General features: G+C 60.4%; 51 protein-coding genes (2 of these 51 only partly in view). 40 read left to right on the forward strand and 11 right to left on the reverse strand.

Annotated features, from left to right (window positions below; all coding sequences use genetic code 11):
• The 3 genes from ACN0SW_RS11020 to ACN0SW_RS11030 all read right to left on the reverse strand — a co-directional run.
• Positions 1-648, reverse strand: partial view of an orotate phosphoribosyltransferase gene (locus tag ACN0SW_RS11020; protein ID WP_417727979.1) — the 5' portion only. 30 nt of this gene lie to the left of the window's left edge; only the first 648 of its 678 coding nucleotides appear in the window; the start codon lies at positions 646-648; its stop codon lies off the left edge, out of view.
• A 76-nt stretch (positions 649-724) separates the two neighbouring features.
• Positions 725-1,762, reverse strand: coding sequence for a dihydroorotase (gene pyrC, locus ACN0SW_RS11025; RefSeq protein WP_417727980.1), 1,038 nt, complete (start codon positions 1,760-1,762; stop codon positions 725-727).
• A gap of 59 nt (positions 1,763-1,821) precedes the next feature.
• Positions 1,822-2,757, reverse strand: coding sequence for a phosphoadenosine phosphosulfate reductase (locus ACN0SW_RS11030; protein WP_417727981.1), 936 nt, complete (start codon positions 2,755-2,757; stop codon positions 1,822-1,824).
• A gap of 203 nt (positions 2,758-2,960) precedes the next feature.
• Here ACN0SW_RS11030 and ACN0SW_RS11035 point away from each other — a divergent pair, with 203 nt between their 5' ends.
• From ACN0SW_RS11035 to ACN0SW_RS11080, 10 genes are all read left to right on the forward strand, one after another.
• A complete protein-coding gene (locus ACN0SW_RS11035; RefSeq protein WP_417727982.1) occupies positions 2,961-3,869 on the forward strand; it encodes an AAA family ATPase in 909 nt (302 codons plus the stop codon).
• Complete coding sequence (locus ACN0SW_RS11040; RefSeq protein WP_417727983.1) at positions 3,869-4,765, forward strand: MBL fold metallo-hydrolase; 897 nt, start codon at positions 3,869-3,871, stop codon at positions 4,763-4,765. The genes ACN0SW_RS11035 and ACN0SW_RS11040 overlap by 1 nt, the downstream gene beginning before the upstream one ends.
• Positions 4,758-6,017 (forward strand): vWA domain-containing protein, encoded by a 1,260-nt coding sequence (locus tag ACN0SW_RS11045; protein ID WP_417727984.1) that lies wholly within the window; start codon positions 4,758-4,760, stop codon positions 6,015-6,017. The genes ACN0SW_RS11040 and ACN0SW_RS11045 overlap by 8 nt, the downstream gene beginning before the upstream one ends.
• Positions 6,018-6,038: 21 nt before the next feature.
• The gene (locus ACN0SW_RS11050) at positions 6,039-7,004 is read left to right on the forward strand and encodes an XdhC family protein (RefSeq protein WP_417727985.1); all 966 of its coding nucleotides are present in this window, start codon (positions 6,039-6,041) and stop codon (positions 7,002-7,004) included.
• Positions 7,001-7,993: a molybdopterin-binding protein gene (locus ACN0SW_RS11055; protein ID WP_417727986.1), complete on the forward strand. Its 993-nt coding sequence runs from the start codon at positions 7,001-7,003 to the stop codon at positions 7,991-7,993. Before ACN0SW_RS11050 ends, ACN0SW_RS11055 begins: the two co-directional genes overlap by 4 nt.
• A 115-nt stretch (positions 7,994-8,108) precedes the next feature.
• On the forward strand, positions 8,109-8,594 hold the full coding sequence (locus ACN0SW_RS11060; protein ID WP_417727987.1) for a (2Fe-2S)-binding protein: 486 nt from the start codon (positions 8,109-8,111) through the stop codon (positions 8,592-8,594).
• A gap of 119 nt (positions 8,595-8,713) precedes the next feature.
• On the forward strand, positions 8,714-11,077 hold the full coding sequence (locus ACN0SW_RS11065) for a xanthine dehydrogenase family protein molybdopterin-binding subunit (protein WP_417727988.1): 2,364 nt from the start codon (positions 8,714-8,716) through the stop codon (positions 11,075-11,077).
• A gap of 11 nt (positions 11,078-11,088) precedes the next feature.
• Positions 11,089-11,877 (forward strand): FAD binding domain-containing protein, encoded by a 789-nt coding sequence (locus ACN0SW_RS11070; RefSeq protein WP_417727989.1) that lies wholly within the window; start codon positions 11,089-11,091, stop codon positions 11,875-11,877.
• Between the two features lie 138 nt (positions 11,878-12,015).
• A complete protein-coding gene (locus ACN0SW_RS11075) occupies positions 12,016-13,044 on the forward strand; it encodes a pyridoxal-phosphate dependent enzyme (protein WP_417727990.1) in 1,029 nt (342 codons plus the stop codon).
• Positions 13,041-14,171 carry a M24 family metallopeptidase gene (locus tag ACN0SW_RS11080; RefSeq protein ID WP_417727991.1) on the forward strand — a complete coding sequence of 377 codons (1,131 nt, stop codon included), beginning with the start codon at positions 13,041-13,043 and terminating at the stop codon, positions 14,169-14,171. Before ACN0SW_RS11075 ends, ACN0SW_RS11080 begins: the two co-directional genes overlap by 4 nt.
• Before the next feature lie 217 nt (positions 14,172-14,388).
• Here ACN0SW_RS11080 and ACN0SW_RS11085 read toward each other — a convergent pair whose 3' ends face one another.
• The gene (locus tag ACN0SW_RS11085) at positions 14,389-15,294 is read right to left on the reverse strand and encodes a LysR family transcriptional regulator (protein ID WP_417727992.1); all 906 of its coding nucleotides are present in this window, start codon (positions 15,292-15,294) and stop codon (positions 14,389-14,391) included.
• 168 nt (positions 15,295-15,462) lie between these two features.
• Here ACN0SW_RS11085 and ACN0SW_RS11090 point away from each other — a divergent pair, with 168 nt between their 5' ends.
• The 12 genes from ACN0SW_RS11090 (at position 15,463) to ACN0SW_RS11145 (ending at position 28,201) form a co-directional block, all read left to right on the forward strand.
• A complete protein-coding gene (locus tag ACN0SW_RS11090) occupies positions 15,463-18,882 on the forward strand; it encodes an indolepyruvate ferredoxin oxidoreductase family protein (RefSeq protein ID WP_417727993.1) in 3,420 nt (1,139 codons plus the stop codon).
• A gap of 78 nt (positions 18,883-18,960) precedes the next feature.
• Positions 18,961-19,824, forward strand: a complete 864-nt coding sequence (locus tag ACN0SW_RS11095; RefSeq protein ID WP_417727994.1) for a lysophospholipid acyltransferase family protein — start codon at positions 18,961-18,963, stop codon at positions 19,822-19,824.
• 18 nt (positions 19,825-19,842) lie between these two features.
• Positions 19,843-20,655, forward strand: coding sequence for a glutamate racemase (locus tag ACN0SW_RS11100; RefSeq protein ID WP_417727995.1), 813 nt, complete (start codon positions 19,843-19,845; stop codon positions 20,653-20,655).
• Between the two features lie 102 nt (positions 20,656-20,757).
• A complete protein-coding gene (gene argC / locus ACN0SW_RS11105; RefSeq protein WP_417727996.1) occupies positions 20,758-21,786 on the forward strand; it encodes an N-acetyl-gamma-glutamyl-phosphate reductase in 1,029 nt (342 codons plus the stop codon).
• Positions 21,787-21,799: 13 nt separating this feature from the next.
• On the forward strand, positions 21,800-22,246 hold the full coding sequence (gene ccmE / locus ACN0SW_RS11110; protein ID WP_417728037.1) for a cytochrome c maturation protein CcmE: 447 nt from the start codon (positions 21,800-21,802) through the stop codon (positions 22,244-22,246).
• A gap of 59 nt (positions 22,247-22,305) precedes the next feature.
• On the forward strand, positions 22,306-22,914 hold the full coding sequence (locus ACN0SW_RS11115; RefSeq protein WP_417727997.1) for a holin-associated N-acetylmuramidase: 609 nt from the start codon (positions 22,306-22,308) through the stop codon (positions 22,912-22,914).
• Positions 22,908-23,492, forward strand: coding sequence for a holin family protein (locus tag ACN0SW_RS11120; protein WP_417727998.1), 585 nt, complete (start codon positions 22,908-22,910; stop codon positions 23,490-23,492). The genes ACN0SW_RS11115 and ACN0SW_RS11120 overlap by 7 nt, the downstream gene beginning before the upstream one ends.
• Before the next feature lie 58 nt (positions 23,493-23,550).
• Positions 23,551-25,515, forward strand: a complete 1,965-nt coding sequence (locus ACN0SW_RS11125) for a heme lyase CcmF/NrfE family subunit (RefSeq protein ID WP_417728038.1) — start codon at positions 23,551-23,553, stop codon at positions 25,513-25,515.
• On the forward strand, positions 25,512-25,964 hold the full coding sequence (locus tag ACN0SW_RS11130) for a cytochrome c-type biogenesis protein CcmH (RefSeq protein ID WP_417727999.1): 453 nt from the start codon (positions 25,512-25,514) through the stop codon (positions 25,962-25,964). The genes ACN0SW_RS11125 and ACN0SW_RS11130 overlap by 4 nt, the downstream gene beginning before the upstream one ends.
• A 72-nt stretch (positions 25,965-26,036) precedes the next feature.
• Entirely contained in the window at positions 26,037-26,816 is a 780-nt protein-coding gene (locus ACN0SW_RS11135; protein ID WP_417728000.1) for an enoyl-CoA hydratase-related protein, read from the forward strand.
• Between the two features lie 18 nt (positions 26,817-26,834).
• Positions 26,835-27,140, forward strand: a complete 306-nt coding sequence (locus ACN0SW_RS11140; protein ID WP_417728001.1) for a hypothetical protein — start codon at positions 26,835-26,837, stop codon at positions 27,138-27,140.
• Positions 27,137-28,201 carry a hypothetical protein gene (locus tag ACN0SW_RS11145; RefSeq protein WP_417728002.1) on the forward strand — a complete coding sequence of 355 codons (1,065 nt, stop codon included), beginning with the start codon at positions 27,137-27,139 and terminating at the stop codon, positions 28,199-28,201. Before ACN0SW_RS11140 ends, ACN0SW_RS11145 begins: the two co-directional genes overlap by 4 nt.
• A gap of 97 nt (positions 28,202-28,298) precedes the next feature.
• On the opposite strand, the gene gltA is transcribed toward ACN0SW_RS11145, so the two are convergent.
• Positions 28,299-29,594: a citrate synthase gene (gltA, locus tag ACN0SW_RS11150; RefSeq protein ID WP_417728003.1), complete on the reverse strand. Its 1,296-nt coding sequence runs from the start codon at positions 29,592-29,594 to the stop codon at positions 28,299-28,301.
• Positions 29,595-29,670: 76 nt separating this feature from the next.
• Positions 29,671-31,083, reverse strand: a complete 1,413-nt coding sequence (gene gltX / locus ACN0SW_RS11155) for a glutamate--tRNA ligase (RefSeq protein WP_417728004.1) — start codon at positions 31,081-31,083, stop codon at positions 29,671-29,673.
• 80 nt (positions 31,084-31,163) lie between these two features.
• Between gltX and ACN0SW_RS11160 the strand changes: the two genes are divergently transcribed.
• On the forward strand, positions 31,164-33,182 hold the full coding sequence (locus tag ACN0SW_RS11160) for a ComEC/Rec2 family competence protein (protein WP_417728005.1): 2,019 nt from the start codon (positions 31,164-31,166) through the stop codon (positions 33,180-33,182).
• On the opposite strand, the gene lexA is transcribed toward ACN0SW_RS11160, so the two are convergent.
• On the reverse strand, positions 33,176-33,877 hold the full coding sequence (lexA, locus tag ACN0SW_RS11165; RefSeq protein WP_417728039.1) for a transcriptional repressor LexA: 702 nt from the start codon (positions 33,875-33,877) through the stop codon (positions 33,176-33,178). The two genes, ACN0SW_RS11160 and lexA, sit on opposite strands and share 7 nt — an antisense overlap.
• A 175-nt stretch (positions 33,878-34,052) precedes the next feature.
• Between lexA and ACN0SW_RS11170 the strand changes: the two genes are divergently transcribed.
• Together ACN0SW_RS11170 and ACN0SW_RS11175 are read left to right on the forward strand one after the other, a co-directional pair.
• Positions 34,053-35,147, forward strand: a complete 1,095-nt coding sequence (locus ACN0SW_RS11170; protein WP_417728006.1) for a carboxynorspermidine decarboxylase — start codon at positions 34,053-34,055, stop codon at positions 35,145-35,147.
• Between the two features lie 72 nt (positions 35,148-35,219).
• Entirely contained in the window at positions 35,220-36,458 is a 1,239-nt protein-coding gene (locus ACN0SW_RS11175; protein ID WP_417728007.1) for a saccharopine dehydrogenase family protein, read from the forward strand.
• 406 nt (positions 36,459-36,864) lie between these two features.
• On the opposite strand, the gene ACN0SW_RS11180 is transcribed toward ACN0SW_RS11175, so the two are convergent.
• Positions 36,865-38,403: a trimethylamine methyltransferase family protein gene (locus ACN0SW_RS11180; RefSeq protein ID WP_417728008.1), complete on the reverse strand. Its 1,539-nt coding sequence runs from the start codon at positions 38,401-38,403 to the stop codon at positions 36,865-36,867.
• A gap of 391 nt (positions 38,404-38,794) precedes the next feature.
• Between ACN0SW_RS11180 and cysS the strand changes: the two genes are divergently transcribed.
• The 3 genes from cysS (at position 38,795) to ACN0SW_RS11195 (ending at position 42,868) form a co-directional block, all read left to right on the forward strand.
• Complete coding sequence (cysS, locus tag ACN0SW_RS11185) at positions 38,795-40,270, forward strand: cysteine--tRNA ligase (protein WP_417728009.1); 1,476 nt, start codon at positions 38,795-38,797, stop codon at positions 40,268-40,270.
• A gap of 202 nt (positions 40,271-40,472) precedes the next feature.
• A complete protein-coding gene (gene cimA / locus ACN0SW_RS11190; RefSeq protein ID WP_417728010.1) occupies positions 40,473-42,089 on the forward strand; it encodes a citramalate synthase in 1,617 nt (538 codons plus the stop codon).
• Positions 42,086-42,868: a squalene/phytoene synthase family protein gene (locus tag ACN0SW_RS11195; protein ID WP_417728011.1), complete on the forward strand. Its 783-nt coding sequence runs from the start codon at positions 42,086-42,088 to the stop codon at positions 42,866-42,868. The genes cimA and ACN0SW_RS11195 overlap by 4 nt, the downstream gene beginning before the upstream one ends.
• A gap of 5 nt (positions 42,869-42,873) precedes the next feature.
• Here the strand turns inward: ACN0SW_RS11195 and ACN0SW_RS11200 are convergent, their stop codons facing one another.
• The 3 genes from ACN0SW_RS11200 to ACN0SW_RS11210 all read right to left on the reverse strand — a co-directional run bounded on the left by ACN0SW_RS11200 (position 42,874) and on the right by ACN0SW_RS11210 (position 45,037).
• Positions 42,874-43,443 (reverse strand): TetR/AcrR family transcriptional regulator, encoded by a 570-nt coding sequence (locus ACN0SW_RS11200; protein WP_417728012.1) that lies wholly within the window; start codon positions 43,441-43,443, stop codon positions 42,874-42,876.
• Positions 43,444-43,697: 254 nt separating this feature from the next.
• A complete protein-coding gene (locus tag ACN0SW_RS11205) occupies positions 43,698-44,648 on the reverse strand; it encodes a sterol desaturase family protein (protein ID WP_417728013.1) in 951 nt (316 codons plus the stop codon).
• Complete coding sequence (locus ACN0SW_RS11210) at positions 44,645-45,037, reverse strand: hypothetical protein (protein ID WP_417728014.1); 393 nt, start codon at positions 45,035-45,037, stop codon at positions 44,645-44,647. The genes ACN0SW_RS11205 and ACN0SW_RS11210 overlap by 4 nt, the downstream gene beginning before the upstream one ends.
• A gap of 298 nt (positions 45,038-45,335) precedes the next feature.
• Here ACN0SW_RS11210 and ACN0SW_RS11215 point away from each other — a divergent pair, with 298 nt between their 5' ends.
• From ACN0SW_RS11215 to hflX, 12 genes are all read left to right on the forward strand, one after another.
• Complete coding sequence (locus ACN0SW_RS11215; protein WP_417728040.1) at positions 45,336-46,595, forward strand: MFS transporter; 1,260 nt, start codon at positions 45,336-45,338, stop codon at positions 46,593-46,595.
• Between the two features lie 185 nt (positions 46,596-46,780).
• Positions 46,781-47,956 (forward strand): aspartate aminotransferase family protein, encoded by a 1,176-nt coding sequence (locus tag ACN0SW_RS11220; RefSeq protein ID WP_417728015.1) that lies wholly within the window; start codon positions 46,781-46,783, stop codon positions 47,954-47,956.
• Between the two features lie 82 nt (positions 47,957-48,038).
• A complete protein-coding gene (gene argF, locus ACN0SW_RS11225; RefSeq protein WP_417728016.1) occupies positions 48,039-48,965 on the forward strand; it encodes an ornithine carbamoyltransferase in 927 nt (308 codons plus the stop codon).
• Positions 48,966-49,040: 75 nt separating this feature from the next.
• Positions 49,041-50,435: an NADP-dependent phosphogluconate dehydrogenase gene (gene gndA, locus ACN0SW_RS11230; RefSeq protein WP_417728017.1), complete on the forward strand. Its 1,395-nt coding sequence runs from the start codon at positions 49,041-49,043 to the stop codon at positions 50,433-50,435.
• Positions 50,436-50,474: 39 nt separating this feature from the next.
• Positions 50,475-51,233, forward strand: coding sequence for a biotin--[acetyl-CoA-carboxylase] ligase (locus ACN0SW_RS11235; RefSeq protein ID WP_417728018.1), 759 nt, complete (start codon positions 50,475-50,477; stop codon positions 51,231-51,233).
• A gap of 18 nt (positions 51,234-51,251) precedes the next feature.
• The gene (locus ACN0SW_RS11240) at positions 51,252-52,022 is read left to right on the forward strand and encodes a type III pantothenate kinase (protein WP_417728019.1); all 771 of its coding nucleotides are present in this window, start codon (positions 51,252-51,254) and stop codon (positions 52,020-52,022) included.
• 6 nt (positions 52,023-52,028) lie between these two features.
• Positions 52,029-53,696, forward strand: a complete 1,668-nt coding sequence (locus ACN0SW_RS11245; protein ID WP_417728020.1) for a ribonuclease J — start codon at positions 52,029-52,031, stop codon at positions 53,694-53,696.
• A gap of 19 nt (positions 53,697-53,715) precedes the next feature.
• On the forward strand, positions 53,716-54,231 hold the full coding sequence (locus ACN0SW_RS11250) for a DUF2478 domain-containing protein (RefSeq protein ID WP_417728021.1): 516 nt from the start codon (positions 53,716-53,718) through the stop codon (positions 54,229-54,231).
• Between the two features lie 70 nt (positions 54,232-54,301).
• On the forward strand, positions 54,302-55,681 hold the full coding sequence (trkA, locus tag ACN0SW_RS11255; RefSeq protein WP_417728022.1) for a Trk system potassium transporter TrkA: 1,380 nt from the start codon (positions 54,302-54,304) through the stop codon (positions 55,679-55,681).
• 3 nt (positions 55,682-55,684) lie between these two features.
• Positions 55,685-57,205 carry a TrkH family potassium uptake protein gene (locus ACN0SW_RS11260; RefSeq protein ID WP_417728023.1) on the forward strand — a complete coding sequence of 507 codons (1,521 nt, stop codon included), beginning with the start codon at positions 55,685-55,687 and terminating at the stop codon, positions 57,203-57,205.
• Between the two features lie 147 nt (positions 57,206-57,352).
• Complete coding sequence (hfq, locus tag ACN0SW_RS11265; protein WP_008283145.1) at positions 57,353-57,592, forward strand: RNA chaperone Hfq; 240 nt, start codon at positions 57,353-57,355, stop codon at positions 57,590-57,592.
• A protein-coding gene (hflX, locus tag ACN0SW_RS11270) for a GTPase HflX (RefSeq protein ID WP_417728024.1) crosses the window boundary here: on the forward strand, positions 57,592-57,671 show its 5' end (the start). The gene runs 1,195 nt beyond the window's last position; the window shows 80 of its 1,275 coding nt (coding positions 1-80); its start codon is at positions 57,592-57,594; its stop codon lies beyond the right edge, outside the window. Before hfq ends, hflX begins: the two co-directional genes overlap by 1 nt.

Consider the following 57,671-nt stretch of genomic DNA (forward strand, 5'->3'; position numbering starts at 1 on the left):
GGGATCGCCCAAAAATTCCTCGACCCCGTCCAATGTCGCGGCATCGAACACGTCTTGTGTGCGGGCCTCTGCCAGCACGTCCCACCAGGTGCAAAGATGATGCAGCGCGACGCCGTGATCGCCAAGTGTCTTTTCAGTTTCTGGGAAAATGCCGTAGTAGAAGATCACGGCCGTATGACCACAGCTCGCGCCTGTCTCGCGGATAGCGTCCACAAAGCTGAGCTTCGAGCCACCATCGGTGGTGAGGTCCTCGACCAACAGAACGCGCTGCCCCTCGGTCATGGCGCCTTCGATGCGGGCGTTGCGCCCGTAGCCTTTGGGCTTCTTACGGACATAGGTCATGGGCAGCGCCATGCGTTCGGCCACTAGGGCGGCAAAGGGGATACCTGCTGTCTCTCCGCCCGCGATATTGTCAAACGCCTCGAATCCCGCCTCACGCATCACGGTGATGGTGAGAAAATCCATCAGGGTGCTGCGAATGCGCGGATAGGAAATCAGCTTGCGGCAATCAATATAGGTGGGCGAGGGCAACCCCGAGGCCAGCGTAAACGGTTCATTCGCGTTGAAATGCACCGCGCCAATCTCAAGCAGCATGCGGGCGGTAAGGCGGGCGATTTCCTCTTTGGGCGGATAGGTGGCAGGGATCATGGTGCAGTCCTCATTGCGGGGCGTGCGCCGAAGAGATTTGAGGCCTCCGGCGGGAGTATTTTCAGAACGGTGAACCTCAGGTCACGCGCCAATGCAGCGCGAAGCCGGGGTCGAAAACGGTCACGGGGCCATCGTCCGTGTCGATCTTGCCGGGGTAGCTCACGGCGTCGCCCTTGCTAAGAGTGGTCCGTGCCTCGTTGGGCGGCAGGCGGTAAAACGCGGGGCCGTTCAGCGAGGTGAAGGCTTCGAGGTGATCAAGTGCCTGCTCTTGCTCGAACACATGTGCCAGGATCGACAGGGTGTTTGTCGCGGTAAAGCAGCCAGCGCAACCGCAGGCGCTTTCCTTGAGCGGGTCGATATGTGGCGCGCTGTCGGTGCCAAGGAAAAACCGCGCGTCCCCGCTCGTGGCGGCGGCGCGCAGGGCAAGGCGGTGCTCTTCGCGCTTGGCCACCGGCAGGCAATAGTAATGCGGCTTGATCCCGCCCACGAGGATGTGGTTGCGGTTGATGATCAGGTGATGCGTGGTGATCGTCGCTCCAAGATCGCGGTCATGGGCGCGCACATATTCGACGCCATTGGCCGTGGTGATATGTTCCATGATCACCCGCAATCCCGGTGTGGCGCGGCGCACAGGATCGAGCACCCGGTCGATGAACACCGACTCGCGGTCAAAGATATCGACCGCGGGGTCCGTCACCTCGCCATGCACGCAAAGCGGCAGGCCAATTTCAGCCATCTTCTCGAGCACGCCGCGCACCCGGTCGAAATCGCGCACGCCACTTGCCGAATTGGTGGTGGCTCCGGCGGGATAGAGCTTGACCGCGGTGACAAGCCCGCTGGCATGGGCAGCGGCCACATCCTCGGGGTCAGTCTCTTCGGTCAGATAGAGCGTCATCAGCGGGGTGAAATCCGTGCCTTCCGGCAGAGCGGCCATGATCCGCGCACGGTAGGCTGCGGCATCCGCGCCTGTCACCACCGGTGGCACCAGATTGGGCATCACGATGGCGCGGGCAAAGTGCCGCGTGGTTTCAGGCAGGACGGCGCGCAGCATCGCGCCATCGCGCAGATGCAGATGCCAGTCGTCGGGGCGGCGGAGGGTCAGGGTATCTCTCATGCGCTCGCGCATACACAATCGAACGGTGCAAGACCAGAGGGTCAGCGCAGCGCTATGGGCTATTCTTCTTGGGCCCGGGCACGCATCAGGCTCAGTGCCCTGCGAAAACGGGGGCCGCCGACCTTGCGCGCAAGGGCATTCTGGCAATGCAGGATTGTCAGGTGAATGCGGTCGTCTGCCATCAGTCTTTGAAGAACACTTATCAGATAGGGCGTGTCCTGACGCCGTCTACGATAAAGCTGCGCTAAGCTGAGCCGTGTCAGTTTGTTGGCGCTGACCTGGGCCAGCAGGCGCTGGATAACGCCCATGCGCAGCAAGGCTGGCTCGATCTGATAGCCCAAATAGCGCGTGCGAAACTTCATCACATTGGACCGGGTAAAGAGCGCGGCATGCATCGCGTCCAACTCGATCTCGGGATCATAAAGCAGGACCGCCTCGGCGGCCGCATCCAGCATGTCCGGCGCATAGCCGTAGCGATCGCTGAACGAGACCCGGCGCATCCGCAGGAACCGATCGTCCCATTCGGCCACCCGCGGATCAAGGGTCGCCTGTGGGCTCAGCATGACCACCTTCGCACCGGGTGCCGCCACGGAAAACGCCGCCGCCGCATAGCCGCAGGGGCCCGTGCCGTAAAAGATCACCTGCTCGAACTCGTCAAAAAAGCCATCATCAATCAACCGGTCGAAATAGCCATAGACCCGTGCATCGCGAAACCATGTATCCGTCGCACTGATCAGGCCGAGATGTGACCAGCCAAGCGCCTTGGCCATGGACCAGCCAAAGGGTTGCGCTTGTGGCGAAAGCTCGGGCAGGCGTGAGAACGACTCGAACGTGACCAGCAGCGTTGGCTTGCGTTCGATCAGGAGGGCGGCATGCCGGTCACCCAGCTGTTCGGCATAGCCGTCGTCACCTGCCAGCTCATTGGCACGCTCGCACCACTCTGCCCAGCCAAGCCCAGAGAGATCGGCGTCAAAAATATCGGCACTGTCCTGCATGTTCGCTGATTACCTCGGTCGTGTCGGAGCCGTTCGATTGCGGTCCTGTTGGTTAACAGGCTGCACCTCAAATCGGGCAAAACTTGGGAGAAACCAAGGGCTTTCCGGGGGCGGGTCAGACCTTTGCCTGACATGGCCGCCCTTGACCCGCAAGGGCATGCGATGCAGTTCTGGTACAGGCGAAGAAAACCGGAGGCAAGAGCGTGCAAAACCCCACATCCATCGACGCGGTGCAGAACCTTCTGGCTGGTCAGGATTATGTCTGTGGCCGTGCCCTTGGCACCGTGACCTATCTTGCCTTGACCCTTGGTCGCCCGCTCTTTCTCGAGGGCGAGGCGGGCACCGGTAAAACCGAAATCGCCAAGGCTCTGGCCAAGGCGCTCGGACGACGGCTGATCCGGTTGCAATGCTACGAGGGGCTTGATGCGGCAAGCGCCGTTTATGAATGGAATTTCACCGCGCAGATGATCGCCATCCGTGCCGCAGAGGCGGCGGGCGGCATGGACCGGAGCCATCTCAAGTCTGAACTCTTTACCGAAGACTATCTGATCGAGCGGCCTTTATTGCAGGCCATGCGCCCGCAACCGGGCGGCGCGCCGGTCCTGCTCATCGACGAGGTTGACCGTACGGACGAGCCATTCGAGGCGTTCTTGCTCGAAGCGCTCAGCGATTTTCAGGTGACGATCCCCGAGATGGGCACGATCCACGCGCCAAAGCCGCCCATCGTTATCCTGACCTCGAACCGCACCCGAGAGGTGCATGACGCGCTCAAGCGGCGTTGCCTTTATCATTGGGTGGATTACCCGACCTTCGATCGCGAAATCGAGATCCTGCAGGCCCGCGCCCCCGAGGCTGCCGAAATCCTCAGCCGCGAAATCGTGGCCTTCGTCCAGAAGCTGCGCACCGAGGATCTGTTCAAGAAACCGGGGGTGGCCGAAACCATTGACTGGGCCAAATGCCTGCTTGCGCTCGACGTGATAGCGCTCAGCCCCGAGGTGATCGCGGATACTCTGGGTGCGATCCTGAAGTATCAGGACGATATCTCGAAACTGCAGGGCTCCGAGGCGAAACGTCTGCTGGACGAGGTGCGCGAGAGTTTGGAGCCGAAATAATGGGAAAAACGCAGCACTTGCGCATTTTTCAGCCTCATCCCGGACTCTATGCCTATTACGATGGCCGGGTGCCAGGTTACCGTTTCATGGAGGGTGACAACTGGGTTGACGACGGAGCAATCGGTCTGGGCATTGCCACCTACGCGCTGGTCGCGGGACAGGCGGCGCTGGTTTATGATACCAGCGTTTCATCCGAGCATGGCGCGGCAATACGGGCGCATCTTGAGGGGCAGGGTGTTACCGAATTCACGGTTGTTTATAGCCATTGGCATCTGGATCATGTCGCCGGGACGTCAGCTTTTGCAGACTGCGACGTGATTGCGAATGCGCGCACTGCTGCGCATCTTGCAGAGCGGTGTGATGCGATTGAATCGGGTAGCTATGCCGGGCTGCCTGAGATCAAGCCGCTGATCCTGCCGACGCGGGTTTTCTCCGGGCAGCTTGAAATGTTATTCGGCGACCAGAAGGTGACGCTGATCGAGGCCAATATTCACAGCGATGATGCCACAGTGCTTTGGTTATCGGAGCGGCGGATTCTGCTGGCCGGTGATACGGTTGAGGATTGTGTGACCTACGTGGATGAGCCTGCGGATTTTGCCGTGCATTTGCGTGATCTTGAACGGTTGGCCGCGCTTGAGCCGCTGTTTGTGCTACAGGATCATGGGGCACCGGACATTTTGGCGCGCGGTGGTTATGGCCCTGAAATCATCCGTGCGACGCAACGCTATATTCGTTGGCTTATGGGATTGGAGACAGCACCAGAGAAATGCGCGACACCGCTGCAGGACATCATCGCGGATGATCTGACGACCGGTACTTTGGAATGGTACGCGCCCTACGCCGCCATACATGCCCAGAATGTTCAACGAACGCTAGAGTTGTATGGGCATGACTGATCTCCCGACCCTTGAATTGCCGGATAATCCCAAGCTGACCCATAACATCACGCATTTCGCGCGGGCATTGCGGGCGGCGGGGCTGCCAATCGGCTCGGACCGTGTGCTGGATGCGATCCGCGCGGTGGCGGCTGCCGGGTTCTCCAGCCGGACCGATTTCTTTTATACATTGCGCGCCTGCCTGGTCACGCGGCCAGAGCATCTGGTGGTGTTCGCACAGATTTTCCGCCTTTATTGGCGCGATCCACGGTATGTTGAGCATATGATGGCCATGATGTTGCCTGCCATACGGGGCGTGCAGGAGGACCGCAGCGCGCAGGCGGCGGAAAAGCGTGCCGCCGAGGCGCTCTTGGATGGGGTGGCGCGGGATGCGCCGCAGATCGAAGAGCACGACAGCGATGAGGTGCAGATCGACATCGACGCATCGGCCACGATGTCGGGCGAAGAACGGCTGCGGACACTGGATTTCGAGCAGATGAGCACGGCCGAAATGCAACAGGCCAAGCGCATGCTGGCGCGGTTGACCTTGCCGGTCAATCCCTATGCCTCGCGGCGCGGTATGGCGTCCTCGAACGGCAAACGGATTGACGCAAGGCGGACCTTGCGGGCCGCGCTGCGCCACGGAGGCGAACTGCGGCGTATTCATTGGCAAAAACCGCGCGAGCGCTGGCCCAATCTGGTGGTGCTTTGCGATATCTCAGGCTCCATGAGCCAGTATAGCCGTATGGTTTTGCATTTTCTCCATGCTGTTGCCAATCAAAAGGGGGCAGGCTGGGCGCGGGTGCATGCCTTTACCTTTGGAACGCGCCTGACCAACATCACCCGGCAATTGGCAACACGGGATGTGGATGCGGCCCTTGCCGCCGCCGGACGTCAGGCGCAGGATTGGGAGGGAGGCACCCGGATCGGTGCCTGTCTGCATGATTTTAACCGGGACTGGTCGCGGCGGGTGATGGGACAGGGTGCGGTGGTGCTCTTGATTACCGACGGCTTGGATCGCGATGCACCGGATGCCTTGGCCCACGAGATGGAGCGGCTGCATCTTTCGTCGCGCCGCCTGATTTGGCTCAACCCACTCTTGCGGTGGGAAGGCTTCGCGCCCAAGGCCCAAGGTATTCGCGCCATGCTGCCGCATGTCGATGCCTTTCGCGCCGGGCATTCGATTGCCACGTTGGAGGAACTGGCAGAGGCCATCTCGCGCCGGGATGACACGGGCGAAAAGGCGCGGCTGATGGCAGCGATGCAGGGATGAACTGCGTGAAGGGAGATCTGGATGGACCGATTTGACAATATCCCGGAAACGGCGCTTGCGTGGTATCGCGCGGGCAAAGGGGCGGCTCTGGCCACGGTGGTTGAGACGTGGGGGAGTGCGCCGCGCCGCGTCGGTAGCCAGCTTGCGATTTCGGGCGAGGGCGAGATTGCCGGATCGGTCTCGGGGGGCTGCGTCGAGGGCGCGGTTGTGGCCGAGGCCCTGGATGCGATCGAAGCGGGCCACCCCGTCATGCTGCAATATGGTGTGAGCGACGGCGATGCCTTTGCCGTGGGTCTGGCCTGTGGCGGCACCATCCGGGTCTTGGTGGAACCCATCGGATCGGTGATGCCCGAGGGTTTGCTGGCCGATCTGGTTCTGGCCCGCGAGGCGCGGGTGCCTGTGGCCTATATCACCGGAATACAGGTCGAGCGGCGGCTCGAGAGGGACGGGCACCGCACGCGGTTTCGCATGGATCGCTCGGGCTTTGAAGAGGACGGGACGAGTTTCGTCGCAATTCACAACCCGCCCTTGCGCCTGATCCTCGTGGGGGCGGTGCATATCGCGCAGGCCCTTGTCCCGATGGCGCGGATCGCAGGGTATGATCCGCTGCTCATCGACCCGCGCGAGAGCTTTGGCTCCGAGGCGCGGTTTCCGGGCGAGACGGTGCTGCACGATTGGCCCGACGAGGGCATTCGGGCCTTTGGTCTGGATGCGCGCACGGCGTTGGTTTTGCTGACGCATGATCCCAAGCTGGATGATCCGGCGCTGATTGAAGCGCTCAGGTCCGACGTGTTCTATATCGGCGCGCTGGGGTCGATCCGTACCCATGCCAAACGACTGACGCGGCTGCAAGAGGCCGGGTTTACCGAGGCCGAAACGGCGCGCATCCATGGGCCGATCGGGCTGGATATCGGGGCGGCCAGCCCGTCCGAGATCGCGGTGAGCATCCTTGCGGAAATGACCCGCGTTCTGAGGAAAGGCGCATGAAATTTGGCCCCGCGCCGCTCGATCAGGCCGAAGGCGCCATTCTGGCCCATTCCGAACAGGTGGCCGGGGGCCGATTGCGCAAGGGCGTGGTGCTGGGGCCCGCGCAGATCGAGGCTTTACGCGCTGCGGGCTATGATAGGGTCACAGTCGCCAGTTTGGGCGCAGAGGATATCCACGAGAACGCGGCAGCGGCAGATCTGGCTGCGGCGCTGCACAAGGGTGCCAGCGACATAGCGCTGAGCGCGCCATTTACCGGGCGGGTCAACCTGATTGCAGAGCGACCGGGCGTGGTCTGTCTGGATGCGGCTGCGATCAATGCGGCCAATGCGGTAGATCCGATGATCACCGTGGCGACCGTGGCCCAGCATCATCAGATCCATGCCGGCGGCATGATCGCAACGGTCAAAATCATCGCCTACGGGGTGCCGCGCACCGCGTTGGCGCGCGCCGCCGAGGCCGCGCATGCTGCGGTGCGATTGGCGGTCGCGCAGTATCGCACCGCAAGCCTGATCATCACCGATGTTCCCGGCGGTCCGGGCGACAAGGGGGCAGAGGCGATCGCCGCGCGTGTCACCGGGCTGGGCATGCAAATGGCGGAAACCGTGATCTGTGCGCATGATGAGGTGGCCCTGTCTGCGGCGATCAAGGACGCACAGGGCGAGATCGTGCTGATTCTCACCGCTTCGGCCACGTCGGACCCCTATGACACCGCGCCTGAGGCGCTGCGGCGTGCGGGCGGGCAGGTGGAGCGGTTCGGGATGCCGGTCGATCCGGGCAATCTGCTGTTTTTGGGACGCGTCGGGCAAAGACCGGTGATCGGTCTGCCGGGGTCGGCGCGCAGCCCGGTTCTGCATGGGGCCGACTGGGTTCTGGCGCGTGTGGCCTGCGGTTTGCCCTGCGGAGCCACAGAGATTGCGGCGATGGGCGTGGGCGGCTTGCTCAAAGAGATCCCGACCCGGCCCCAGCCTCGTCGGGCCACGCGGGACTAAGCCGTAAGAAACCGGGTTCTCAAGTGGGGAGAGGCATGCTTTAGTCGGACTGGACAGTGAGACCGTTCCAACTAAGGTCTCGCAGGGGACGAACACTTAAAACCGGGAGGAGCCAATGCCTGAGGTCAAGATGACCGTGAATGGCAAGCCAGCGTCGGGCCAGATCGAGGGCCGCACGCTTCTTGTCGAATTTCTGAGAGAGACGCTTGGGCTGACAGGCACGCATGTGGGCTGCGACACCAGCCAATGCGGCGCCTGTGTGGTGCATGTGGATGGCAAGGCAGTGAAATCCTGCACCATGTTCGCAGCCGAGGCAGAGGGGGCCGAGATCAAGACCATCGAAGCCATGGCAGAGCCGGACGGCACCTTGCATCCGATTCAGCAGGCGTTTCAGGATCACCACGGGTTGCAATGCGGATTTTGCACGCCGGGCATGGTGATGTCGGCGGCAGCGCTTCTCGCCGATAACCCAACACCGACCGAGGCAGAGGTGCGAGACTATCTTGAGGGCAATCTGTGCCGCTGCACGGGCTACCACAATATCGTCAAGGCCATTCTTGCGGCCAGCGGTCAGGACGTGAGCCGCATCGCGGCGGAATAAGGTGCATTTGGGGGCGCTGCCCCCGCGCCTGCGGCGCTCCCCCGGAGTATTTCGGGAATGATGAAAGCGCTGCGGGTGATCATGGGGGCGAACCCCGGACGATCAGGGAGGAGAATGACATGCCGAAAGACGGAGGCATTGGCGCCAGCACCAAGCGGCGCGAGGATATCCGGTTTCTGACCGGGAACGGCAATTACACCGATGACATCAATCTGCGTGGTCAGGCCTATGTATTTTTCCTGCGCTCGGATGTGGCGCATGGGCGGCTCAACAAGGTTGACACGTCGGACGCCGAGGGCATGCCGGGCGTGGTCCGGATTTTCACCGGCAAGGATTTCGAGGGTATCGGCGGATTGCCCTGCGGCTGGCAGGTGACGGACCGTTTCGGCGAGGTCATGCAGGAGCCGGGGCATCCGGTGCTGGCCCAAGGCAAGGTGCGCCATGTGGGAGATCCGATTGCCGCCGTTGTGGCCGAGACCTACGCGCAGGCGCGCGACGCGGCTGAGGCGATCGTGCTTGATATCGAGGAATTGCCCGCAGTCGTGGACATGAAGAAGGCGCTGGAAGAGGGCGCCCCCAAGGTGCATGACGAGCTGAAAAGCAACCTCTGCTATGACTGGGGCTTTGTCGAAGAGAACAAGGCGGCGGTGAACGAGGCCTTTGAGGCGGCGGCGCATGTCACCACGCTCGAGTTGATCAACAACCGGCTGGTGGCAAATCCGATGGAGCCGCGCGTGGCAGTGGGCGATTTCAACCGCTCGACCGGCGACTCGACGCTCTACACCACAAGCCAGAATCCGCATGTGATCCGTCTCCTGATGGGGGCGTTTGTGCTGGGCATTCCCGAGCATAAATTGCGCGTGGTGGCGCCCGACGTGGGTGGCGGCTTTGGCTCTAAAATCTTTCATTATGCCGAAGAAGCGTTCTGCACATTCGCGGCCAAGGCGCTCAACCGCCCTGTGAAATGGACCTGTTCGCGCTCCGAGGCCTTCATGACCGATGCGCATGGCCGTGATCACGTGACCAAGATTGAATTGGCGCTGGATGCGGACAACAACTTTACCGCTGTGCGCACCGATACCCATGCGAATATGGGGGCCTATCTCAGCACCTTTGCGCCGTCAGTGCCCACTTGGTTGCACGGCACGTTGATGGCGGGGAATTACAAGACGCCGCTGATCTATGTGAACGTCAAGGCGGTGTTTACCAACACGGTGCCGGTCGATGCCTATCGCGGTGCCGGACGGCCCGAGGCCACGTTCCAGCTGGAGCGGGTGATCGACAAGGCCGCGCGCGAATTGGGGGTCGATCCCATCGCGCTACGCCGTCAGAACTTTATCACCCAGTTCCCCTATGCCACGCCCGTGGCCGTGGAATATGACACCGGCGATTATCACGCCACCATGGACAAACTGGAAGAGATCGCGGATTTCAAAGGCTTTGACGCCCGCCGACAGGACAGCGCGGCCAAAGGCAAGCTGCGTGGCCTGGGGATCAACTGTTATATCGAGGCTTGCGGCATCGCGCCGTCGAACCTTGTCGGCCAGTTGGGCGCGCGTGCGGGCCTCTATGAGAGTGCGACGGTGCGTGTGAATGCCACGGGCGGTCTTGTGGTGATGACCGGCTCACATAGCCACGGGCAGGGACATGAGACATCGTTTGCTCAGGTGGTGGCCGAAATGATCGGCATCGACGCCAATATGATCGAGATCGTGCATGGCGACACCGCCAACACGCCGATGGGTATGGGCACATATGGCAGCCGCTCGATTGCGGTCGGCGGGTCGGCCATGGTGCGGGCGACCGAAAAGATCATCAACAAGGCCAAAAAAATCGCGGCCCATCTGATGGAGGCCTCCGATGCCGATATCGAGCTGAAGGATGGTAAGTTCAGCGTCGCGGGCACGGATAAATCGGTGGCTTGGGGCGATGTGACCCTCGCCGCTTATGTGCCGCACAACTATCCGCTTGCAGATATCGAGCCGGGTCTGGAAGAGACGGCGTTCTATGACCCGTCGAACTTTACCTACCCCTCGGGCGCTTATGCCTGCGAGGTCGAGGTTGATCCCGAAACCGGGCGTGTCACCATCGAGCGGTTCTCAGCTGCGGATGATTTCGGTAATATCATCAACCCGATGATTGTCTCGGGGCAGGTGCATGGCGGCATCGGGCAAGGGATCGGGCAGGCCCTGCTTGAATCCTGCGTTTATGACGAGAACGGGCAGCTTCAGACCGGGTCTTACATGGACTATGCCATGCCGCGCGCGGATGATGTGCCGTTCTATCAGGTGGATCATTCCTGTCAGACGCCGTGCACGCATAACCCCTTGGGGGTCAAGGGCTGTGGCGAGGCCGGGGCGATTGGCAGCCCGCCAGCGGTGGTCAATGCGGTGATTGACGCGCTGCAACGGTCCGGCCGGAACATCACCCATATCGATATGCCGCTGTCGCCGTCGCGCGTCTGGCAGGCGATGCAAGGGTAAGGAGAGCGATCATGTATGCATTCGATATCGAACGTCCCGCCACCATCGCTGACGCGATCACGGCTCTGGGTTCAGAAGAGGCACAGGCGCTGGGCGGGGGACAAACCCTGATCCCGACGATGAAGCAGCGTCTGGCCGCACCTGCCAAGCTGGTGTGCCTGTCGGCCATCAAGGAGATGCAAGGGATTTGCACCGCCGACGATGGCGCGCTCTGCATCGGTGGGGGCACCACCCACGCCACTGTGGCGGCAGGGGCCGGGGCCTATCCGGCGCTGGCGTCACTGGCGGGCCACATCGGCGACCCGGCGGTGCGCAATCGCGGCACCATCGGCGGCAGTCTGGCCAATAACGATCCCTCGGCCTGTTACCCGGCGGCGGTGCTGGGATCGGGGGCGACGGTGATCACCTCGAACCGCAGCATCGCGGCGGATGACTATTTCCAAGGCATGTTCACCACCGCGCTTGAGGATGGCGAGATCATCACCGAGGTGCGCTTTCCGGTGCCGGAAAAGGCCAGCTACCAGAAATTCGAGCAGCCCGCCTCGCGCTTTGCCCTCGTGGGCGTGTTTGTCGCCAAATATGCGGGCGGCGTGCGCGTGGCGGTGACAGGGGCCTCGGAAGAGGGCGTGTTTCGCTGGTCCGAGGCCGAGGCGGCGCTCACCGCCGATTTCACGCCCGAGGCGCTGGAAGGGCTGTCGCTTTCGGGAGATGGGATGATCTCGGACCTGCATGGCTCGGGCGCGTACCGTGCGCATCTGGTGGGCGTGATGGCACGGCGGGCGGTTGTGGCCGCAGCCTGAGCCAGAGCGCGATGAAACAGATGAAACTGGCGGGCCATTGGCCCGCCAGTTTGCATTCTGACATCAATGTCGCGCCCGTGGCTTGACCTCGTGGCTGATATCGCATTGCCTTGCGGCAAAGAACGCAAGGGAGAGCAAATGCAACAGATCGACAATCCGTGGCGGGGCACAGGACTGCCGGAGGCGGTATTGAACGGGGCCCCTTGGCCCAGTGTGGATGCCGGTGCGGTGCGGGCGCTCTTGGGGCGCTGTCCTGCGGCGGCAGAGACGCCTTTGGTACAGGTCACCGGCCTTGGGGCTGAGGTCTGGGTCAAGGACGAGCGCGGGCGCATGGGACTGGGCAGCTTCAAGGCGCTTGGGGCCGCCTATGTAATCGCCCATGCCGCAGCGCAAACCGGAGAGGACATCAGCACCGCGCTCAAAGGACGGACCTATGTGACGGCAAGCGCTGGAAATCACGGCATGTCTGTGGCGGCGGGCGCACGGCTCTTTGGTGCGCGTGCGGTGATTTATCTGGCGGAAACCGTGCCCGAGAGCTTTGCCGAACGGCTGCGTGCCAAGGGGGCCGAGGTGGTGCGCGACGGACAGGATTACGAGGCCAGCATGATGGCCGCCGGACAGGCGGCGACGGATAACGACTGGACCCTCCTGTCGGACAGTTCCTGGCCCGGTTATTTCGATCTGCCGCGCCGGTTGATGGAAGGCTATCTGGCGATGGCCGAGGAGGTGACCCGGCAGATGACGTCACCGCCGACCCATATCCTGTTGCAGGCCGGTGTCGGGGGGCTGGCAGGGGCCTTGGCGGTCTGGTTCCGGCATGTCTGGGGCGATAGTCCGCAAATCATCGTGGTCGAGCCGGACCGCGCCCCGGCGCTCTTTGAGAGCATCCGGGCCAGTTGCCCGCAAGAGACAACCGGCCCGGCCTCAAACATGGGCCGGCTGGATTGCAAAGTGCCGTCGCTGATTGCGCTCAAGGGGTTGGCGCGGGATGCGGATGTCTTCATGACCATCACGGATCAAGAGGCCGAGGCCAGCCTTGGCCCCCTTGCCGCGCAGGGGTTGGCGACAACCCCCTCTGGTGCCGCCGGGGTGGCGGCGCTTGCGGGGTTGGGGCTGGGACCGGATGCGCGGGTGTTGTGTATTCTCAGCGAGGGGCCCGAAGCATGAGACGCGGATTTGCTGTGGGCGAATACCGCACCCGGTTGCGCGCCGCGCAGGCAGACATGGCCCAGGCAGGGCTGGGGGCGATCCTGCTGACGACAGAGCCGGAAATCCGCTACTTTACCGGATTTCTCACCCGGTTTTGGGAGAGTCCAAGCCGCCCGTGGTTTCTCGTCCTGCCGGCGGCGGGTGATCCTGTGGCGGTGATCCCGTCAATCGGGGCGGCGTTGATGGCCCGCAGTTGGGTCCGTGATATCCGCACATGGGCCGCGCCCGATCCAGACGATGACGGTGTGTCCTTGCTGGCCGATACGTTGCGGGAAATCGGCGGCCCTGTAGGGGTGCCCTCTGGCCCCGAAAGCCATCTGCGCATGCCCTTGGCAGAGTTCGAGCGCGTGAAACGGGCAAGCGGGCTGGCGTTCCGCGACGACGCCGGGATCGTCGCAGATCTGCGCGCGGTCAAATCCGAGGCTGAAATCGCCAAGATCGCGCATATTTGCGGCATTGCCGGACGCGCCTTTGACCGGGTGACCGAGATTGCTCAGCCCGGTGTGCCGCTCAGTGCGGTGTTTCGCGATTTTCACCGGCTCTTGCTGGAAAAGGGTGCCGACTGGGTTCCCTATATTGCGGGGGGCGCGGGGCCGTTGGGCTATGCGGATGTCATTTCCCCAGCAGATGATACGCCGCTGGCGGCTGGCGATATTCTCATGCTCGACACCGGCGCGGTCTGGGATGGGTATTTCTGCGACTATGACCGGAATTTCGCCATTGGCCGCGTCACGGCCGAGCAGACGGCGGCCCATGCACAGCTGATCGAGGCGACGGCTGCGGGCGAAGAGGCGGCGCGGACAGGGGCAACGGCCCGTGATGTCTGGCAGGCGATGGCGCGGATTACCGGCAGCGATGAGACATCTGGCCGCTTGGGGCATGGCTTGGGCATGCAATTGACCGAAGGCCTGTCGCTGACGGCCAAGGATCACACGATCCTCAAACCCGGCATGGTCATCACGCTAGAGCCGGGCGTTGAGCTCGCGCCCGGTCGGCTCATGGTGCATGAAGAGAATATCGTGATCCGCGAGGGCCGTGCGCAGCGCCTCTCTCGGTTTGCCACAGCGCCCCTGCCCGTGATCTGACCGGCCTGCCTGAAATTCAGGCAGCGCAAAAAAAAGGCCGAGCACTAAGCTCGGCCGAAGTCCAACAGGGAGGTATGATAGTGACTGCCTTGCGGCTATCACCGTCACGATTGGGAGATAAGGGCGTACCCCTGACCGTTCAAGAGAAATTACGCCGCACTTGCAGCATGTCCGTTATGCAATTGATGCATGGCTCATACGCGTTTTGCGCTAAACGTCAGCTAACCGCCTGTTCTTTAAGCGTTTTGCGATACGAAATAATCTCATTCTGAACAAAATCCCGAAAGGCGGAGATCCGTTTGGAGTGCCGCAATTCCTCTGGATAGGCTAAGAATACGGGCACTTCGACGGATTGCACCTCGGGAAGAACGCGCACCAACTGAGGAAAGTCGCGGGTCAGGTAATCGGGCAGCACACCGATGCCGAGATCCTGCAGAACACCCTGAAGAACTCCAAAGTAGTTGTTCACGGTCAAAAGCGAGGAAATGTCATTGGTCATCAACTCGTTCACCAGCATCGCACCGGCCCCGACCTGCGCCGAGCGCGGATTCTGGCAGATCAGGCGATGCGCGCTCATTTCATCTAATGCAGTGGGTTCACCGTGCACTTCCAGATAGGACCGGGTGGCATAGAGGCACATATGCACGCTCATGAGCCGTTTGCGGATCAGATCGGCCTGTGATGGCTCTTTCATGCGGATCGCCACATCGGCCTCGCGCATCGGAAGATCGAGAACGCGCTCTTCCAGCATGAGATCAATCTTCAGATCCGGGTATTTCTCATAGAGCTTGGGCAACCGCGGCGCGAGCCACAGCGTGCCAAAGCCGGTGGTCGTGGTCACGCGCAACTCGCCAAACACTTCTTCTTCGCTATCGCGGATACGGGCGGTGGCGGCATCGAGACGCTTTAGCATGGCGCGGGTGGCGTCAAACAGCAATTCGCCCTGTTCAGTGAGAATCAGTCCCCGTGCATGACGGTGAAACAGGGTGGCGTTTAATGCCTCTTCCAGCGCGCGCACTTGGCGACTGACCGCCGACTGCGACAGATGAAGCTGCTCGCCAGCATGGGTGAGACTGCCGGCATCCGCCACGGCATGAAATATTCTGAGCTTGTCCCAATCCATAACTTTAACTTTCTTAGGAAACGCGCGTTCATCACGCAATAGCAGATAATCTTCATTCAACTATAGGGGAGGTAAGAGATTTTCACAAAATTCCACTTGGTAGGTCATAAGTTATGACCTAATAATGCTCTATAATGAGGCACGGCCCTCAACCAAGGGAGGCACGATATGACCACGCAAAAGGTAACGTTGAACGATCGCTTTGATCTGGAAAAATCGCCGGTTCTTTTGAATGGCACGCAGGCCCTTGTGCGTTTGATGCTGACGCAGGCGGCGCGCGACCGGGCGGCGGGGTTGAATACGGCTGGTTTTGTGACCGGCTATCGTGGCTCGCCTCTGGGGGCAGTAGACATACAAATGCGCCGCGCCGGACGGGTTCTATCCCAGGCACAGGTTCGGTTTGAGGAAGGCTTGAACGAGGATCTGGCCGCGACAGCGCTTTGGGGATCGCAGCAGGCTGAACTGCGTGGCGAGGGCAAATATGACGGTGTCTTCGGTCTCTGGTATGGCAAGGGACCGGGGGTGGACCGCTCGGGTGATGTGATGCGCCACGCCAATATGGCGGGCACGTCAAAACATGGTGGCGTGTTGATGGCCATGGGGGATGATCACACCGGCGAATCCTCAACCGTGCTGCATCAGAGCGAATGGGCGCTGGTCGATGCCTATATGCCGGTGGTCAACCCGGCGGGCGTACAGGAAATTCTCGATTACGGCATTTACGGCTATGCACTCAGCCGCTTTGCCGGGGTCTGGGTCGGGCTCAAAACAATGAAGGATACGGTCGAGGCGACCTCGGTGGTTGATGGCCGCCCTGACCGCGTGCAGCTCATAACGCCCGATTTCCCAATGCCCGAAGGCGGGCTGAACATTCGCCTGATCGACACGCCGCATGCGCAGGAAACCCGCATGATCGACTATAAACGCTTTGCCGCAGAGGCGTTTTCCCGCGCCAATGGCATGGATAAGCGCGTCCTGGGTAAACCGGGCGCCAAGATCGGCTTTGTCGCGGCGGGCAAGAACTGGCTCGATCTGGTGCATGCGTTAGAGTTGCTGGGGATTGATGCCAATGAGGCAGAGCGATTGGGCATCACCACCTACAAGGTCGGGCAGGTGTTTCCACTCGATATGCAGGGGTTTCACGACTGGGCCGAGGGGCTCGATCTGATCGTCGTTGTCGAGGAAAAGCGCAAGCTTATTGAACTGCAAATCAAGGAAGCGATCTTTGACGACCGGCGCGGGCGGCGCGTCTATGGCTGGTACAAGGGCGGGGCAGGCGGCATGCACCGCGAAGAGTTATTCCCGACGCGCGGCGCGCTTGATCCAATCTGGATTGCGGAAAAGCTGGGCGGCATCCTGATCGAAGAAGGGCGCGGCACCGACCGGATCAAGGCAGGGCTTGAGGCGCTGTCAGAGGCGCGGCGCAATGACAACGCCACGGAAATCGTCAGCCGCTTGCCCTATTTCTGTTCGGGTTGCCCGCACAATACCTCGACCCGTCTGCCCGAGGGCGCGCGCGCCTATGCCGGAATCGGCTGTCACTACATGGTGCAATGGATGGACCGAGAGACGACCGGCTTCACTCACATGGGCGGTGAAGGCGCAAACTGGATGGGAGAGGCGCCGTTCTCCACGCGCAAACATGTGTTTCAGAACCTTGGCGACGGAACCTATAACCATTCGGGCGTGCAGGCCATTCGCGCGGCTTTGGCCTCGGGCACAACGATCACCTACAAGATTCTCTATAATGATGCTGTGGCGATGACCGGCGGGCAGGCCAATGAGGGCGGGCTGAACGCCCCTCGCATCGCTGCCGAACTGCGTGCCATGGGGGTGAAACATCTGGCAGTCGTTTACGACGAGAAAGAGGATGTTGACCTTAAGTCTTTTCCGCAAGGCGTTGAATTTTCAGAACGTTCAGATCTGATGGCGGTGCAGGAGCGGTTGGCGAAAATCGAGGGCGTCAGTGTCATCCTCTATATCCAGACCTGTGCCGCCGAAAAACGCCGCCGCCGCAAGCGGGGCGCGTTTCCCGACCCGGACCGCCGCGTGTTCATCAACACGGATGTCTGCGAGGGCTGCGGTGATTGCGGGGTGCAGTCGAATTGCGTGTCCATCGTGCCGGTGGAAACTGAACTGGGCCGCAAGCGGGCGATTGACCAATCCAGCTGCAACAAGGATTTTTCCTGTCTCAAGGGCTTCTGCCCCTCCTTCGTCACGCTGGAAGGCGCGAAAATCCGCAAAGACAGCACCGCCGACCTGACCCTGCCCGATATGCCAGCCCCAGTGCTGCCCGCGATTGACGGCACCTATAACGTGGTCATCACCGGTGTCGGCGGCACCGGGGTTGTGACCATCGGCGCGGTCATGGCGCAGGCGGCGCAGATTGATGGCAAGGGGGCGGGTATGATGGAAATGGCCGGTCTCGCACAAAAAGGCGGGGCGGTGCATATCCATTGCCGTCTGGCCGAGAGCCCCGATGACATCAGCGCTATTCGCGTGGCGACGGGCGAATGTGATGCGCTCATTGGCGGCGATCTGGTGGTCTCTGCCGGGGCCAAGACGCTGGGCCTGACCCGTCAGGGTCGCACCGGAGCAGTGGTCAACAGCCATGAAATCATCACCGGCGATTTCACCCGAAACACCGAATTCACCCTGCCTGCTGACCGGCTGCAACTCGCGCTCGAGGCGCGGTTGCGCGACGCGGTGCAAATGTTCGATGCCTCGGATCTGGCAAAAACCGTGATGGGCGATTCGATCTATTCCAACATGATGATCTTTGGTGCGGCGTGGCAGCGCGGGCTGGTGCCCCTCAGCCACGATGCGATCACGCAGGCCATCCGCCTCAACGGTGCTGCGGTCGAGGCCAATCTGCGGGCCTTTGAAGTGGGGCGGTGGGCGGCGCTCTACCCTCTTGAGGCGGCAAAGCTTGTGTCGCCCAAGGTGGCGGAAAAACCCAAAACGCTGGCCGAACGGATCGCCTACCGCGAAACGCATCTGCTGGCCTATCAGGGCAAGCGGTTGGCCCGCCGCTACGTGCGTCTGCTCGACGGGATCTCCGACGAGGGGGTAAAGGACGCGGTGGCGCAGGGCTATCACAAGCTCTTGGCCTATAAGGACGAATACGAGGTGGCCCGCCTGCATCTGGAAACAGCGGATAAGGCGCGGGCTGAATTTGGCGGCGATTTCACTCTCAAATTCCATCTGGCCCCGCCGATCCTGTCCAGAACGGGCAGCGATGGCCGCCCCTCAAAGCGCGAATTTGGCCCCGGTATCCTGCGGGTATTCGGGCTTCTGGCGCGACTGAAAGGTTTGCGCGGCACGCCGTTTGATCCGTTCGGGCGCACAGCGGAACGGCGGATGGAACGTGCCCTGATCAAACAATACCAGACGGATATGGCAGAGGTTCTGCCCAAGCTGACGGCGCGCACCCGGGACGCGATCATCGCACTGGCGCTCTTGCCATTCTCAATCCGGGGCTTTGGCCCGGTCAAAGAGGCCAACGCCGCCAAGGCCGCGAAACGGCGCGAGGAACTTTTGGCGGTGATCCGGTCCGGTGGCGCAGAAATGGCACAGGCGGCGGAATAGGCGTCATGAAACTGTCACCTGATCTGGTCACGTCTGTCGCATAATCTTAACGAGCCGCGACTCACCCAAGGATCGCCCATGCGCCCAGACCGCCAGATCGCCCGTGACATTTCCTACGCCTATTCGGCCCAGACCAAGGGCGGGCGGGCGATGATCCGCACTATGGAAAACCTCACCGGGCGGATCGCACTGATCAAGCGTGCGGCGGGCTATGAGGCCGAAGTGTTGCAGGGCCGCGACTTCTGGCAGGTGATGGTAGAGCGTTATGGGCTCACGCTCGATGTGGTGGGCGGCAGCCTGGACACTATCCCGCGCGACGGGCCCTTGGTGCTGATTGCCAATCACCCCTATGGTATCCTCGATGGGTTGATGATGGGCCATATCCTCAGGCAGACACGCGGCGATTTCCGCATTCTGGCACATCAGATTTTTCGCAAGGCTGAGGATCTGAACAAGGTCATCCTGCCAGTCAGTTTTGACGAAACAAAAGAGGCGGTCGCCCTCAACCTCGCGACGCGTAAAACGGCACTAGAGTATCTGGGGCAGGGTGGCGCGATTGGCATTTTTCCGGGGGGCACAGTCAGCACGGCGGCCAAACCCTTTTCACGGCCCATGGACCCCGGTTGGCGCGGCTTTACCGCCAAGATGATCGGCAAGAGCAAGGCCGCCGTGGTGCCGGTTTATTTCGACGGACACACCAGCCGCCTCTTTCAACTGGCCAGCCACCTGCATGTGACCCTGCGCATGGGCCTTTTGATCAAGGAATTCCGCAAGCGGATTGATACCCCCGTGCGCGTGGTGGTGGGCGATCCGATCCCTCGCAACACCTTGGCGCAATATGCAGGCGACACGAAATCCCTCATGGCATTCCTGCGCGCCAAGACTTATGAATTGTCGCCAAGCCCGGTTACCTCCTCGGAAATCGGGTTCGAATTCGGATAACGACACTGGACGCGGGACATGGCGGTAGGGATTTTCGACAGCGGGCTTGGCGGCCTGACAGTGTGGGATGCGGTCAGCAAACGCTTGCCGGATGTGCCATTCGTCTATCTGGGCGATAATGCGCATACGCCCTACGGGGTGCGCGATGCCGATGACATCTATGATCTGACCACGGTGTCGGTTGACCGGCTGTTTGCAGCAGGCTGTGATCTGGTGATTCTGGCCTGCAATACCGCCTCTGCCGCTGCGCTCCGCCGCATGCAGGAATCTTGGGTGCCGCGCGACAAGCGGGTGCTGGGCGTGTTTGTGCCGCTGATCGAAGCCCTGACCGAGCGGCAATGGGGCGACAATTCCCCCCCGCGTGAGGTGGCGGTCACCAACGTCGCGCTCTTTGCAACACCCGCGACCGTGCGCAGCCGGGCGTTTCAGCGCGAACTGGCGTTTCGCGCGATTGGCGTGGATGTCGAGGCGCAGGCCTGTGGCGGCGTGGTCGATGCCATCGAGGAGGGTGACATGATCTTGGCCGAGGCCTTGGTGCGCAGCCATGTCGATGCGCTCAAACGCAAAATGCCGCACCCGCAGGCGGCGGTACTGGGCTGCACCCATTACCCGCTGGTGCAAGAGGTGTTTCAGGATGCGCTTGGACCCGATGTCGCGGTCTATTCGCAACCTGACCTGGTGGCATCCAGCTTGGCCGATTATCTGGGACGGCATCCGGACAAGATCGGATCGGGTCGTGACAACCTGTTCCTGACCACCGGCGATCCCAAGCGGGTCTCAAGCCGCGCCACGCAATTTCTGCGACGAGAGATCAAGTTCTCTGCGGCCTGAGCGGATCTGCCACGGTCGTTCTGATTGGACCACCGGCATCACGCCGCATTGCGGCAGGGCCGGAACTGAAATATCCTCCACCCATCTGAAAGTGAGGTCACGATGACCCATAAAATCGCCATTCTCGGGGCTTCCGGCTATACCGGAGCAGAGCTTGTCCGGCTTCTTGCCACCCATCCGTCTATGGAAATCACGGCGCTTGCCGCAAATTCCAAGGCGGGGCAGAGCATGGGGCAGGTGTTCCCGCATCTGCGGCATCTCGATCTGCCCGACCTTGTCACCATCGAAGAGATTGATTTCACCGGCATTGACCTGTGCTTTTGCGCCCTGCCGCATAAGACCAGCCAAGAGGTGATTGCGGCGCTGCCGCGCGATCTGAAGATCGTTGATCTTTCAGCAGATTTTCGTCTCCGCGATCCGTCGGATTATCAGAAATGGTATGGCAATCCCCATGCCGCCCCCGAGGTGCAGAAAGAGGCGGTCTATGGCCTCACGGAATTCTACCGTGAGGAGATTCGCGGCGCGCGGCTGGTGGCGGGCACGGGCTGTAATGCGGCCACCGGGCAATATATCCTGCGGCCGCTGATTGCCGCTGGCGTGATTGATCTTGACGAGATCATCCTTGATCTCAAATGCGGGGTGTCGGGCGCGGGGCGCAGCCTCAAGGAAAACCTGCTGCATGCGGAGCTGTCTGAGGGCTACCACGCCTATTCGGTCGGCGGCACGCATCGCCACCTGGGCGAGTTCGATCAGGAATTTTCCGCCATTGCCGGTCGGCCGGTCGAGATTCAGTTCACCCCGCATCTCATCCCGGCCAACCGCGGTATTCTGGCCACGGGCTATGTCCGGGGCGAGGCGGCGGCCATTCACGCGACGCTGGCGGCCGCCTATGCCGATGAACCTTTCATCGTAGTCCTGCCCTTGGGGGAAACCCCAAGCACCCGCCATATTCGCGGCAGTAATTTCTGTCATATCGGCGTGGTGGCAGATCGGCGCGCGGGGCGCACAATTGTCGTGGCGGCCCTCGATAACCTGACAAAAGGTAGCAGCGGCCAAGCGTTGCAAAATGCCAATCTGATGTTATCTGAGCCTGAGACCACGGGGCTGATGCTGGCTCCCGTCTTTCCGTAGGGGAATGAGACCGATGAAATCGCTCAAGAAAAAGCGCCGCGTTCAGGTCATCGCGATTGCCGCCGTGGCGCTTGTGATGGCCACCGCTTTGATTGGCTATGGCATGCGCGACGGGATCAACTTTTTCCGCTCGCCAACGCAGGTCCTGGCCGAACCGCCAAGCCCATCCGAGGTGTTCCGCATTGGTGGGCTGGTGGAAGAAGGCAGTCTCAAGCGTGGCGAGAGCGAGGTCATTCGTTTCAATGTGACCGATGGCGGCGGCGTGGTGCCCGTCACCTACAAAGGCGTGTTGCCTGACCTCTTTGAGGAAAACCAAGGCATGGTCGGCACCGGCAGCTACCGTGACGGGGTGTTTGTTGCCACCGAAATTCTCGCCAAACATGACGAGACCTATATGCCCAAGGAAGTGGTGGACGCGCTCAAGGAGCAGGGTGTTTATAAAGAACCGAACGGTAGCTAAATCTGCCAGTAACCCATCTGCCTCAGCCTCATGCCGGCAATTGGCATGAGGTGGGGCAGATGCAAAACATTACCGACATTGCAAAAGAAATCGTCGCCCGCGAGGGCGGCTATGTGAATGATCCCGATGATCCGGGTGGGGCCACGAATTTTGGCGTAACCCTTGATACCCTGCGCCGGTTGGGGCTTGATCTGACACAGGATGGCATGATCGACGCCTCGGATGTGCGTGCGCTCACACGCGATCAGGCGACAGCGATTTTTATCGACCACTATTATAACCGCCCCGGCCTTGCGCGCCTGCCGCAGAGCCTACAGGCCAGCGTGTTCGACATGTATGTCAACGCCGGGGCCAATGCGGTCAGAATTCTGCAACGGCTCTTGCGCGACATGGGGCAGGTGATCGAGGTGGACGGCATGATTGGGCCACAAACCGTGGCCGCGGCGCAAGCGGCGGCAGAGGCGGCCCCGGATCATATTGCGGATGCCTACGGGATCGCGCGACGCACCTATTACCTCAGCCTCGCCGATGCACGTCCCGCAAGCCGCAAGTTTGCCCGCGCGCGCGCGGGGGGCAAGGGGGGCTGGATCAAACGGGCCGAGGCCTTCATATCGCCGCGCTTTCATCTCAGCCCGGCAGAGTTCAGCGCAAGGGTGATTGCATGGTGATGGATATTCTCAGGGCGCTGTTTGGTGGTGGCGCGAATGTGGTGCGCGAAACCGCCGAGGTGTTCCGCGTCAATGCCGAGGCCGCTGATCAGCGCAGTGTCGAGACACAGCGCGCCGCGTTGGAACAGATGACGGCAGAGTTCCGGCAGGATAACCGCGGGTCCTTCGACCGCATCATCGACGGGCTGAACCGTGTCCCACGTCCGGCGATGGCGCTTGGCACGATTGGCCTTTTTGTGTCGGCGATGATCGATCCCTTGTGGTTTGGCGCGCGGATGGCCGGGCTGGCCCTCGTGCCAGAGCCGCTCTGGTGGCTCTTGGCTGCGATTGTCAGCTTTTATTTTGGCGCGCGGCATCAGGCCAAGGGACAAGAGTTTCAGCGCGGGATTGCCAGCACCCTGGCGCGCGCGTCGCAGGTGACTGAGACCATTCGCACGCTGCGCGCCCTGCGCCCTTCCAGCCCCGGCGTGGCTGACAGTGGCAGCGACGCGGGGCTGGCATTGGAAGCCCTCACCCCGGATGAAAATCCGGCGCTCGCGGAATGGCGGCGACAGGGCGGGCGCCCCGCGACAATGTGATCCGGTGCGCGCGCCGATTGCGATTGGCCAGGGCGTTGCACTGATCTATACTCAGGCCATGATTACAGAAATCGGTCACTTCGCCCTCATCCTCGCTTTTCTGGTGGCCTGTGTTCAGGCCACCGTCCCGCTTGTCGGGGCCTATAAACGTTGGCCCGGCTGGATGGCCGTGGCCGAACCTGCGGCCACGATCCAGTTCCTGCTGACTGCCACGGCTTTTGCCGCGCTGATGTGGGCCTTTGTAACCTCGGATTTCTCGCTGCGGCTGGTTGTGCTCAACAGCCACACAGACAAACCGATGCTCTATAAGGTCACTGGCGTCTGGGGCAACCACGAGGGCTCGATGCTGTTGTGGGTGTTCATTGTCACACTCTTTGGCGCGGCGGTGGCTTGGTTTGGCTCGAATCTGCCACCGTCCTTGCGCGCGCGGGTGCTCAGCGTGCAAGCGATGGTGGGCGTGGCATTCTTTGCCTTTATCCTGCTGACATCGAACCCATTCTTGCGCATGGCGGTGCCGCCATTCAACGGGCAGGATCTCAATCCGCTGCTGCAAGATCCCGGCCTCGCCTTCCATCCGCCGTTCCTCTACCTCGGCTATGTCGGCCTTTCGATGACCTTTTCCTTTGCGGTTGCGGCCCTGATCGAAGGGCGCGTTGATGCAGCATGGGGGCGGTGGGTGCGACCCTATACGCTTGCGGCGTGGATTTTCCTGACCATCGGCATCGGTCTTGGCTCTTGGTGGGCCTATTACGAATTGGGCTGGGGCGGGTTCTGGTTCTGGGACCCGGTGGAAAACGCAAGCTTCATGCCATGGCTGATTGCCGCCGCCCTGCTGCATTCCGCCATCGTGGTGGAAAAGCGCGAAAGCCTGAAAAGCTGGACCATTCTCTTGGCGATTATTGCATTTGGCTTTTCCATGGTCGGTGCATTCATCACCCGGTCGGGTGTTCTGACTTCGGTGCATGCCTTTGCCACCGACCCCGAGCGTGGCGTGTTTCTGCTTGGCATCCTTGCGGTGTTCATGGCGGGCGCGCTCACGCTCTTTGCGGCGCGCGCAGGTGTGATGCAGGCCAAGGGCGTCTTTAGCCTTGTCAGCCGCGAATCCGTGCTGGTACTCAATAACCTGCTTCTGGCGGTGGCCTGTTTCGTGGTCTTTATCGGCACGATCTGGCCGCTTGTTGCCGAAATGCTGTTTGACCGCAAACTCTCGGTGGGCGAGCCGTTTTTCAACGCAGCCTTTACCCCCTTTATGGTGGCGCTAGGTGTGGTGTTGCCGCTCGGGTCCATGTTGCCTTGGAAACGCGCCACATTTGGCCGCGTGATCCGACCATTGGCTCCTGTTTTTGCGCTTGCGGTGGCGATCGGCGCTCTGGCTTGGGCGATGCAGACCGGGCGTTCGGCGCTTGGCCCGATGGGCCTGTTTCTTGGCGCTTGGCTGGTCGGTGGTGCCATGGTCGATATCTGGACGCGCACCGGGCGCGGGCAGGGGCGCTTTGCGCGCCTCACCCGCCTGCCGCGCGCCGACTGGGGCAAGGCGGTGGCGCATGGCGGTCTGGGCGTGACCATGGCCGGGATTGCCGCGATGATGGCATGGCAGCAAGAGGATATCCGTGTCCTTCAGGTAGGCGCGCAATTTGACATTGCGGGTTATACCTTGCGCCTTGACGAGGTGCACAAAGAAGATGGCCCCAATTATTTTGCCACAATGGCCACCTTCACCCTCAGCAAGGACGGCCGTGAAATATCAAAAATGAAGCCCGAGAAACGCGAATACCCCGTGGCGCAGATGCCCACGACAGAGGCAGCACTCGACAACGGGGTGCTGCGCGACATCTATGTGGTGATCGGGGATCCGCAGCAGGGCGGGGGCTGGGCTGTGCGCAGCTATTACAAACCGCTGGCCAACTGGATCTGGGGCGGCTCGATCCTGATGGCGCTTGGCGGGTTCTTGTCGCTCAGCGACCGGCGCTACCGGGTTGCGGCAGGTGCTCGTAAACTGGCCAACGCGGTGCCTGCGGAATGAAACGCCTCCTCCTCGCACTCTGTGTGATCGCAGCGCCGGTCTTTGCGGTGCAACCCGATGAGATACTCGACGATCCGGTGCTCGAAGCGCGGGCGCGTGACATTTCCTCGGGCCTGCGTTGTCTGGTCTGCCGCAACGAGAGCATCGACGATTCCAATGCAGAACTGGCCCGCGATCTGCGCCTTTTGGTGCGGGAACGGCTGGTGGCAGGCGACAGCAACCAAGAGGCGGTCGACTTCATCGTCGCGCGCTACGGGGAATATGTGCTGCTCAAACCGCGCACCGGGGGCGCCAATATTCTGTTGTGGTTGGCCGGACCGCTGATGCTGGGCGCAGGGCTGGTGATCGGCGTGCTCTATGTTCGTGGCCGCACACGCACACCCGAAACCGAGGTGACCCGCCTGAGCGAGGCCGAGGAAAACCGCTTGCGTGAAATTCTGAAAGACTGACGCGCGGTTTCGCTTGGCGCGGGCAGATGTCTGGGGTTTGATGCTCAAAACCAGACCGAAAGGCCCGAATCCGTGAAAGATTATCAAACCATCACGCTTGAGATTACCGACGGCGTGGCGCTGCTTTGCCTGAACCGTGCTGACAAGATGAACGCCCTCAACACGCAGATGCGGGCCGAGATCGCTGATGCGGTCCACTATGCCGGGCGCAAGGCACGCGTTGTGGTGCTCACAGGTAACGGTCGCGCCTTTTGCTCGGGGCAGGATCTCAGCGACGGTGGCAATGCCTCGACGCTTGATCTGGAACGGGTGCTGCGCGAGGAATATGTGCCAATGCTGCGTGCGATTACCGATTGTCCCGTGCCCACGATCAGCGCGGTCAACGGGCCTGCGGCAGGGGCGGGGGCCAATCTGGCGCTGTCGGCGGATGTGGTGATCGCCGCTGAGAGCGCCTATTTCCTTCAGGCCTTTGCCCGCATCGGTCTGATCCCGGACGCTGGCGGCACCTATGCGCTGCCGCGTCAGATGGGCATGGCCAAGGCGATGGGCGCGGCGCTCTTTGCCGAACCGATCTCAGCCCGTCAAGCCAGCGATTGGGGCATGATCTGGGAGGCGGTCAGCGACGAAGGCTTTGCCGCCCATTGGCGCGCCCGCGCGGCCCATCTGGCCAAGGGGCCAACACAGAGCTACGGTGCCATCAAACAAGCGATCCGCAGCACATGGGACAATACGCTTGAAACCCAGCTTGACCTTGAGGCCAAATTGCAGGGGGCCTGCGGCCAGAGCCGCGACTTCAAAGAAGGCGTGCTGGCCTTCCTCGAAAAACGCCCGCCGCAATTTGAGGGACGATAAGCCGCGAGGGCAGGACTTATGATGATTGCCCTGTCTGCGCTTGGCTGCCTCGGCGTTCTGGCGCTGACTGGCATCTGGCCGATACGCAAAAGCATTGATATTTTCGAAGGTAAACGCGGCATGCAGGCCGCCGCACCAAGCCTGCTGCGGCGCATCCGCGGCTGGTCCTTTGTCGGTGTCTGGGGCCTGCTGGTACTCTACGTCGGTGCCTTCTACGGCGACTGGGCCAAGACTGGGGATATGGAAGGAGCCGCGTCGCGGGCGATGGAACGGTCACGTTTCGTGATCGAACTTGTCATGATGATCATGGCGTCCGACCAATGAGCCCGTGGGCGACCACCAAGCTAGGTTTCGACGCGGTGCAGGCGGCGTTGCGTTGTGCGTCGTGTGGCGGGCAGCAAGGGTTTGATCCGCGCACGCAATCCCTCAGGTGCGAGTCTTGTGGGCAGCTGACGGAGATCGTTGCCGATCCGGACCTCGACGCGCAGCGCGAGCAGGCCTTTGACCCCGGCGCGCCCGAGGATGAGCCGCCCGAGATTGAGCACGCACATCGCTGCGAAACCTGTGGCGGTGAGGTCGTTTTTATGGGCCAGGCGATATCCGAACAATGCCCCTATTGCGACGGTTCCGTGGTTTTGTTTGGGGGGCATGCGCATTACACGCCGTCTGGCCTCATTCCCATGGGCAATACAAGGGCCGAAGCGGTTGAGGCAATCGTTCGCTGGGTGCGTGGGCTCTGGTCCGCGCCGTCGCGGCTCCCCAAGGCCGTGACCGAGGGGCATATGGCGGCGGTTTATGCACCCTTCTGGACATTCGATGCGTCCAAAGACGTGAATTACACGGTCCAAAAGCGCACAGGACAGGGCAAGTCGGCGCGCTGGATCAGGGTCTCCGGGCAGGTCACGATGGTGCTTGATGACGCGGTGATCGGGGCTTCAGACCATGTCACGCCGGACATTCGCGACGGGATCATGCACGGGTTCTATCCTCAATGGCTCAAACCGTATCAGCCGGAATACTTGGCAGGCTATGCGGCAGATCTGCACGGGAGGCGAGTGTCCGACGGGCTGGACAAGCTACGCCGGGACATAGAGGTTCAGATAAGGCGGCGCATTCGTGCGGATGCTGGCGGCGGGCGGATCAGGAACATCACCTGGACCGGACATTTATCGGAAATTCGGTTCCGCCGCGTGCTCCTGCCGCTGTGGATTCTGCACTATCACTACGCAGGCAAGCCCTATCGCATTGTCGTCTCTGGGATCGACGGGCGTTGTTTTGGCGAGAGACCTTTCTCGATGGCAAAGCTCTTTGGTTGGGCGTTGTTGGCGGCGGGCGGTCTTTTTAGTGCAGGTATGATTATCGGTGCGGGGCTCGCACCCGGATAGGCGGCGGTCTTCGGTCGTGTATCGTGTTGTCGGCGGCCCTTCAAAAATAAAAAGTCCGGCATAGTGCCGGACTTTCATTTTGGATCGTGTCTGCGCCTCAGCGTTTTTCGATATCCACATAATCGCGCAACGTCGCCCCTTGATAGAGCTGACGCGGACGCCCGATTTTGAGCTGCGGATCGGCAATCATTTCCTTCCACTGCGAAATCCAGCCGATAGTGCGGCTGACCGCAAAGATCGGCGTGAACATCGAGGTCGGGAAACCCATCGCCTCAAGGATGATGCCGGAATAGAAATCCACATTCGGGAACAGCTTTTTCTCTGCGAAATACGGATCGGCGAGGGCCTGCCGTTCCAGTTCCTTGGCGACCTGAAGCGTCGGGTTGTTCTCAACCCCAAGCAGTTCCAGCACCTCATCCGCGGATTGCTTCATCACCTTGGCGCGCGGATCGAAATTCTTGTATACCCGGTGACCAAAGCCCATCAGACGGAACGGATCGTCCTTGTCCTTGGCGCGCGCGATAAACTCGGGTATCCGGTCCGGCGTGCCGATTTCCTGCAACATCTCCAGACAGGCCTGATTGGCCCCGCCATGCGCAGGCCCCCAGAGACAGGCAATCCCGGCGGCGACACAGGCGAACGGGTTCGCCCCAGAGCTGGAGGCAAGCCGCACGGTCGAGGTCGAGGCATTTTGCTCGTGATCGGCATGCAGCGTGAAAATCCGGTCCATCGCCCGGCTCAGGATCGGATTGACGACGTAATTACTGGCTGGCACCGCAAAACACATACGCAGGAAATTCGACGCATAGTCGAGATCATTGCGCGGATATTCGAACGGTTGGCCAATGGTGTATTTAAACGCCATCGCGGCGATGGTCGGCATCTTGGCAATAAGCCGGATCGACGCCACTTCGCGCTGCCAAGGGTCCGAGATATCGGTGCTGTCGTGATAGAACGCGCTGAGCGCCCCCACCACGCCGACCATGATCGCCATCGGATGCGCATCCCGGCGAAAGCCGCGGAACAGGAAATGCATCTGTTCGTGGATCATCGTGTGGTTGGTCACACGGCTCTCGAAATCCTCAAGCTGTGCCGGGCTCGGTAACTCGCCATAGAGCAGCAGATAGCATACTTCGAGATAATGCGATTTCTCGGCCAATTGGTCGATCGGATAACCGCGATGCAACAGCTCACCCTTGTCACCGTCGATAAAGGTGATGGTGCTGTCACAGCTCGCCGTCGAGGTGTAACCGGGATCATAGGTGAACACGCCCGCATTGGCATAGAGCTTGCGAATGTCGATCACATCCGGGCCGACCGTCGGAGAGAGCATCGGCAATTCATAGGTATTGCCGTCAATCTCCAGCTTCGCCACTCTCTTGTCTTCTGACATCAGGGGTCCTCCCTCTCAGCGCCTGCTTGCGCCATCTGCGCTTCAGGCTGGATAAACTCAATGCCTTGCCAAGGGATTAATCCCCTCCAAAGGCCGCATCGGTCAACCGGGCGATGGTTTCGTCTCGCCCGAGGACCAGTATCATGTCGAACACACTCGGTGTCGCACTACGACCCGCCAGTGCCGCCCTGAGGGGGCCTGCCAGCTTGCCGAACTTCATTCCGTGGTCTTCGGCGAATTGGGTCGCCAGACCCTCGATAGCCTCTCGTGTCCACGTAGCAGTTTGCAACTGCGGCGTCAATTCCTTCAGTATACCACGGGATACTGTATCGAGATGCACCGCCGCTTTCTCCTCTGGATGAATTGGCCGCGAAACAAGGATAAACGCCGCCTTATCAAGGAGTTCAGGAAAGGTCTTGGCGCGCTCCTTGAGACAGTACATCGCCTTGGTAAACAACGTCAATTTCTCGTCATCCAGCGCGGGTTCACCCGTCACGGCTAGAAATTCCTGCAACTCATGCAGCAGTGCAGCATCATCCGCTACGGCAATATGCTGACCACAGAGATTCTCCAGTTTCTTGAAATCCAGACGCGCCGGGGATTTACCGATTCCCTTAAGATCGAACCAGGATTGCGCCTGCAGGTCGTCAAAGAATTCCGCGTCGCCATGGCTCCAGCCAAGGCGCGCCAGATAGTTGCGCACACCAGCCGCCGGATAGCCCATCTTCTGATATTCCTCGACGCCAAGCGCGCCATGCCGCTTGCTCAGCTTCTTGCCATCGGGCCCATGAATGAGCGGAATATGGGCATAGACGGGCAGGGGCCATCCCATGGCCTCATAGATCATCATCTGCCGGGCGGCATTGTTGAGGTGATCGTCGCCGCGGATCACATGGGTCACCCCCATGTCGTGGTCATCCACGGCCACGGCCAGCATATAAACTGGCGTGCCGTCGCCGCGCAGCAGGACCATATCATCGAGCTGATCGTTGCGGATGGTCACATCGCCCTGAACTTCGTCCTTGATCACCGTCACACCATCGCGCGGTGCCTTGATCCGGATGACATAGGGCACATCCTCGGGATGCTGATCAGAAGAGGCATCGCGCCACGGGCTCTGAAACAGGGTCGAGCGCCCCATCTCGCGCGCGCGCTCGCGAAAGGTCTCGATCTCTTCCTGTGTGGCAAAGCATTTATAGGCCATCCCCTCGGCCAGCAGTTTGCGTGCCACTTCGGCATGCCGGTCTGCACGCTCGAACTGGCTGATCACATCGCCGTCGTGGTCCAGCCCGAGCCAGTTCAACCCATCGAGAATCGCTTGTGTCGCCTCCGGGGTCGAGCGCGCCCGGTCGGTATCCTCGATGCGCAACAGAAACTTGCCGCCGCGCCCGCGGGCATAGAGCCAGTTGAACAATGCGGTGCGCGCGCCCCCGATATGCAAATAGCCAGTGGGCGAGGGGGCAAAGCGGGTCACGACCTGTTGCGACATGGGACAGATTAACCTTTCGGTAACGATGAAGGGGCTAGCGTTGTCGCCTGTCTATCGGCCCGTCATGGGGGAAACAAGCCTTGGGCATCTGGCACCGGGTTGAAGCGATTTGGCTGGCGCAACGCGGCATGCTCTTTCCTTGGGCGCCGGTGGTTCTGGCCTGCGGCGTGGGTGCTTATTTCTGGCAATCCCGCGAACCGTCTGTTGGGGTTTTGTGGGGCTGTGGCGTGGTCGCGTTCATACTGGCGGCGCTGGCGACGCGCGGGCGCGAATGGGTGGGGCCGCTTCTTTGGGCGGCGGCACTCTTGCTGGCAGGCTTCGCCGTGGCGGGGCTGCGGGCGCATCTTGTGGCGGGGCCGGTGCTGGGCTGGCGCTATTATGGGCCGGTTGAGGGGCGCATCGTGGGCCTGGACCGCTCGGCCTCGGACGCGCTGCGCCTGACCCTCGACAAGGTGGTGCTGGCGCGGATGGCCCCGGATCGCGTGCCGCATCGGATAAGGGTGTCTTTGCACGGCGATCAGACGCATTTCACCCCGCAGCCCGGTGCGCGGGTGATGATGACGGCGCATCTTGGCCCCGCCGGAGGGCCGGTGGAACCGGGCGGGTTCGATTTCCAACGGCATGCGTGGTTTCTGGGCTTGGGCGCGGTGGGGTATACCCGCACGCCGGTTCTCAGGTTGGAGGCGGCGCAGTCAGGGCTGGCACTCTTTCGGACGCGCATGGGTCTGTCGCACCATGTGCAACGCGGGTTGCCGGGGCAGGTCGGCGCTTTTGCCGCCGCAATCATGACCGGCGACCGTTCAGGACTCAGCCTTACAACGCTCGATGCCATGCGCGTCAGCAATCTGGCGCATCTTCTGGCGATTTCCGGGCTGCACATGGGGCTCTTGGCGGGGTTTGTGTTTGCCGGCTGCCGTTTGGCCTTCGCCGCTGTGCCACGGCTGGGTTTGCGCCTTCCGGCCAAGAAACTCTCGGCGGTTCTGGCGCTGCTGGCGGCTGCCGGATATCTCGGGTTATCCGGGGGCAATGTCGCGACCGAGCGCGCCTTTGTCATGGTGGCGGTCATGCTGGGCGCGGTGATGCTGGAGCGTCGCGCGTTTAGCCTGCGGGCGGTCGCTGTGGCGGCGGTGATCGTGCTCAGCTTGCAACCCGAGGCGCTGCTTGGCCCCGGCTTTCAGATGTCCTTTGCGGCGACGGTGGCGTTGGTGGCGGTGTTTGGCTGGCTGCGCGATGCTGGCCTGTCCGCTGGTCCCCGCTGGCTGCGCCCGGTGTTGACGGTGATCCTCTCATCTGCGGTGGCGGGGGCGGCAACAGCCCCGGTCGCGGCGGCACATTTCAACCAATATGCGCAATACGGCCTCTTGGCCAATCTGCTCAGCGTGCCGCTCATGGGCGTGGTGGTGATGCCTGCGGCGGTGCTGGCGACGCTGGTCTTGCCGCTTGGGCTGGACTGGATTGCGCTCTGGATCATGGGGGTGGGGCTGCGGTGGATTCTTGCCGTGGCGGATTGGGTTGCGGCCTTTGACGGTGCCCGCTTGCCAGTCGTCGCGCCGGGGCCGCATGTGCTGCCCGTGTTGGCAATCGGGGCTCTGATCCTCGTGCTCTGGCAGGGGCGCGCGCGATTTCTTGGGCTCTTGCCTTTGGTGCTCGGCTCTGGGCTCTGGGGTCTGACAGACCGGCCTGTGATGCTGATCTCAGACACGGCTGCCCTGGTCGGCATCACAACGGATGCGGGGCGCGCCCTCAACGAACCCACTGGTGGCGGGTTCGTGGCGCAGACCTGGCTTGAGAATGACGGAGAGGGGATTACGCGCGATGCCGCATTCGCCCTGTGGTCTGACGATCTGGCGTCTGACCTTGGTGTTCGTCTTGTGCAGGGCAGGGCCGCAGCCCGATTGCCCTTATCATGCGACGGGGCCTGGCTGGTTCTCGTGACCGCCACACCCGATACACCGCCGCCCCATGATCCCGATTGCAGGATCGTCACGCCCGAGACTCTGCGCCGTACTGGATCTTTGGCCCTCTATGCCACCGCCGACGGCCTGCGCCTTGTCACCGCCCGCGACCTCTCTGGCGCGCGGCTCTGGAATTCTCAGTAGCTGCGGATCAACCCGACGAGCCGCCCTTGCACCTTGACCTGATCATCCGGGAAAAGCCGTGTCTCATAGGCCGGGTTCGCCGCCTCAAGCGCGATGGCATTGCCCCGCCGATAGAACCGTTTGAGCGTCGCCTCCTGATCCTCGATCAGTGCCACAACAATATCCCCGTTATTGGCCACCGCTGTCTCGCGGATGATCACCACATCGCCATCGTTGATCCCGGCCTCGATCATCGAGTCGCCCCGAACTTCGAGCGCATAGTGATTGCCTGATCCGCTGATCATGCTGGCTGGCACAGATACATTGTGCTGCACATGGGCAATCGCCTCGATCGGCACACCGGCGGCGATGCGGCCCATCAACGGCACCTCAAAGGCATGCGCCACCTCGACCGGCTGGGCATTGGCGGGCATGCGCCCGCTTGGCCTGTCACCCTCGATTACACGCGGGTTAAACCCGTGCCGCGCCTCCCCCCCGAGGCTTTCGGGCAGGCGAACAATCTCCAGCGCCCGCGCCCGGTGCGCAAGACGGCGGATGAACCCCCGCTCCTCCAGCGCGGTGATCAGCCGGTGAATGCCGGATTTTGACCGCAGATCAAGCGCCTCTTTCATCTCGTCAAAACTGGGCGGAACCCCATCCCGCTGCACACGCTTTTGGATAAACTCCAGCAAATCGAGTTGTTTTTTGGTCAGCACGGGCCGGATCCTCACCAGTTTCATGTGGTTTTGTTCTACACATGTTCTCGTTTTGTGTCAATCCGTGCCGCTTGGATCTGCGGTGCAGGGGACCGCTCTCCCATTGCATCGTCCGACCCGGACGGGTATTCGCACGGCGTAACTGCTTCACCCTGTCACCGCAAAGGGGGCTCTTATGATCCCGACGCCCTGTTATTTGATCGACGAACAGCGCCTCGTGCAAAACATGCACAAGATCGAGCGCCTGCGTCATCTGTCCGGTGCCAAGGCGCTCTTGGCTCTGAAATGCTTTGCGACATGGTCCGCCTTTCCCACCATGCAGCCCTTCATGGATGGCACCACGTCCTCGTCGCTCTATGAATTGCGACTGGGGCGTGAAAAATTCGGCAAGGAAACCCACGCCTATTCGGTGGCATGGTCCGACGCCGAAATCGACGAGGCCGTCACCTATGCGGATAAGATCATCTTCAATACCGTGGGCCAACTGACGCGCTTTGACAGCCAGTCGTCCGGCATCGAACGCGGCCTGCGCCTCAATCCGCGCTTTTCGACCTCGAGCTTTGATCTGGCCGATCCCGCCCGGCCCTTCTCTCGGCTGGGCGAGTGGGAGGTGGACAAGATCCTTGGTGTTGTCGATCGGATTTCCGGGGTCATGATCCATTACAATTGCGAGAACCGCGATTTCGACCTCTTTGATCAGCAACTCACCCGCATCGAACGGGAATTCGCCCCGGTGCTTGAACGGTTGAAATGGGTCTCGCTCGGGGGGGGCATTCATTTCACCGGCGACGACTATCCGCTCGAGGCGCTCGCCGCGCGGCTCAAGGGCTTTGCGGAACGCTTTGACGTACAGGTCTATCTGGAACCGGGCGAGGCGGCGATCACCGGGTCCACCACGCTAGAGGTGACGGTGCTCGACCTGCTCGACAACGGCAAGCAACTGGCCATCGTCGATTCCAGCACCGAGGCGCATATGCTCGACCTGCTGATCTACCGCGAGAGCGCCAAGTTGCCGCAAGAGGGCGCGCATGCCTATCAGATCTGCGGCAAATCCTGCCTTGCAGGCGATATATTCGGAGAGGCACGGTTTCCCGCACCTCTGGCCGTGGGGGATCGCATTTCGATTGCCGATGCCGCCGGTTACACAATGGTCAAGAAAAACTGGTTCAATGGCGTCAATATGCCCGCCATAGCAATTCGGCGGTCCGATGGGACCGTCGATCTGATCCGCAGCTTTACCTTCGAGGACTATGCCGCCTCGCTCTCATGAGGAAAATTCACATTCCTTCCCGGGGCTGAACGCCCTCCTTCCCCTGTCCTGCAAGAAAAGGAGACAGCAGAAGTGAAACGTAACGTACTCATCATCGGTGCCGGTGGCGTGGCGCAGGTCGTCGCCCATAAATGCGCGCAAAATAACGATGTGCTGGGCGATTTACACATCGCCTCGCGCACGCAGGCCAAATGCGACGCCATCATCGCCTCGGTTCACGCCAAATCCGCGATGAAGGGGCCAGGCACCTTTAACAGCCATGCCGTCGACGCGCTGGACAGCGCCGCCGTGGCCGCGCTCATTCGGCAAACCGGCGCACAGATCGTCATCAATGTCGGTTCGCCCTTCGTGAACATGTCCGTGCTCGACGCGTGCATCGAAACGGGGGCCGCCTATATCGACACCGCTATTCACGAAGACCCGGCCAAGATCTGCGAAACCCCGCCGTGGTATGGCAATTACGAATGGAAAAAGCGTGACCTCTGCGCGCAAAACGGCGTGACTGCCATTTTGGGCATCGGCTTTGATCCCGGTGTGGTCAATGCCTTTGCCCGGCTGGCAGCGGATGATTACATGGACACGGTGACCTCGATCGACATCGTCGATATCAACGCAGGCTCGCATGGTCGCTATTTCGCCACCAATTTCGATCCCGAGATCAATTTCCGCGAATTCACCGGCACGGTCTATTCTTGGCAAAACGGCGCGTGGCAAGAGAACAAGATGTTCGAGGTCGGCCGCGATTGGGATTTGCCTGTGGTAGGCACCTGCCGCGCCTATCTCTCGGGACATGACGAGGTGCATTCGCTGGCCGCCAATTATCCCAACGCCGATGTCCGGTTCTGGATGGGCTTTGGCGAACATTACATCAACGTCTTTACCGTGTTGCAAAACCTTGGCCTGCTCTCTGAGCAGCCGGTCACGACCGCCGAAGGGCTGGAAGTGGTGCCGCTCAAGGTGGTCAAGGCGGTACTGCCCGACCCGGCCTCATTGGCCCCGGACTATACCGGCAAGACCTGTATCGGCGATCTGGTCAAGGGCACCCGGGGCGGCGCGCCCGTCGAGGTCTTTATCTACAATGTCGCTGACCACAAAGAGGCATTTGAAGAGGTCGGCAGTCAGGGCATTTCCTACACCGCTGGCGTGCCGCCTGTCGCCGCTGCCATGCTGATCGCCAACGGGGACTGGGATGTCGGCACCATGAAGAATGTCGAGGAGCTTGACCCCAAACCGTTCTTTCGCGTGCTCGATGGTCTGGGCCTGCCAACCCGTGTGCAGATCAATGGCGTGGACAAGGCGTGGAACGACTGATCCGGACGCATTACCGGATTTAGGGGAGGGGACCGTGCCTTAGGGTCAAGGTCGCCCAAGATCAAACAGCCAGAGCCTTTCGGTGTTTCAACCAAAACCCGAAAGGCTCTTGGATGCTTTTCTGAACGCCCGGATACCGGGGCAGTGGGACAGCGCTGGTCTCAGGGAGTGTTTCTGCCCGGTCTCATCGTTCAGCGCTCAGTCTGGGATGGCGGTTGAAACCCTGCGCACCGCTGCAAAAATGCACAGCGCTGAGCACCGAGGGCCGAGCAACGAACGGACGTACGGTAAGACCGCACAACCGTACAGTCAGCTCTAATTGGCCGTGATGCGCCCGCCCCAATGAGGCGCGAGCGCGCTTGTATGAGTCTTTTTCAATATAAATCAGTACATTACGCGGCAAAGCTCATGCAGGAAGATGGATCTTGAACCGTGCCCGGATGGCTGCATCCGTCACCGGATCGAACCGCGCCGATGCCCGTTCTGACAAGATTTTCTCTTTCTTTTCAGTGGCTTTTGCAATCAGATCCGGCTTGCCAAGCTCATCCCATTCCTTGGGGGATGATCGGTTGGCAAGGCAGGGATAGAGATAATCCGTCTGCATCCGACTAAGTGTTTGTTCTGCCCCAAGAAAGTGACCCGGCCCGCCGATGCAGGTGGCGCGGATCACCTCAAGACTCAGCGTGTCCTCATCCACCTCGATCCCCCGGGCACATCGCAGCGCCTGACCAATGAGATCATCGCCAAGTATCAGAGATTCAAGGCAAAATCCGAGCAGAGAGGCATGCATGCCCGCCGCTTCATAGACCATGTTGAGCCCCGAAAGCCCCGCCATGACGTTCGAGGTCGCCTGTTCCCAACCCGCCTGCATATCCGGCAGTTTCGCATCCGCAATCCCCGCCGCCGCCCCCCCCGGCAGCCCGTAATATTTATGCATTTGCGCGCATCCCGCAGTCAGAAGCGCCTGTTCCCCTGATCCGCCCGACATCGCGCCGGTTCGCAGATCGCTGACGAATGGCCATGTGCCAAAGATCGCCGGAAAGCCGGGCTTGACTGCGTTGACATAGACCAGACCAGCCAGACATTCTGCTGTTGCTTGTACGATTGCCCCGGCGATTGGGGCGGGTGCGGTGGCTCCGGCTTGGCCCGCTGAGAGCAGCAACACCGGGATGCCAACGCGTATACACTCCTCCATGACGAGGCAGGATTCAGTTGCGAATTTCATCGGTGGCACGACAAAGCAATTGGAATTGCTTACAAAAGGCCGCTCCCGCCACTTGTCCTCACCCCCTGCGATCAGATGCAACATCTCAATGGCATCGGCGACGAACCCCGGCTCGGTAAAGGATGTCCCTACATGCTTTTTGGTGCCGGCGCAGCAGGCATAGAGCGTGTTGAGGTCCATTTCGCGGTTGTCGACAATGTCCCGACAGACCATTGGACGCTGCACGAAATGGATGTTGTCAAGCTGATCGGCGATCCGCGCCGCATCATGTAGATCTTGCACTGTGCTTTCGCGGTAGGTGCGATTATGCACATCAACCAGATGCACCGCTGCCCCGGCCGTGCCGTAATGCACCCGGTTTCCCTCAAGCAGCATGTCATGTTTGGGGTCCCGGCCAAACAGTGTGATCGAGCGGTTCGCCTTGGCGATGGTGTCCTCAATCAAGGCCCTTGGAAACCGAATGCGCCCATCCGACCCGAGAATAGCCCCCGCACCGGTCAAATAGGCCACCCCGGACGGCGGCGCATCTGCAAGGCCGATCTGTTCGAGCGCATCCAGAACGGCATGATGAATTCGGTCCATCTGCACTTGGGTCAATGGGTGATATGTGCCACCCTCCTGGCCCGGATGGACCGGGCGAAGATTGGCAGCAAGCGGGTTAGAGCGGGCCTCACGGCGGGCGGCACGGCCACCGGCGCGGCGCGTTAGAGTCTCGGACATTTCTGTATAATCCTATTGAAAAAGAACGACCTGGCTATGCTGAGCTCAGGCCTGCACAGGACCACCACGCGCAGCCCGACCACGCTCCGCACCAATCGTGCGGACAACAAGTGCGATCTTGCTGCGTGGGTGCATAATGTTCTCCTTCAGACCTTTTGACAGCATCTGATTCTGCGGGTTCTGTCTGTTCCATTTCCGACGCATGTCGCAAATGCGACCCTGATCGTCGCGCTTGACCAAGGGGGGTCTTGGGGCTAGGACCCTCGAATGATGACCGTACACCGCATTATTTGCTGCATTATCTGCTGAGTTTACTCAGGCGGGCCGGTCTTGTGTTTCCAAGTGATCACGAAGTTGCTAAGCCCGCCGCGGGACCGCGCGCGAGGACAAGATGACGACGATCAAGCTGCACAATACCCGAAGCCGAAAGAAGGAGGATTTCAAGCCTCTCGATCCGACGAACGTGCGCATGTATGTCTGTGGGCCGACGGTCTATGACCGCGCCCATCTGGGCAATGCACGGCCTGTGGTGGTTTTTGACGTGCTCTACCGGCTGTTGCGTCATGTCTATGGTGCCGAGCATGTGACCTATGTGCGCAATTTCACGGATGTAGACGACAAGATCAACGCACGCGCGTCGGAAAGCGGGCGGTCGATTGGCGAGATCACAGCTGAGACCACGCAGTGGTTTCTCGACGATATGGCGGCCTTGGGCGCGCTGGAGCCCGACCACATGCCGCGCGCCACGCAATATATCCCGCAGATGGTGGCGATGATCGAAGGGTTGATTGCCAAGGGTCACGCCTATGAGGCCGAAGGTCATGTGCTCTTTGCCGTCGATAGCTGGCGCGAGGGGTATGGCAAGCTGTCGGGGCGGTCGGTCGATGACATGATCGCGGGCGCGCGGGTCGAGGTGGCGCCCTATAAGCGCAACCCGATGGATTTCGTTTTGTGGAAACCGTCGAGTGAGGATCTGCCAGGGTGGAATAGCCCCTGGGGGCGCGGGCGGCCCGGCTGGCATATCGAATGCTCGGCCATGGCGCATGAACTCTTGGGGGAGAGTTTCGATATCCATGGCGGCGGGAACGACCTGATGTTCCCGCACCACGAGAACGAGATCGCGCAAAGCTGCTGCGCGCATCCCGAAGGGCAATTCGCGCGCTACTGGCTGCACAACGAGATGCTGCAGGTTGAGGGCAAGAAGATGTCCAAGAGCTTGGGCAATTTCTTCACCGTGCGGGATTTGCTGGATCAGGGAATACCGGGCGAGGTGATCCGCATGTCATTTTTATTGTCCCACTACCGAGATCCGATGGATTTCGGGGTGAAACGTCGCTACGAGGCGCGCAATTTTGTGACAGATTTTGCTAAAGGTTTAGCTCAAGGTGGAACTGAGGTGTTGCAGGACCTTTCGTGTGCTGCGCCCTTCGAAGAAGTTGTGGCTGCGCTTGCCGATGATCTGGATACCTATTCGGCTATAGAATCGATCCGCAAACGTTTGAAACAGATGCCGAAAGCGCCCGAAGAGCTTGCCTGTTTCTTGTCTCAGCTCTATTCAAGTCAGAAACTGCTGGGCTTCGACCTGAAAGACTCCAAGACGGCTATTGATTGGGCCCGGTACAAGGATCAGTTCACGAACGTCGTTTTTAAGGCTCTGCTCGATCAGCAAGAGAGTATGATCAGGGAGAATCTGTCCGAGCTTGCTAGGCGCATTGATCGTGCGCGGGAAGAAAAGGACTATGATACTGCTGACCAGCTGAAGGCAGCAATCTCGGCGGCAGGTGCCGAAGTCAATAACTCTCCAACTGGAACGAGAATTATTCGTCTGCCAGATTTCGACCCATCGAAGCTGGAGGCGTTGAAGTGACGCGCCTCGCAGAACACCGCTTGCAGGCCGCGCAGGGCATGACCGCCGGGGGGACGCTGCAACGGGTGTTTGGTGCAGTTTATGGCGGCCAAATGCATCGAACGATGGCGCGGGACTGCGACCTTGCAAAAGCGCCCGCCCGAGGGGGCGGTCGGGCGCCGCGCGGCGGTGCTACGCACCTTGATTCCGCGCGGGGTGCGGCATGACCTGCGATCGCCTCTATCTCTACGACACCACCCTGCGTGACGGGCAACAGACCCAAGGGGTCAGTTTCTCGACGCCCGAGAAAATCCAGATCGCCCATGCGCTTGACCGGCTGGGCGTCGATTACATCGAGGGCGGCTGGCCGGGGGCAAACCCCACCGACAGCGCCTTTTTCGACGCCGCCCTGCAAACCCGCGCCACGATGACCGCCTTTGGCATGACCAAACGATCTGGCCGTTCTGCCGAGAATGATGAGGTTTTGGCCGCCGTGCTCAATGCCGGGACCAAGGCCGTATGCCTTGTCGGCAAGACCCATGATTTCCACGTCACTGCCGCCCTCGGGATCAGCCTTGACGAGAACATCGACAATATCGCCCGCTCCGTCGCCCATCTGGTCGCCGGAGGCCGTGAGGCGCTGTTTGATGCCGAGCATTTCTTTGACGGCTATACCGCCAACCCGACCTATGCGCTCGATTGTCTGCGCGCTGCGATGGCGGCGGGCGCACGGTGGATCGTGCTCTGCGATACCAATGGCGGCACGTTGCCGCCTGAAATTGGGCGCATCGTCGCTGAGGTGATCGCGGCGGGTATTCCCGGTGAGCGCCTCGGCATTCACACCCATGACGACACCGGCAATGCCGTGGCAGGCAGCCTCGCGGCGGTGGATGCGGGCGTGCGCCAGATTCAGGGCACGCTCAACGGGTTGGGCGAGCGCTGTGGCAATGCCAATCTGACCACGCTCATTCCGACGCTTCTGCTTAAAGAACCCTATGCCAGCCGCTATGAAACCGGTGTGACGCTGGACGGATTGCAGAGCGTCACTGCGGTCAGCCGGCAGCTTGACGAAATCCTCAACCGCGTGCCGCTGCGTCAGGCGGCTTATGTTGGTGCCTCGGCTTTTGCCCACAAGGCGGGATTGCATGCCAGTGCGATCCTCAAGGACCCCAGCACCTATGAACACGTCGATCCCGCTGCCGTCGGCAATGCGCGGATCATCCCGATGTCCAATCAGGCAGGGCAATCGAACCTGCGTCGCCGACTGGAAGAGGCTGGTATCGTGGTGGAGCCAAGTGATCCGGCGCTGGCGCGGCTCTTGGAGACGATCAAAACCCGCGAAGAGCAGGGCTATACCTATGACAGCGCGCAGGCGAGTTTCGAGATCCTCGCGCGCAAGGAACTGGGACAGATGCCCGTCTTCTTTGAAGTCAAGCGTTACAAGGTGACGGTTGAACGGCGCAAAAACAAATACGACCGCATGGTGAGCCTGTCCGAGGCGGTGGTCGTGGTCAAGGTGGATGGCGAAAAGAAGCTGTCAGTGTCCGAATCCATGGATGATCAGGGTTGTGACCGGGGACCCGTCAATGCGCTGGCCAAGGCGTTGGCCAAGGATCTGGGCCGTTATCAGGGCCAGATTGAGGATATGCGGCTGGTGGATTTCAAGGTGCGGATCACCCAAGGCGGCACAGAGGCCGCGACCCGGGTCATTATTGACAGTCAGGACAGCACCGGGCGGCGCTGGTCCACGGTAGGCGTTAGCCCCAACATAGTCGATGCCTCGTTTGAGGCGCTGCTCGATGCGATCAACTGGAAGCTCCTGCATGAGGGGTCGGCGTGAGCGCGACGTTCGATACGGATCTGATTGCATGCGGTGATATCGTACGCCGCGCTGATCCCGACAGGTTTCAGGCGGCCATGGCCGCGCCGGTCGCGGCCCGCGCGGTGCTGTTTCCGATGTACGCCTTTAATGTCGAGGTGGCGCGCGCGCCATGGCTGACGGCAGAGCCGATGATTGCCGAGATGCGCCTGCAATGGTGGCGCGACGCTCTGGACGAAATTGCAGCGGGTGGTTTGGTGCGTCGACATGAGGTGGTCACACCCTTGGCGCATGTGCTGGATGCGGCAGGGGCAGCGCTGCTGGCAGAACTGATCGAAGCCCGGCGGTGGGACATCAACCGTGATCCGTTCGAGGATGAGTCGGATTTTGTCGGCTATATCGAGGCCACGTCTGGAAATCTCATGCAGGCTGCGGCGCGTGCATTGGGCAATGCAGAACCGCAGGTCATTCAGGATGCAGGCTTTGCGCTCGGCCTTGCCAATTGGTTGCGCGCCATTCCGGCCCTAGAGGCCGCAGGTCGCAAACCTTTGGTGGATGGTCGCCCAGAGGCGGTTAGGGCGTTGGCCTCTGAGGGCTTAAAACGGCTCAGACGGGCGCGGGCCCGGCGAGCGGAAGTCTCGCGCAAGGCTGGGGCCGCGCTCTTGCCGCTCTGGCTGGCCGGACCGGTGCTGCGCCGTGTTGCGCGAGATCCGCGGGCGGTCGCTGAGGGGCGTCTTGGGCTGGCACCCGCGCGTGGCCGCCTCACCTTGCTTGCGTCCTCTATCACGGGCCGTTGGTAGGCGGTTTATGCCAAGAGGTTATGCACCTGCGCCAATATCGCCGCGATGGATGGGCTGTTTCGATTGGCGCGGGTCATGACCAGAAGGCCAACCATCAGCCCTTGCAACACCTTGGCGGTCTCTCGGATTTGTGCCTCGGTGCGATGCTCTTCAGTAGATTGCGCGAGACACTCGACAAAAAAGGCTTCAACCTGCGCCAAACTGTCTTCGATGATGAGGGCGATTTCGTCATCGTGTGGCGCAAGTTCCATCGCGGAATTGATCATCAAGCACCCCCCTGGCATCGTATCATTGCCTTGGGCGATAGCTTCGAATGTGGCTAGGATTGCATCATGCGGCGTGCGGTTCTGTCGCAAAAGCGCGAGAAAACCGACGCGATAGCTTTGATCATAATGCTTCAACGCACTTAAAAAAAGGTCGCGCTTATTGCCAAAACCGGCGTATAGGCTGCCACGGTTGAGGCCGGTGACTGATACCAAATCCGCCATCGAGGTCCCTTGATAACCATGCTCCCAAAAGGCAAGCATCGCGGCCTCGAGAACTTCGGTTTCATTATAGGATTTTTCCCAAGGCATGGCAGGTCTGTCCAACTCTGCAGAATTCAAGGATTATGCCGACCAGTCACTGCCTTTACTCTAAAACTTCCCCGACACCTTGCACAAGGGTGAGTAATGGGCCCTTGCCCAAGATGCCGGGTGCTCGTGAGGCGTCCCGTTACAGGAAACGGGGCGGCACATTCTTCTGAGTGATGGCGCAAAATGCCTGATGTAACATGAGCTTGTTTTGAATGATCGGTCAAATGATATTTTTGTGCGCAGCATGTGACCTTCTATGGGTTTTGATCCGGCAAGGGCGGCAACCCCGGCGTGGCAGCCGCCTCGGGATGCTCGGCTACATAACGTGCCTTGATCATCTCTGATGTGCTGCGGCTGTCATCATGGCTCCAACCTGGGGGAAAGAGACAGTATTTGATCCGCTCACGCCATGTCAGGTCCGGTTGCATCACGTCATTGAATATCCCTACCCATTCATGAAACGCGACGCGGAGCGGATTGAACGTGCCAAGGTTGTGCACGAGACCGTAGTCGACTTTTTCTTCGTCCATCTCGGGCACGAAAGTGCCAAACATCTTGTCCCAGATGATGAAAACGCCGGCATAGTTGCAGTCCAGATAGCGCGGGTTTCGTCCGTGATGCACCCGGTGATGCGAAGGTGTGTTCATCACCGCCTCGAACCACTTGGGCATGCGACCGATCGCTTCTGTATGAATCCAGAATTGATAGATGAGGTTCAGCCCACCGACAAAGAGCACCATTGCCGGATGAAACCCCATGAGGAGCAGCGGTGCACGGACAATCATCATGAAGGTAAACGTTCCGGTCCATGTTTGTCGGAGCGCGGTCGTCAAGTTGTAATGCTGCGACGAGTGATGGTTGACGTGGCTCGCCCAAACCCACCGAATGCGATGGCCAAATCGGTGGACCCAGTAATACCGCAGATCGTCCAGCACAAAACAGATCGCAATGACCCACCAGGATGTTCCCAGATCAAGCGGGGTGAGCCGCCAGAGCACCATGAAAAACCCATAGGCAACAAAGCCCAAGAGGATGCCAGAGGCCACATTTCCGGCCCCCATCAAGAGCGAAGTCAACGCGTCGCGTGTCTCATATCTCCCGCCACGGCCGTTGAGCACGATCCACAGAAGTTCAGCAAGGATTGCTGCGATAAAGAATGGCACCGCCCAGTTTACCACATCGGGAAACCTGATCATGTCGGTCATGCGAAGTCCTTGAGCTTGTCACGCCAGAGCGCCATTTCTTCAGGGGCAAGTGCCAGATGGATGTGGGGGGCCGTGTAATCAGGCAGGTCTATACGCAGGCCGGTCGTGCTATGTGCAACCTGTGCGTTTGTCAGATACCGCGCGGTGGTGTCCGCCCCCATTGGCCAGACGATGCCATGTCCATGGGCTGTTTCAATCAGTGCGGCCGAATGATTTTTGCACAGCGTTACGCGGGTGGGGGTATGGTCCGGAAATTCGCGCAACCAGGCTGCGCGAGCAGTTTTGCTGTCGGATATGGTCGCGGGGCGGGACAGACCAAGGAGGTGCAAGAGCATCGCAATCATTGCAATGCCAATCACGACCATCGGCAACAGGATGCTCAACGGCATGGTGTCCTCCCTCGTTCTCGATCTAGCCGGATGGCCGGGGGGGTTGTCAAAGGTGGCGTAACGTCATTCGCATAGAAAGCAGATTGCTGAAACGCGACGCATCGCTCAGGCCTTCCGGACGTTGTCTCAGCAAAAACTCCGGATGTGACCGCACAGTCAGAAACCCGGCAGAGGCAGACGCACCTTGTGCGAACTTTTAAAATTTCACGATGATCACTCCAAAAACGACAGGATGTCGTCGTTTGCCAATCACGCATGCTTCATCCGTGATCTGCATGACGAAAAATGGACCGACATCATGCATCAGCGCCGCATTCCCGAATGGCTCCGTCATGCTCCTGCCCCGTCTGTACGCGGCTTTGCCATGCTCGCAGGCACCGAGGCCATGGCGCGTGGTATCCTTATTTCGGTGATGCCGCTTGAAATGTATCGCGCGCTGCGGGATGCGGCGCTGGTCTCTGAAGTCTATTTTATGGTGGGTCTCCTGTCACTTATCACTGGCTTGATGGTGCCGTTTGTGTCTCGCTTCATGCCGCGCCGCTGGATCTATGTCAGCGGTTGCGCGATGTTCGCTGGCGGTGCCACCTTGGGGGCACAGGGCGGCGCACTGGGCATGATCGGCGCATTGGCTCTGATCACGGCGGCGACAGTGACGATCTTTGTCTGTTTCAACACCTATGTGCTCGATTACATCGCCAAGACCGAGCTCGGCCGTTGCGAGACATCTCGGATGTTCTACAGCGCGCTTGGTTGGACAATGGGGCCTTGGTTGGGTGTGACCCTACTGGGGATTTGGCGACCCCTGCCGTTCATTATGGCGGCTGCGGCAGCGCTGACCATGATGGGGCTTTTCCTCTATATGCGGCTTGGCAATGGGCGGCTGATTACCCGTGCGCGCCGTCCAGCGCCCAATCCCTTGGCTTGGCTGCCCCGCTTCTTTGCTCAGCCGCGGCTGGTGGCTGGATGGGTTTTCGCGGTGATACGGTCCTGCGGCTGGTGGGCTTATGTGGTGTATCTGCCAATCTTTGCCGTCGAGCAGGGGCTGGGGGAAGATTTGGGGGGGATGCTGCTGTCTGTCTCAAACGGCATGCTGTTTCTGACACCGCTCATGCTGCGGTGGATGCAGCGTCATTCGATCCGCCACGCTGTGAGGGCGGGTTTTCTGATGTCAGGGCTGCTCTTTGTTTTTGGCGCTGTGCTCAGCGGTCTGCCTTGGCTGACTATCGCCAGCCTCGGCTGCGCGTCGGTTTTTTTGGTTTTACTGGATGTATCGGCGGGGTTGCCGTTTCTGATGGCTGTCAAGCCCTCAGAGCGCACCGAGATGTCCGCAATCTATGCAAGCTTCCGCGATGTGTCCGGCATTCTCACGCCAGGGGCGGCTTGGCTGGTCTTGCTGGTTGCGCCGTTAGCGGGTGTTTTTGCAGTATCCGGGATTGGTCTCGTGGGGTGTTGGCATCTCGCGCGCCGCTTGCATCCTCGGCTTGGAGCTGTGCGTGTTCCAATGGAAGCCAAGGCGGCACTCAATATTTCTCTTCCCCTGACACGCAAAACTGGTTAAATCCACGGCCATGATCACCTGTGAGACATATGTAACGACCCGACGCCGACGCGCCTGCGTCTGACGTCCGCTGCTCTCGTGATCCGTGCGTACCTGCGCGCCAATTTCCTCAAACGCCCTCCGGAATGATTGACTTGGCCCCGCCATTACGGCACTCAAAGGGCCTATTTGACAAGGAAACAGCCATGATCTCTTCGATCCTGCCAACCTACAATCGCGCACCTCTCTCCTTCGTCAAGGGGGAGGGTGCCTGGCTGATCGAGGCGGACGGGCGACGCGTTCTGGATCTGGGTGCCGGTATTGCTGTTAATGTTTTGGGGCATGCGCATCCCGCGTTGGTGGCCGCATTGACCGAACAGGCCGGCGCGCTGTGGCACACGTCGAACCTCTATCAGATCCCCAAGCAACAGGAATTGGCAGATAGGCTGGTCGCCGCCACCTTCGCGGATACGGTGTTTTTCACCAATTCCGGAACAGAGTCCTGCGAGTTGGCGGTCAAGATGGTGCGCAAGCATTTTTATGACGCAGGTCAGCCGGAGCGCACTGACATCATCGCCTTTGAGGGGTCTTTTCACGGGCGGTCTTCTGCTGGGATTGCGGCGGCAGGCTCGGAAAAAATGACCAAGGGCTTTGGCCCGCTGCTGCCTGGTTTCAAACATGTGCCTTGGGGCGATCACGACGCGCTTTATGCCGCGATTGACGACAATACCGCCGCCATTTTGATCGAACCGGTGCAGGGCGAGGGTGGTATACGTCCGCTGCCCGATCAATGCCTCAAAGGATTGCGCGCGCTCTGTGATGAGCGTGGGATTTTGCTTGTTTTGGACGAGGTGCAATGCGGCATGGGGCGCACGGGACGGCTCTTTGCCCATGAATGGGCAGGTGTGACGCCAGACGTCATGATGGTTGCCAAGGGCATTGGTGGCGGCTTTCCGCTTGGGGCTGTGCTGGCCACGGAATTTGCGGCTTCTGGTATGACGGCGGGTACTCATGGATCGACCTATGGCGGCAATCCCTTGGGCTGCGCCGTGGGCTGCGCCGTCATGGAGCAGGTCGCCACCTCCGAATTTTTATCCGAGGTCAATCGCAAGGCAGGTCTCCTGCGGCAGAAGCTCGAGGGGCTGATCGCCGCCCATCCCACCATATTCGAGGCCGTTCGCGGCTTGGGATTGATGGTAGGTCTCAAGTGTCGCGTACCTAACACAGATGTTGTAAGTGCCGGGTACGCAGCACTCGTTGCGACGGTACCTGCGGCCGATAATGTGCTGCGAATTCTACCTCCGCTCAACATCACCGATGACGAAATCGCCGAGGCCGTGGCCCGTCTTGACGCTGCAGCAACCGCGCTTGAAACCGCATGATTTCATCGTTCTCAGAATACTCCGCGGGGGCGGGGGCGGGGGATGGTCCCCGCATGACATTCCAGCAAGAAGCGATCCGACCATGACCCATTTCCTCGACATCCATAAAACCTCTGACACCGATCTGCGGATGATGATTGATCAGGCGCGCAGCATGAAAGAGGCGCGTGCGGGCCGTCCGCGCGGCACGCCCGATGATGAACAGCCGCTCGCCGGGCGCATGGTGGCGCTCATTTTTGAAAAACCCTCGACCCGGACCCGGGTATCCTTTGATGTGGGGGTGCGTCAGATGGGCGGGCAGACTCTGGTGCTTTCTGGGGCTGATATGCAACTGGGCCACGGCGAAACCATTGCCGATACAGCCCGAGTGATGAGCCGCTATGTCGATCTGATCATGATCCGCACATTTGATGAATCCGTCCTTTTGGAAATGGCCGAACACGCCGATGTGCCTGTCATCAACGGTCTCACTGACCGCACCCACCCATGCCAGATCATGGCCGATATTCTTACTTATGAAGAGCATCGTGGGCCGATCAAGGGCAAGAAAGTGGTCTGGTCCGGCGACGGCAACAATGTCTGTGCTTCTTTCCTGCATGCGGCGGGGCAATTCGGATTTGATCTGACCTTTACGGGGCCAATGCAGCTTGATCCCGAGTCCGAATTTATTGGTCTTGCGCGCAAGGCTGGAAGCACGATTACGATCGAACGTGATCCGTTCAAGGCGGTTGAGGGGGCCGATTTGGTGGTCGCGGATACATGGGTCAGCATGCACGATAGCCAATCCACCAAGGAACGCCGTCACAACATGCTGCGTGCCTATCAGGTCAATGACAAGCTGATGGCGGCCGCCAAGCCGGACGCGCTTTTCATGCATTGCCTGCCCGCGCATCGTGGGGAAGAGGTGACGTCAGAGGTGATGGACGGCCCGGCTTCGGTGATTTTTGACGAAGCCGAAAATAGACTGCATGCGCAAAAGGCCATCATGCGGTGGTGTCTCGGAGTCTGATAGCGCGGACGCTTGCAATTCTGTCGCCAAAGCGCTTAGCCTGAATTTGAGCTGTTAGCGATATCAGGGGGGGGCATGGCGCAGATCGGTATCTACGGGCTGGGCACCATGGGCAGTGCCTTGGCGTTGAATATGGCGGAGCATGGCTTTGACGTCGCGGTAACAAACCGCGAATCCGATTGGATCGCCCCCTTTATCTCCGAGGCTGGGGATTTGGCAGCGCGGTTGCATCCTTATACGACGCTGGCAGAGTTCATAGCGGCCCTGACGCCGCCGCGTGTTATTCTCTTCATGATCCCCTCCGGTGCCCCGATGGATGCGATGATTGATGAGATTACCCCGTTGCTCGCTCCGGGGGACACTGTCATCGATGGTGGAAATGCCGATTTTCATGACACCCGCCGCCGCACTGCGCAACTGGCCGAACGCGATCTGCATTTTGTTGGTATGGGGGTGTCCGGCGGCGAGTCTGGCGCGCGCCATGGCCCATCTATGATGTTGGGCGGCAGCGCTCATAGTTGGCAACAACTGAAGCCGGTATTGACCGCTATTGCAGCCCGCTATGAGGGGGCACCGTGCGTGGCGCATCTCGGACCGGACGGGGCGGGGCATTTCGTCAAGACCGTTCACAATGGCATCGAATATGTCGACATGCAGGTCATCGCTGAAATCTACAGCCTCTTGCGCAATGGGGCCGCCTTGGCCCCCACCGAGATTGGAGCACTTTTTGCCGACTGGGATCGTGGCCCGCTCAAGTCTTATCTGGTCGAGATTACAGCGCGGCTCTTGAGCTATACCGACCCTGAAACAGGCCATCCAATGGTCGATGTCATCAAGGACGCTGCGGGGCAAAAGGGTACTGGACGCTGGACCGTGATTGAGGCGCTGCGAATGGGACAGTCGGCCAGCATGATCGAGGCTGCGGTTGGCGCGCGTGGCTGGTCTTCTGAAAAGGCAACGAGGCAGCGGGCCGAGACCATCCTCGGAGGCGCAGTGGGTGCGTTCGACGGCACGCCAGAGGTTCTGGCAGAGGCCTTTCTCGCCGCGCGCATCCTGGCCTATGCCCAAGGGTTTCGAATTCTGGCGTCAGCATCCGAAGAGTACGAATGGTCCCTTGATCCCGCAACCATTGCTCGCATCTGGCGGGCGGGTTGCATCATCCGTTCTGCTCTGCTCGATGACATCGCCGCAGCGTTCGATCAGCATCTGCCGCAGGGTCAGTTGATCCTTGCACCTCAGATTGCGCAAACGTTGGCGCGCTGCATTCCATCGCTGCGGCAGGTGGTTTGCAGCGCAATGCATGGTGGCCATCCGGTGCCAGCACTCTCTGCGGGCCTGTCATGGTATGACAGCATGCGGTTGGGTCATGGCAGTGCCAATATCATTCAGGCGCAACGTGATATGTTTGGTCATCACGGGTTTGAACGGCTGGGTCGGAGCGGACGGCATCACGGTCCATGGTGGGATTGAGACCGAGCAGCGATCTTGACGAGTTGGAGCAAAGTGAACATGGATCATAAATCAGACTGGCCCGATGGTTATGGGCGGCGGATCTTGACCTCGGTGGACAGCACCAACGCAGAGGCCGCGCGCATCGCGCCTTTTCTGACTGGACCAGAGTGGATTCTTGCGCATCAGCAGACGGCCGCCCGCGGGCGGCGGGGGCGGGCCTGGGTCAACCCCGCCGGCAATCTTGCTGCGACGTTGGTCATGCGCCCGACCGAGCGCCCGGACCGCGTGGCGCTGCGATCTTTCGTGGCGTCGCTGGCGCTCTTCGAGGCGTTTGTCGCTGCGACCGGGCGGGCCGAGGTCTTTGCCCTCAAATGGCCCAATGACGTGTTGCTGAACGGCGGCAAGTTGGCTGGGATCTTGCTGGAGAGTGCCGGGGCAGGGGGGAGCCTCAGCCATTTCGCCATCGGCATCGGTGTCAACTTGCGTAACGCGCCGGAGATGTCCGAGGTCGAGGCGGGCGGGCTGCGCCCTGTGTCGCTCTTGTCCGAGACCGGAATTGACGTTGATCCCGAAGATTTTCTGGACCTGCTCGCCTCTGCCTATGCGCGGGCGGAGGCGCAGTTCATAACTTATGGCTTTGCCCCTATACGCACTGCTTGGTTGGCGCGGGCCGCAAGGCTGGGTCAGGTGATTACTGCCCGCACAACGCGTGAGGTATATGAGGGCACGTTTGAGACGGTGGACGAGGCCGGCAATCTTGTTCTATTGACCGCAGGGGGGCGACAGACGATTGCCGCCGCCGAGGTGTTCTTCTGACGAAAAGGGGCCGGACGCATGCTCTTGGCAATTGATTGCGGTAATACCAATACGGTGTTTTCAATCTGGGATGGGCAAGAGTTCCTTTGCACCCTGCGGACGGCCACGGATCATCAGCGCACTGCCGATCAGTATTTCGTTTGGTTCAAGACCTTGCTGCACCATTATGGTATCAAGGCCGAGATCACCGGGGTCATCATATCTTCGACTGTTCCGCGTGTGGTGTTTAATCTACGGGTCTTTTCTGATCGTTATTTCAATTGCCGACCCTTGGTGGTGGGCAAGCCCGAGTGCCGCCTTCCGGTTGATGTGCGGGTGGATACGGGCACACAAGTGGGCCCGGATCGGCTTGTCAATACAGTGGCGGGGTTTGATCTCCATGGTGGTGACCTTATCGTGGTTGATTTCGGCACGGCCACCACCTTTGACGTGGTCGACAGCGATGGTGCCTACATCGGCGGTGTCATCGCACCGGGGGTGAACTTGTCGCTCCAAGCTCTACATGAAGCAGCCGCAGCGCTGCCACATATTGACGTAACCAAGCCTGAACGTGTGATCGGAACGAATACCGTTGATTGCATGCAGTCGGGAGTATTCTGGGGTTATGTCGGGCTGATCAATGGTCTATGTGAACGCATAAAGGCCGAACGCGGCCGCGCCATGACGGTGATAGCAACGGGTGGGCTGGCACCTCTCTTCCAGCAGGGAACGGACATATTTGACATGTTCGAGGACAATCTGACGATGCACGGCCTGACCGTCATCCATGCGTATAACAAGGAGGGCTGACGCCCCATGAGCAGTGAACGACTTATCTACCTGCCCCTCGGCGGGGCGGGTGAAATTGGTATGAACGCCTATGTCTATGGCTATGGTAAACCCGGCAAGGAACGGCTGATCCTCGTCGATTTGGGGGTGACCTTTCCGGACATGGACGGGACACCCGGTGTCGATCTGATCCTGCCTGACATTTCGTGGCTTGAGGCGCACAAGGGGCAGTTGGAAGCGATCTTTGTAACCCACGCACATGAGGATCACGTCGGTGCTGTGGCGCATTACTACGAACAGCTTGGCGCGCCGGTCTACGCCCGTGCGTTTACCGCCAATATCGCGCGGCGCAAGATGGAGGAGTATGGCCACTCCGATAAGGCGGTCAAGACCGTCTCGCCGTGGCCCGAGACGGTGAAGGCTGGACCTTTTTCCGTGGGCTTTGTGCCGACGTCACATTCCATTCCCGAAAGCTCTGGTCTGGTGATCGATAGTGCTGGTGGACGGATCGTACATACGGGCGATTTCAAGATCGACCTTGATCCCGTGGTCGGAGAGCCGTTTGATCGCGATCTCTGGGCCAGCCTCTCAGAGCCGGGCGTCAAGGCGCTGGTCTGCGACTCCACCAATGTTTTCAGTCATCACGAGGGCCGCTCCGAAAGCACCGTGGGTGCCCCGATCACTGAGTTGGTGGCGGCGTCCAAAGGTATGTTTGTCTGCACCACTTTTGCCAGCAACATCGCGCGCATCAAATCGCTGGCCGAAGCCGGCGAGCGGGCGGGCCGTTCGATCTGCCTTATGGGGCGTGCGATGCAGCGGATGATTGAGGCGGGGCAGGCCACAGGCGTGCTAAAAGGCTTTCCCAAGACCATCAGTCCGGAAGAGGCGGGCTCGGTGCCGCGCGAGAACTTGATGCTGATCGTTACGGGCAGCCAAGGTGAGCGGCGCGCGGCGAGTGCACAACTGGCGAACGGCAAATACAACGGCATCACCCTCAAGAATGGCGACACCTTCCTGTTTTCCTCCAAGACCATTCCCGGCAACGAGCGCGGCGTCATTCGCATCATCAACCAGTTCTCTGAAATGGGCGTCGATGTGGTCGAGGGCGATGAGCGCTATCATGTCTCGGGCCATGCCAACCGGCCTGATCTGAATGAGATGCACAAATTGATCAAGCCGCAGATGGTCATTCCCATGCACGGCGAGCATCGGCATCTGCGTGAGCATGTGAAACTGGCCAAGACCAACGGGCTTAAAGGTGTTTTGGCCGTGAATGGCATGATGATAGACCTGAGCGGCAATGCGCCCAAGGTTGCCGAATATATCGAGACGGGCCGCACCTATCTGGACGGGTCGGTAAAAGTGGGCGCGCTGGACGGTGTTGTGCGCGACCGCATTCGCATGGCGTTGAATGGCCATGTCATGATCAATGTCATCCTTGATGAAGAAGACGAACCATTGGGCGAACCTTGGGTCGAGGTAATGGGCCTATCCGAAACGGGTCGCTCACGCGCACCGCTTGTGGATGTGCTTGAGGAAGATCTGGCGCAGTTTATGGGCCGCGCAGGGGCCAAAACTCTGACCGACGACGACAAACTGGAAGAGGGGTTGCGCCGCGTTGCACGTCAGAGTGCGCAGACCGAAATCGGCAAGCGGCCTGAAGTGACGGTGATCATCAGCCGCCTGACGGTCTGAACAAGAAAGAGCAGGGCCTATGCGGATCGCCTATGTCATGGCCGAGGGGCGGGGAGAGACAGATCTATTGCTGCTTGATGTCGCGCGTGCGGCTCAGGCGCGGGGCTTGCGTCTGTGCGGCACGGTTCAGGTCAATACCAACTGTGGCGATGATAGGCCCTGCGATATGGATGTCAAAATTCTGCCCGACGGGCCGGTGATCCGCATATCTCAGAGCCTTGGGCCGGGTGCGCGCGGCTGTCGGCTCGATCCATCGGCATTGGAGTTGGCGGTGGCCGCCGCCGAAGCGCAGCTTAGCGAGGGCTGTGATCTGGTGATCGTCAATAAATTTGGCAAGCACGAGGCCGAGGGCCGGGGATTTCGAAATTTCATCGCCGAGGCGTTGGCGCGTGATGTCCCGGTGCTGGTTGGCGTCAACGCTCTCAATGCGCCGCGCTTTGCAGAGTTCTCAGGTGGTGTCGCCATAGCTCTTACCCCCGAGCTTGCGGACATTGAAGGCTGGTTGGACGGATCATTCCGCGCACCCGGCCCTTGATGGAGAAGGCAATTGACCGAACCGGGACCATCTGTCATGCAGCAGGTTCAGTCAAGGTGAGGCAAAGACGATGAAGGTCATCATCTGCGGGGCCGGTCAGGTGGGCTGGCAGATAGCACGGCATCTTTCGGGCGAGCGTAACGATGTTACGGTCGTAGACAACAATCCCGATCTGGTGCGCCGTGCCACTGAAACACTCGATGTTCAGGGTATCACCGGCTTTGCGTCTTATCCCGATGTGCTGGACCGTGCGGGTGCGCGCGATGCTGACATGATCATTGCGGCCACCTATTCCGATGAGGTCAACATGGTCACCTGTCAGGTGGCGCATTCGGTTTTTGGTATCAGTCGCAAGATCGCTCGGCTACGCAGCCAGTCTTATCTTGATGCGATTTACTCTGATCTCTATCGGCGCGATCATATGCCAATCGACGTGGTTATCAGCCCCGAGCGCGAGGTTGCGCAGGCCGCCTTGCAACGGCTGGCGGCGCCTGCTGCGTTTGATACCGAAATTTTCATGGGCGGTCAGGCACAGCTCATGGGGATCAGGCTCGAAGAGGATTGCCCGGTGCTTAATACGCCGCTGCGGCAATTGAGTGATCTCTTTTCGACGCTGCGGGTGGTGGTTCTTGCGGTTCGCCGTGAGGGTAGGCTTTTTGCGCCTGAGGCCGGGGATCAGTTGTTTGAGGGCGACGAATGCTACCTCTTCGCGCCGATTGAGGACGTGCCGCGTACACTCGAAGTATTCGGAAAATCGCAAAAGAAACAAGAGCGCGTGGTCATCATTGGGGGCGGCAATATTGGTCTGGCGGTGGCGCAGTCGCTGGAGAAACGGCCGGGCGGCCGTATTCGTACCAAAGTGATCGAGAAAAACCGCCAACACGCCGAGCGTGCGGCGGATGCACTGGAACGGACCATCGTTCTGAATGGTGATGGCCTTAACGCGGCCTTATTGGCGGAGGCGGGAATTTCGCGGGCCGATGCAGTTCTGGTCGTGACCGATGATGACAAGACCAACATGCTCGCGGCCGTGCGCGCCAAATCCGAAGGGTGCCCCTTTGCTGTGGCATTGATCAACGACCCGACCATGGTGCCATTGCTAGAGCCTTTGGGTATTGATGCCTATATCAACCCGCGCGCGACGACCGTCAGTTCAATCTTGCGCCATATCCGTCACGGTAAGGTGCGTGGTGTCTATTCCATAGGCGACGCTGAAGGCGAGGTGATCGAGGCCGAGGTAATGTCGACCTCTTCCATCGCGGGGGCGGCGATCCGCGATATTGATTTCCCCGAGGGCGTTCTGGTCGGGGCGGTTCGCAAGGGTAACAAGATACACAAGCCTGCGGGTGGCCTGCGTGTCGAGGCGGGCGATGTAATCGTTATCTTTGCAATGGCGGCGGATGTGGCGGCGGTCGAACAGCTGTTGCAGGTCTCGATAGACTTTTTCTGAACGATGATCGCGCGGCTTCTGACATTCCCTCTGATCCTGATCCTCGCCGGGGTCGCCGCGTTGATGATGCTCCTTCCAGCGATTGACGCGGGCATGCGCGGCTACAGCGGCGTGGCGCGTGCCTTTGGTTTTTCCGGCATTATCGGTTTGGCGCTTGTGATCATCATTGGCCTTGCGCTGTCGGGGCGGTCGGATCAGCGGATGAGCGACACGCAAAATCTGATGTCGCTCTTGCTGGCCTATGTGCTCTTGCCGCTCTTTCTTGCTGTGCCGTTTTACGGGGGCGTGCGTAATACCACTTTTCTCAATGCCTATTTCGAAATGGTGTCCGGCTTTACGACCACCGGCGCCACGCTTTTTGACGCCCAAGGCCGTCTGGTGGACAGCCTGCATCTGTGGCGTGCACTGGTTGGCTGGGGCGGAGGGCTTCTGATCTGGATTTCAGCTTCTGCGGTACTTGCGCCGCTCAGCCTTGGTGGCTTTGAGGTGACTGCCCGTGCCGAGCCGGGGCAAGACGCGACGGTTTTGGGCCGGTTCGAGCGGGCAACCCCAGCCAAGCGTTTGGCGCAATCCACGGCAGTTCTGGCTCCGGTCTATATCGGGCTGACGGCGGCGCTGTGGATAATCCTCATGATAGGTGGCGAACGTACCTTTGTGGCAGCAGTACATGCCATGTCGACGATGGCCACCAGCGGGATTTCCTCAATCGGCGGGTTGCAGAATGGTGCATCGGGCTTTGCCGGTGAGTTCGCGATTTTCCTTTTTCTCTTTTTCGCCCTTTCGCGGCTCACCTTCTCGTCAGATACGATCACGTCTGCGCGCCCGGGCGTGGCCAACGACCCGGAATTCCGGCTCGGGCTCATTTTGCTGATCGGCGTGCCGCTGATGCTGTTTTTACGCCACTGGATCGCCGTCTTGGGGATCGAGGAGACCTCTGACTGGCGTCTTGCGCTTCGGGCGCTGTGGGGGGCGGTGTTTACCGTGCTGTCGTTCCTGTCAACCACCGGGTTCGAGAGCGCGGATTGGCATGAGGCGCGTGCTTGGTCCGGTTTGGGTACACCGGGCCTAGTTCTGCTGGGGCTGTCTCTGATCGGTGGCGGGGTGGCGACCACGGCGGGGGGGGTCAAGCTGCTCCGGGTTTATGCGCTCTATTTGCATGCGCGACGTGAAACCGAACGTCTGGTGCACCCGTCGTCGGTTGGGCGCGCAGCGGGGCTTGGGCGCCGTATTCGGCGGCAAGGGGCCTATATCGCATGGATTTTCTTCATGTTGTTCGCCATGTCCCTGACCTTTGTCACAGCGCTTTTGACACTCACTGGCCAGGGTTTGGAATCTGCTCTGATTCTCGCGATATCGGGTCTGTCGACGACTGGGCCGCTGATACTGACCGCGAGCGATGCGCCGATCCGCTTGCTGGAACTCAGCGCAGGGGCAAAAATGGTCTATGCCATGGCGATGGTACTGGGGCGACTGGAAACATTGGCCCTTATTGCTTTGCTCAATCCGTCGATTTGGCGCGACTAGGGGACCATTGCCGTTGCGAGCCGCGGATTGGAATGATTTTACTTTTTGGGCTGGAAACTCCTGCACGGGCAAGACATACTCTTTTGTGTATGAAAGACCCCTCGCGCCGGTTCGCGGTGCGCGCAATAAAAAAAGGCAGGAAGACGCATGGCTTCTGATCGACAAAATTTGCAGGACGCATTTCTCAATCAGGTTCGCAAGACCAAGATTCCTGTGACAGTTTTTCTAATCAACGGGGTCAAGTTGCAGGGTGTGATCACTTGGTTTGACAATTTCTGCATTCTGCTGCGCCGGGACGGTCAGTCGCAACTTGTTTATAAGCATGCGGTGTCAACCATCATGCCGTCGCAGCCTGTCAATCTCTATGATGGTGACGACGCCAATTGATGGACCATGCGCGCCCGATCACACGGGCTTGGGTAATCCACCCCGAGATTGCAGGTACCAGCCGCCCCCGTGATCCTGC

This window comes from Roseovarius sp. (assembly GCF_048262375.1).
GTDB lineage: Bacteria > Pseudomonadota > Alphaproteobacteria > Rhodobacterales > Rhodobacteraceae > Roseovarius.

Excerpts from the sequence above, each read along its gene's own strand:
- argC (WP_417727996.1), top strand. The coding sequence starts at position 20,758 with ATGACCCATAAAATCGCCATTCTCGGGGCTTCCGGCTATACCGGAGCA.
- ACN0SW_RS11140 (WP_417728001.1), top strand. The coding sequence starts at position 26,835 with ATGATGATTGCCCTGTCTGCGCTTGGCTGCCTCGGCGTTCTGGCGCTG.
- cimA (WP_417728010.1), top strand. The coding sequence starts at position 40,473 with ATGACCTGCGATCGCCTCTATCTCTACGACACCACCCTGCGTGACGGG.
- ACN0SW_RS11125 (WP_417728038.1), top strand. The coding sequence starts at position 23,551 with ATGATTACAGAAATCGGTCACTTCGCCCTCATCCTCGCTTTTCTGGTG.
- ACN0SW_RS11220 (WP_417728015.1), top strand. The coding sequence starts at position 46,781 with ATGATCTCTTCGATCCTGCCAACCTACAATCGCGCACCTCTCTCCTTC.
- ACN0SW_RS11170 (WP_417728006.1), top strand. The coding sequence starts at position 34,053 with ATGATCCCGACGCCCTGTTATTTGATCGACGAACAGCGCCTCGTGCAA.
- ACN0SW_RS11260 (WP_417728023.1), top strand. The coding sequence starts at position 55,685 with ATGATCGCGCGGCTTCTGACATTCCCTCTGATCCTGATCCTCGCCGGG.
- ACN0SW_RS11115 (WP_417727997.1), top strand. The coding sequence starts at position 22,306 with ATGCAAAACATTACCGACATTGCAAAAGAAATCGTCGCCCGCGAGGGC.
- ACN0SW_RS11085 (WP_417727992.1), bottom strand. The coding sequence starts at position 15,294 with ATGGATTGGGACAAGCTCAGAATATTTCATGCCGTGGCGGATGCCGGC.
- ACN0SW_RS11180 (WP_417728008.1), bottom strand. The coding sequence starts at position 38,403 with ATGTCCGAGACTCTAACGCGCCGCGCCGGTGGCCGTGCCGCCCGCCGT.
- ACN0SW_RS11065 (WP_417727988.1), top strand. The coding sequence starts at position 8,714 with ATGCCGAAAGACGGAGGCATTGGCGCCAGCACCAAGCGGCGCGAGGAT.
- ACN0SW_RS11090 (WP_417727993.1), top strand. The coding sequence starts at position 15,463 with ATGACCACGCAAAAGGTAACGTTGAACGATCGCTTTGATCTGGAAAAA.
- ACN0SW_RS11210 (WP_417728014.1), bottom strand. The coding sequence starts at position 45,037 with ATGCCGTTGAGCATCCTGTTGCCGATGGTCGTGATTGGCATTGCAATG.
- argF (WP_417728016.1), top strand. The coding sequence starts at position 48,039 with ATGACCCATTTCCTCGACATCCATAAAACCTCTGACACCGATCTGCGG.
- pyrC (WP_417727980.1), bottom strand. The coding sequence starts at position 1,762 with ATGAGAGATACCCTGACCCTCCGCCGCCCCGACGACTGGCATCTGCAT.
- ACN0SW_RS11030 (WP_417727981.1), bottom strand. The coding sequence starts at position 2,757 with ATGCAGGACAGTGCCGATATTTTTGACGCCGATCTCTCTGGGCTTGGC.
- hfq (WP_008283145.1), top strand. The coding sequence starts at position 57,353 with ATGGCTTCTGATCGACAAAATTTGCAGGACGCATTTCTCAATCAGGTT.
- cysS (WP_417728009.1), top strand. The coding sequence starts at position 38,795 with ATGACGACGATCAAGCTGCACAATACCCGAAGCCGAAAGAAGGAGGAT.
- ACN0SW_RS11075 (WP_417727990.1), top strand. The coding sequence starts at position 12,016 with ATGCAACAGATCGACAATCCGTGGCGGGGCACAGGACTGCCGGAGGCG.
- ACN0SW_RS11080 (WP_417727991.1), top strand. The coding sequence starts at position 13,041 with ATGAGACGCGGATTTGCTGTGGGCGAATACCGCACCCGGTTGCGCGCC.
- gltX (WP_417728004.1), bottom strand. The coding sequence starts at position 31,083 with ATGTCGCAACAGGTCGTGACCCGCTTTGCCCCCTCGCCCACTGGCTAT.
- ACN0SW_RS11120 (WP_417727998.1), top strand. The coding sequence starts at position 22,908 with ATGGTGATGGATATTCTCAGGGCGCTGTTTGGTGGTGGCGCGAATGTG.
- ACN0SW_RS11095 (WP_417727994.1), top strand. The coding sequence starts at position 18,961 with ATGCGCCCAGACCGCCAGATCGCCCGTGACATTTCCTACGCCTATTCG.
- ACN0SW_RS11070 (WP_417727989.1), top strand. The coding sequence starts at position 11,089 with ATGTATGCATTCGATATCGAACGTCCCGCCACCATCGCTGACGCGATC.
- ACN0SW_RS11130 (WP_417727999.1), top strand. The coding sequence starts at position 25,512 with ATGAAACGCCTCCTCCTCGCACTCTGTGTGATCGCAGCGCCGGTCTTT.
- ACN0SW_RS11060 (WP_417727987.1), top strand. The coding sequence starts at position 8,109 with ATGCCTGAGGTCAAGATGACCGTGAATGGCAAGCCAGCGTCGGGCCAG.
- gndA (WP_417728017.1), top strand. The coding sequence starts at position 49,041 with ATGGCGCAGATCGGTATCTACGGGCTGGGCACCATGGGCAGTGCCTTG.
- ACN0SW_RS11245 (WP_417728020.1), top strand. The coding sequence starts at position 52,029 with ATGAGCAGTGAACGACTTATCTACCTGCCCCTCGGCGGGGCGGGTGAA.
- ACN0SW_RS11100 (WP_417727995.1), top strand. The coding sequence starts at position 19,843 with ATGGCGGTAGGGATTTTCGACAGCGGGCTTGGCGGCCTGACAGTGTGG.
- ACN0SW_RS11205 (WP_417728013.1), bottom strand. The coding sequence starts at position 44,648 with ATGACCGACATGATCAGGTTTCCCGATGTGGTAAACTGGGCGGTGCCA.
- ACN0SW_RS11235 (WP_417728018.1), top strand. The coding sequence starts at position 50,475 with ATGGATCATAAATCAGACTGGCCCGATGGTTATGGGCGGCGGATCTTG.
- ACN0SW_RS11240 (WP_417728019.1), top strand. The coding sequence starts at position 51,252 with ATGCTCTTGGCAATTGATTGCGGTAATACCAATACGGTGTTTTCAATC.
- ACN0SW_RS11055 (WP_417727986.1), top strand. The coding sequence starts at position 7,001 with ATGAAATTTGGCCCCGCGCCGCTCGATCAGGCCGAAGGCGCCATTCTG.
- ACN0SW_RS11145 (WP_417728002.1), top strand. The coding sequence starts at position 27,137 with ATGAGCCCGTGGGCGACCACCAAGCTAGGTTTCGACGCGGTGCAGGCG.
- ACN0SW_RS11050 (WP_417727985.1), top strand. The coding sequence starts at position 6,039 with ATGGACCGATTTGACAATATCCCGGAAACGGCGCTTGCGTGGTATCGC.
- ACN0SW_RS11200 (WP_417728012.1), bottom strand. The coding sequence starts at position 43,443 with ATGCCTTGGGAAAAATCCTATAATGAAACCGAAGTTCTCGAGGCCGCG.
- ACN0SW_RS11215 (WP_417728040.1), top strand. The coding sequence starts at position 45,336 with ATGCATCAGCGCCGCATTCCCGAATGGCTCCGTCATGCTCCTGCCCCG.
- ACN0SW_RS11040 (WP_417727983.1), top strand. The coding sequence starts at position 3,869 with ATGGGAAAAACGCAGCACTTGCGCATTTTTCAGCCTCATCCCGGACTC.
- ACN0SW_RS11045 (WP_417727984.1), top strand. The coding sequence starts at position 4,758 with ATGACTGATCTCCCGACCCTTGAATTGCCGGATAATCCCAAGCTGACC.
- ccmE (WP_417728037.1), top strand. The coding sequence starts at position 21,800 with ATGAAATCGCTCAAGAAAAAGCGCCGCGTTCAGGTCATCGCGATTGCC.
- ACN0SW_RS11250 (WP_417728021.1), top strand. The coding sequence starts at position 53,716 with ATGCGGATCGCCTATGTCATGGCCGAGGGGCGGGGAGAGACAGATCTA.
- trkA (WP_417728022.1), top strand. The coding sequence starts at position 54,302 with ATGAAGGTCATCATCTGCGGGGCCGGTCAGGTGGGCTGGCAGATAGCA.
- gltA (WP_417728003.1), bottom strand. The coding sequence starts at position 29,594 with ATGTCAGAAGACAAGAGAGTGGCGAAGCTGGAGATTGACGGCAATACC.